The sequence below is a fragment of the Bartonella sp. MM97QHHN genome (assembly GCF_042194285.1).
In the GTDB taxonomy this organism is placed as follows: Bacteria; Pseudomonadota; Alphaproteobacteria; order Rhizobiales; family Rhizobiaceae; genus Bartonella.
In genome coordinates, this window is record NZ_JBHIMS010000074.1 from 1 (window position 1) to 46,142 (window position 46,142).

The 46,142-nt window shown below is 39.3% G+C and carries 44 protein-coding genes, 1 tRNA gene and 3 pseudogenes; 33 read left to right on the forward strand and 15 right to left on the reverse strand.

Annotation, left to right across the window (positions count from 1 at the left end; genetic code table 11):
- The first annotated feature begins 289 nt into the window (after window positions 1–289).
- The 6 genes from ACFIJW_RS04020 to ACFIJW_RS04045 all read left to right on the forward strand — a co-directional run bounded on the left by ACFIJW_RS04020 (window position 290) and on the right by ACFIJW_RS04045 (window position 3,771).
- Window positions 290–1,216, forward strand: coding sequence for a YopJ/AvrA family T3SS effector serine/threonine acetyltransferase (locus tag ACFIJW_RS04020; protein ID WP_375633384.1), 927 nt, complete (start codon window positions 290–292; stop codon window positions 1,214–1,216).
- Window positions 1,217–1,889: 673 nt separating this feature from the next.
- Window positions 1,890–2,552 carry a lysozyme gene (locus ACFIJW_RS04025; RefSeq protein WP_375617920.1) on the forward strand — a complete coding sequence of 221 codons (663 nt, stop codon included), beginning with the start codon at window positions 1,890–1,892 and terminating at the stop codon, window positions 2,550–2,552.
- Window positions 2,549–2,785 (forward strand): hypothetical protein, encoded by a 237-nt coding sequence (locus ACFIJW_RS04030; RefSeq protein ID WP_375606489.1) that lies wholly within the window; start codon window positions 2,549–2,551, stop codon window positions 2,783–2,785. Before ACFIJW_RS04025 ends, ACFIJW_RS04030 begins: the two co-directional genes overlap by 4 nt.
- Window positions 2,709–2,921 carry a hypothetical protein gene (locus ACFIJW_RS04035; RefSeq protein WP_375633385.1) on the forward strand — a complete coding sequence of 71 codons (213 nt, stop codon included), beginning with the start codon at window positions 2,709–2,711 and terminating at the stop codon, window positions 2,919–2,921. The genes ACFIJW_RS04030 and ACFIJW_RS04035 overlap by 77 nt, the downstream gene beginning before the upstream one ends.
- Window positions 2,914–3,126 (forward strand): hypothetical protein, encoded by a 213-nt coding sequence (locus tag ACFIJW_RS04040; protein ID WP_375617918.1) that lies wholly within the window; start codon window positions 2,914–2,916, stop codon window positions 3,124–3,126. Before ACFIJW_RS04035 ends, ACFIJW_RS04040 begins: the two co-directional genes overlap by 8 nt.
- 492 nt (window positions 3,127–3,618) lie before the next feature.
- Window positions 3,619–3,771, forward strand: a complete 153-nt coding sequence (locus ACFIJW_RS04045; protein WP_375633386.1) for a hypothetical protein — start codon at window positions 3,619–3,621, stop codon at window positions 3,769–3,771.
- Between the two features lie 750 nt (window positions 3,772–4,521).
- On the opposite strand, the gene groL is transcribed toward ACFIJW_RS04045, so the two are convergent.
- Window positions 4,522–6,165: a chaperonin GroEL gene (gene groL, locus ACFIJW_RS04050; protein ID WP_375606493.1), complete on the reverse strand. Its 1,644-nt coding sequence runs from the start codon at window positions 6,163–6,165 to the stop codon at window positions 4,522–4,524.
- A gap of 58 nt (window positions 6,166–6,223) precedes the next feature.
- Window positions 6,224–6,520 (reverse strand): co-chaperone GroES, encoded by a 297-nt coding sequence (gene groES / locus ACFIJW_RS04055; protein WP_005774667.1) that lies wholly within the window; start codon window positions 6,518–6,520, stop codon window positions 6,224–6,226.
- A 227-nt stretch (window positions 6,521–6,747) separates the two neighbouring features.
- On the opposite strand from groES, the gene fumC (ACFIJW_RS04060) reads away from it, so the two are divergent.
- The 4 genes and pseudogenes from fumC (ACFIJW_RS04060) to ACFIJW_RS04075 all read left to right on the forward strand — a co-directional run bounded on the left by fumC (ACFIJW_RS04060) (window position 6,748) and on the right by ACFIJW_RS04075 (window position 10,862).
- Window positions 6,748–8,136, forward strand: coding sequence for a class II fumarate hydratase (gene fumC, locus ACFIJW_RS04060; RefSeq protein ID WP_375633387.1), 1,389 nt, complete (start codon window positions 6,748–6,750; stop codon window positions 8,134–8,136).
- A 197-nt stretch (window positions 8,137–8,333) separates the two neighbouring features.
- Window positions 8,334–8,489 (forward strand): hypothetical protein, encoded by a 156-nt coding sequence (locus ACFIJW_RS04065; RefSeq protein WP_375633388.1) that lies wholly within the window; start codon window positions 8,334–8,336, stop codon window positions 8,487–8,489.
- Between the two features lie 680 nt (window positions 8,490–9,169).
- Window positions 9,170–9,349: pseudogene (gene fumC, locus ACFIJW_RS04070) on the forward strand (class II fumarate hydratase); the annotation flags it as partial.
- A gap of 625 nt (window positions 9,350–9,974) precedes the next feature.
- Entirely contained in the window at window positions 9,975–10,862 is an 888-nt protein-coding gene (locus ACFIJW_RS04075; protein ID WP_375633389.1) for an outer membrane protein, read from the forward strand.
- Window positions 10,863–12,199: 1,337 nt separating this feature from the next.
- Here ACFIJW_RS04075 and ACFIJW_RS04080 read toward each other — a convergent pair.
- A tRNA-Leu gene (locus ACFIJW_RS04080) sits at window positions 12,200–12,284 on the reverse strand.
- A gap of 222 nt (window positions 12,285–12,506) precedes the next feature.
- Here ACFIJW_RS04080 and ACFIJW_RS04085 point away from each other — a divergent pair.
- The 3 genes from ACFIJW_RS04085 (at window position 12,507) to ACFIJW_RS04095 (ending at window position 14,519) form a co-directional block, all read left to right on the forward strand.
- Complete coding sequence (locus ACFIJW_RS04085) at window positions 12,507–13,112, forward strand: YqaA family protein (RefSeq protein WP_375633390.1); 606 nt, start codon at window positions 12,507–12,509, stop codon at window positions 13,110–13,112.
- Window positions 13,113–13,124: 12 nt separating this feature from the next.
- Window positions 13,125–13,697 carry a disulfide bond formation protein B gene (locus ACFIJW_RS04090; RefSeq protein WP_375633391.1) on the forward strand — a complete coding sequence of 191 codons (573 nt, stop codon included), beginning with the start codon at window positions 13,125–13,127 and terminating at the stop codon, window positions 13,695–13,697.
- Window positions 13,698–13,994: 297 nt separating this feature from the next.
- Entirely contained in the window at window positions 13,995–14,519 is a 525-nt protein-coding gene (locus ACFIJW_RS04095) for a type II toxin-antitoxin system PemK/MazF family toxin (RefSeq protein WP_375613249.1), read from the forward strand.
- 1,544 nt (window positions 14,520–16,063) lie between these two features.
- Here ACFIJW_RS04095 and ACFIJW_RS04100 read toward each other — a convergent pair.
- Window positions 16,064–16,732, reverse strand: a complete 669-nt coding sequence (locus tag ACFIJW_RS04100) for a hypothetical protein (protein WP_375617908.1) — start codon at window positions 16,730–16,732, stop codon at window positions 16,064–16,066.
- Window positions 16,733–17,795: 1,063 nt separating this feature from the next.
- Here ACFIJW_RS04100 and ACFIJW_RS04105 point away from each other — a divergent pair.
- Together ACFIJW_RS04105 and dut are read left to right on the forward strand one after the other, a co-directional pair.
- Window positions 17,796–18,605 (forward strand): VIT1/CCC1 transporter family protein, encoded by an 810-nt coding sequence (locus tag ACFIJW_RS04105; RefSeq protein ID WP_375633392.1) that lies wholly within the window; start codon window positions 17,796–17,798, stop codon window positions 18,603–18,605.
- 258 nt (window positions 18,606–18,863) lie between these two features.
- The gene (dut, locus tag ACFIJW_RS04110; protein ID WP_375633393.1) at window positions 18,864–19,394 is read left to right on the forward strand and encodes a dUTP diphosphatase; all 531 of its coding nucleotides are present in this window, start codon (window positions 18,864–18,866) and stop codon (window positions 19,392–19,394) included.
- An 837-nt stretch (window positions 19,395–20,231) separates the two neighbouring features.
- On the opposite strand, the gene ACFIJW_RS04115 is transcribed toward dut, so the two are convergent.
- Window positions 20,232–20,810, reverse strand: a complete 579-nt coding sequence (locus ACFIJW_RS04115; protein ID WP_375633394.1) for a biopolymer transporter ExbD — start codon at window positions 20,808–20,810, stop codon at window positions 20,232–20,234.
- Window positions 20,807–21,691 carry a MotA/TolQ/ExbB proton channel family protein gene (locus ACFIJW_RS04120; protein WP_375633395.1) on the reverse strand — a complete coding sequence of 295 codons (885 nt, stop codon included), beginning with the start codon at window positions 21,689–21,691 and terminating at the stop codon, window positions 20,807–20,809. The genes ACFIJW_RS04115 and ACFIJW_RS04120 overlap by 4 nt, the downstream gene beginning before the upstream one ends.
- A gap of 997 nt (window positions 21,692–22,688) precedes the next feature.
- Here ACFIJW_RS04120 and ACFIJW_RS04125 point away from each other — a divergent pair.
- Entirely contained in the window at window positions 22,689–23,027 is a 339-nt protein-coding gene (locus ACFIJW_RS04125; RefSeq protein WP_375633396.1) for a YqjD family protein, read from the forward strand.
- A gap of 3 nt (window positions 23,028–23,030) precedes the next feature.
- Window positions 23,031–23,474: a hypothetical protein gene (locus ACFIJW_RS04130; protein WP_375617902.1), complete on the forward strand. Its 444-nt coding sequence runs from the start codon at window positions 23,031–23,033 to the stop codon at window positions 23,472–23,474.
- Window positions 23,475–24,047: 573 nt separating this feature from the next.
- Here the strand turns inward: ACFIJW_RS04130 and ACFIJW_RS04135 are convergent.
- Entirely contained in the window at window positions 24,048–24,791 is a 744-nt protein-coding gene (locus tag ACFIJW_RS04135) for a nuclease (protein WP_375633397.1), read from the reverse strand.
- Between the two features lie 159 nt (window positions 24,792–24,950).
- On the opposite strand from ACFIJW_RS04135, the gene ACFIJW_RS04140 reads away from it, so the two are divergent.
- From ACFIJW_RS04140 to virB11, 16 genes are all read left to right on the forward strand, one after another.
- Window positions 24,951–25,298, forward strand: coding sequence for a TrbC/VirB2 family protein (locus ACFIJW_RS04140; protein WP_375633398.1), 348 nt, complete (start codon window positions 24,951–24,953; stop codon window positions 25,296–25,298).
- A gap of 22 nt (window positions 25,299–25,320) precedes the next feature.
- Window positions 25,321–25,644, forward strand: coding sequence for a type IV secretion system protein VirB3 (locus ACFIJW_RS04145; protein ID WP_375617900.1), 324 nt, complete (start codon window positions 25,321–25,323; stop codon window positions 25,642–25,644).
- Entirely contained in the window at window positions 25,644–28,004 is a 2,361-nt protein-coding gene (locus ACFIJW_RS04150) for a VirB4 family type IV secretion/conjugal transfer ATPase (RefSeq protein WP_375633399.1), read from the forward strand. Before ACFIJW_RS04145 ends, ACFIJW_RS04150 begins: the two co-directional genes overlap by 1 nt.
- On the forward strand, window positions 28,001–28,774 hold the full coding sequence (locus tag ACFIJW_RS04155; protein ID WP_375633400.1) for a type IV secretion system protein: 774 nt from the start codon (window positions 28,001–28,003) through the stop codon (window positions 28,772–28,774). The genes ACFIJW_RS04150 and ACFIJW_RS04155 overlap by 4 nt, the downstream gene beginning before the upstream one ends.
- 23 nt (window positions 28,775–28,797) lie before the next feature.
- Entirely contained in the window at window positions 28,798–29,103 is a 306-nt protein-coding gene (locus ACFIJW_RS04160) for an EexN family lipoprotein (protein ID WP_375633401.1), read from the forward strand.
- Between the two features lie 2 nt (window positions 29,104–29,105).
- Window positions 29,106–29,510, forward strand: coding sequence for an EexN family lipoprotein (locus ACFIJW_RS04165; protein ID WP_375633402.1), 405 nt, complete (start codon window positions 29,106–29,108; stop codon window positions 29,508–29,510).
- Between the two features lie 26 nt (window positions 29,511–29,536).
- The gene (locus tag ACFIJW_RS04170) at window positions 29,537–29,740 is read left to right on the forward strand and encodes a hypothetical protein (protein WP_375633403.1); all 204 of its coding nucleotides are present in this window, start codon (window positions 29,537–29,539) and stop codon (window positions 29,738–29,740) included.
- Between the two features lie 64 nt (window positions 29,741–29,804).
- Window positions 29,805–30,236 (forward strand): EexN family lipoprotein, encoded by a 432-nt coding sequence (locus ACFIJW_RS04175; RefSeq protein WP_375633404.1) that lies wholly within the window; start codon window positions 29,805–29,807, stop codon window positions 30,234–30,236.
- Window positions 30,237–30,272: 36 nt separating this feature from the next.
- On the forward strand, window positions 30,273–30,488 hold the full coding sequence (locus ACFIJW_RS04180; protein WP_375633405.1) for a hypothetical protein: 216 nt from the start codon (window positions 30,273–30,275) through the stop codon (window positions 30,486–30,488).
- A 54-nt stretch (window positions 30,489–30,542) separates the two neighbouring features.
- A complete protein-coding gene (locus ACFIJW_RS04185) occupies window positions 30,543–30,965 on the forward strand; it encodes an EexN family lipoprotein (protein WP_375633406.1) in 423 nt (140 codons plus the stop codon).
- Between the two features lie 46 nt (window positions 30,966–31,011).
- Window positions 31,012–31,899 (forward strand): type IV secretion system protein, encoded by an 888-nt coding sequence (locus ACFIJW_RS04190; RefSeq protein WP_375633407.1) that lies wholly within the window; start codon window positions 31,012–31,014, stop codon window positions 31,897–31,899.
- Window positions 31,900–31,905: 6 nt separating this feature from the next.
- Window positions 31,906–32,193, forward strand: a complete 288-nt coding sequence (locus tag ACFIJW_RS04195; RefSeq protein ID WP_375633408.1) for a type IV secretion protein VblB7 — start codon at window positions 31,906–31,908, stop codon at window positions 32,191–32,193.
- A complete protein-coding gene (locus ACFIJW_RS04200; RefSeq protein ID WP_375620969.1) occupies window positions 32,190–32,861 on the forward strand; it encodes a virB8 family protein in 672 nt (223 codons plus the stop codon). The genes ACFIJW_RS04195 and ACFIJW_RS04200 overlap by 4 nt, the downstream gene beginning before the upstream one ends.
- Window positions 32,862–32,863: 2 nt before the next feature.
- Window positions 32,864–33,715, forward strand: coding sequence for a P-type conjugative transfer protein VirB9 (gene virB9 / locus ACFIJW_RS04205; protein ID WP_375633409.1), 852 nt, complete (start codon window positions 32,864–32,866; stop codon window positions 33,713–33,715).
- Between the two features lie 27 nt (window positions 33,716–33,742).
- Window positions 33,743–34,915 (forward strand): type IV secretion system protein VirB10, encoded by a 1,173-nt coding sequence (gene virB10 / locus ACFIJW_RS04210; RefSeq protein ID WP_375633410.1) that lies wholly within the window; start codon window positions 33,743–33,745, stop codon window positions 34,913–34,915.
- A 17-nt stretch (window positions 34,916–34,932) separates the two neighbouring features.
- A complete protein-coding gene (gene virB11, locus ACFIJW_RS04215) occupies window positions 34,933–35,985 on the forward strand; it encodes a P-type DNA transfer ATPase VirB11 (RefSeq protein WP_375633411.1) in 1,053 nt (350 codons plus the stop codon).
- Window positions 35,986–36,329: 344 nt separating this feature from the next.
- Here virB11 and vbhT read toward each other — a convergent pair whose 3' ends face one another.
- From vbhT to ACFIJW_RS04255, 8 genes and pseudogenes are all read right to left on the reverse strand, one after another.
- A complete protein-coding gene (vbhT, locus tag ACFIJW_RS04220) occupies window positions 36,330–37,847 on the reverse strand; it encodes a type II toxin-antitoxin system protein adenylyltransferase VbhT (RefSeq protein WP_375633412.1) in 1,518 nt (505 codons plus the stop codon).
- Window positions 37,834–38,022: an antitoxin VbhA family protein gene (locus ACFIJW_RS04225; protein ID WP_375633413.1), complete on the reverse strand. Its 189-nt coding sequence runs from the start codon at window positions 38,020–38,022 to the stop codon at window positions 37,834–37,836. Before ACFIJW_RS04225 ends, vbhT begins: the two co-directional genes overlap by 14 nt.
- A gap of 169 nt (window positions 38,023–38,191) precedes the next feature.
- Window positions 38,192–38,466: pseudogene (locus ACFIJW_RS04230) on the reverse strand (HigA family addiction module antitoxin).
- Window positions 38,438–38,599: a type II toxin-antitoxin system RelE/ParE family toxin gene (locus ACFIJW_RS04235; protein WP_375633487.1), complete on the reverse strand. Its 162-nt coding sequence runs from the start codon at window positions 38,597–38,599 to the stop codon at window positions 38,438–38,440. Before ACFIJW_RS04235 ends, ACFIJW_RS04230 begins: the two are co-directional and overlap by 29 nt.
- Before the next feature lie 782 nt (window positions 38,600–39,381).
- On the reverse strand, window positions 39,382–40,755 hold the full coding sequence (gene glmM / locus ACFIJW_RS04240; RefSeq protein WP_375633414.1) for a phosphoglucosamine mutase: 1,374 nt from the start codon (window positions 40,753–40,755) through the stop codon (window positions 39,382–39,384).
- Between the two features lie 552 nt (window positions 40,756–41,307).
- The gene (gene ftsH / locus ACFIJW_RS04245; protein WP_375633415.1) at window positions 41,308–43,470 is read right to left on the reverse strand and encodes an ATP-dependent zinc metalloprotease FtsH; all 2,163 of its coding nucleotides are present in this window, start codon (window positions 43,468–43,470) and stop codon (window positions 41,308–41,310) included.
- Between the two features lie 114 nt (window positions 43,471–43,584).
- The gene (gene tilS, locus ACFIJW_RS04250; protein WP_375633416.1) at window positions 43,585–45,069 is read right to left on the reverse strand and encodes a tRNA lysidine(34) synthetase TilS; all 1,485 of its coding nucleotides are present in this window, start codon (window positions 45,067–45,069) and stop codon (window positions 43,585–43,587) included.
- A gap of 18 nt (window positions 45,070–45,087) precedes the next feature.
- Window positions 45,088–46,142 (reverse strand): annotated as a pseudogene (locus ACFIJW_RS04255) (tol-pal system protein); the annotation flags it as partial.

Below are 46,142 nucleotides of genomic sequence, written 5' to 3' on the forward strand. Positions count from 1 at the left end.
TAGCCATATTCCACATCCACAAAGAATGAAGCTCTGTAGCTTTACGGTAAGGCATAAATTGCTGTTAGCAAATCTTCTTTTCCTTTTGAAAGAGGTAAAGAGGTATAGATGCAAACAGTAAGCAATGTGACCTCTTAAAAGACAAAAAGATACCTTACCTTTGACTCTGAAAAGCGTGGGATTTCATCTCTTTGTTTTTTTTTAGTTAAAAATCTTTCCTGCAAACATTGTTTAGCCAGAATTGAAGAAATAATATCATTTATCAATCATCAATATAGAGGCTAAGATTATGAAGCCACAAGATTCTTCCCTCCCTCATTCCTCACAAACACCAGAAGGAGCAGGTGCAAATGAATCTTTAGAAGACCTTATTGCACGTTTGATGCAAAGTTCCATCCAAACAGAAGAAGAACATGTTGCACCGAGTTCTGACGAATTAAAAGATATTATTACAGGCTTAGAAGATGATCTTGTCACCGGCCGTTGGATTAACGCTTATTATGAAAACACAGATATTAGATTGATGCCGGCTCTCGTAGAAAAAGCAAACAGCAAATATCCAGACATGAATCTCAAATTGGCTCTTACAGCAGAAGAGTTTTCGCACGCCCTAAAAGAAGTCGTTGAGAGCGACGCAAAATCTGCCCGATTTATAGTAAATTCGGGAAGCAAAATCCACTTTGCCGTCCTTGATTATCAAAAAGTTGATGAGAAAATCTCTTTGATTATGCTTGAACCTACAACATTTCAGAATATCACAGCTTGCAAACTAGGGATAAAAATAAATCAAACCCTTCAATGTCTTCAACTGCCTCCTTATTCTTTTACTACGGCAGAAATGGATATTCAGCGAAGCTCTTCTGAATGTGGGATGTTCAGCTTAAGCCTTGCCAAAAAGCTTCATCTTGAATCTGATAAATTAGCAAGATTGCACAAAGATAATGTTAAGGGTGTATTATGTGAACCCAACTCATCTTTATCTGCTGAAAAGTTAGATTCCTATCTTCCAACCACTTTTTATAAACACACACAAGGAAGAAGACGTCTAGAACACTATTTAAAAGCCAATCCCGATGCTGAACATGAAACAGTCAACAAAAAAGGTGAAACTCTGAGAGAGAGATTTGAAAAAAACTTAAGAGAAACAGAGGGAAAAACTGTTTCCGTTTCTTCCCACCAAAAAAGGCTCACTGAATACAAATCTTTAACGATGTAATTGAGGCTTTTTCCATATTCCTATTCATCAAAGAACGAAGAGAGGCTGCTTTACGGCTAAGATTTCTCTAAGCAAACCAGCTTTTGCGTTCATAAAACAAAAATAGCAAACAACTTTCCTCTTAAAGAAAAAACACCTTTGTCCTATAAAAACCAGCCCCTCTTAAAATTGTATCAAAATTCCACAGCTCTTGTTAGCCTAAAGCTCTGTGTAACAATGAGACTCTTTGGATAAGCAAAACGTTTGATACATAAAATATTTAATGCTTTCGTCTTCAGTAAAAGCATATGTCTTGTTTTTCTGAGAGTATCCACTTCGTATCTCAAACACCCCCACATCAATGCCATACGACCAAACAACCGCAATAGACCACACTTATCGTGCATCAACCAAACAACCGCCCGTACCCCAAGAAGGCTCCATCAAAAACACCAGGACAAGCTCTTAAAATCTACAACCTCTCTTAACGGAAAACACCAGCCCAACCATTACCCCACTTGGCCGACTATGATCCCTCTTGGCCAACCATTCCCCATTCCCTAAGATGTCACAACCAACCTTTTGATTTCATAAAAGTTTCACATCTCTTCTGTTTTTGAAGCGTGAAAAAATTCATTTTTAATCTGTCAACCAGCCTCACGTTACCGTGAGGCTTTATTTTATGGAGAAGCAAATGAGAAAAATATCAGCAGCAGGGCTTGCACTCATTAAACAATGGGAAGGATTGCGTTTACATGCCCATAAAGATGCCATCGGGGTGTGGACAATTGGCTATGGTCATACCAGCACGGCTGGCAAACCGTTCGTTCACAAGGGCATGATCATTACTGAAAAACAAGCAGAAGAAGTTCTTTCTCAAGATTTAAGACAATTTGAAAATACCGTTGAAAAACATGTGACGGTTTCTTTAACGGATGAACAATTCGCCGCGCTCGTATCGTTTTGCTATAATATAGGAACATCGGCTTTTTGTAATTCGACCCTGCTCAAAAAACTCAATAATGGCGAATATGAAGCCGTCCCTGCTGAGTTACAAAAGTGGACTAAAGCAGGAGGAAAACGTCTTCACGGTTTAGTGCACCGTCGTGCAGCAGAATCGGGATTATGGGCAAAAGGAGCTTATGTTTCTCCCAACTACCAAACTGTAGAAACGCAAGCTCCAATGGGATTTTTCAAAGCAGAAGCGCTTACACCGATTATTGGTTCTTTTTCTGGACTTGGGGGCTTATTGGCAGGCAATGGTCCCATCCAATGGGCATTAGCAACCATTATGGTTTTAGCCGCCTGCGTTGGCATTTTCTTTGTGGCAAAACGGTTTCGGGAGCAGAGCTTATGATGTGGTGGTTGAAAAAAAATCTGATGATAACAGGAGCGGCTCTGACCGCTTTTTTTATCGCTTTAGCAAAAGCTTTCACTCTTGGAAAGAAAGTTGAACAACAAAAGCAAATAGAAAAAACGCTAAAGTCATCAACAACACGGCTAGAGGTGGAAAATGAAATTAATCAAAAAAGTGATGCTGATGTACGCGCTTCTCTTACTCACTGGTTGCGCGATAAAAACAATCAATGAGCCTTTTTCTTGCGTTGGTTGGATGCCCATTTATTTAGAGAAAAAAGATCTCAATATCATCAGTTCAAATCTCGCAAGAGATATTTTAAAGCATAACAAACAAGGGGAAGGCTTGTGTGGGTGGAAACATGGCTAGAAAAAAAACAGAAAAACAAACAGAGCTTACAGAAAAGGAAAAAGAAATCCTACAAGAAATCATCACAACGTATAAAAGTGTAAAAATGATGTCACGCTATACGAAGTGGATTATATTCATCATTTTCTTATTAGCACTTGATTTTTCACGGATCATAGATGTGCTGGGAAGTATTTTTACACAAAAATCGAATATTCAGCTCTAAAATAAATAAAAAACGTGAGACGTGTTAAATCTTTTAAAAAGATAAAAAGCCATTCGTTATTTTTTGAAAACATGGAGATTTTATTAATGATTTTTTCATGTCTCACGAGAATTTTTTACACGCCTCATAAACGTCGTGCTCTTCACAAACGCTTTCATGAAATGAATTTAGGGGTATGAAGAGAGATTTTTAACCAACGCGTAAATCAGCAACTTTGGTAACATAAGAAAAGGATCATACCAACATACATTTTTTTAATAATCTATTGATATCAAAATGATTTTATACTCTTCATAAATAGCATTGCCAAGAATTTGTATTAAAAGATATTTCTTTTAAAGAAGTGCATAAACAAGCAATGTAATGGTAGCCTTACATAAAGCCTCTCATCTTTACGTTGAATAAAAAAGCAAGCCGGCTCCTCCCACCCTCTCAATTCCCACCCCCAATTCCCTTATGTCCTATGCATAAAGGTCAAGTTGAAGAGAATATATGGAAAATCCTTGGCTCGAAAATATGAAAAGAAAGCATGAGGCTACAACAGAATTTCGCGTGCCTTTATCATCAGAAGCATTAAAAATTCTAACACAAGCGCGCCTATTGTCTCGTCATGATTTTTTCAGCTACCTGTCATGGTCCCCTTAGCTCAAAAATTGCTCCCCACTTAAGAATTTTCTGTCACAATATAGGCAACAAACAGAACTTGAATATAACAACATGGGTTTGGCTCCAGTTTAGGTGATGAGCTTACCGAAAAAAAGATGAGAGCAAGGCGAAAAATTAGCTTTTATCTTTAAGCTTCTCAAATGGAGCAGTCTCCCCATTTCAGAGATCAACTAAACAGAGAGATGCTTATTCCCCTATGCAAAAGCTTGAAATACCAGCATCTTATTCATAAAAAACAAACCAGCCCCATCATGCTCTTTTCAACTCTGTCTTTCCAACGCTCAATAGGTACTAACTCTTAACTACTGACTCTTCTTAACTACTGACTTTTAATGATTACGTTGGTTCATAAAAACCGTAGTGACCTCTCACCCTATGAAGCACAAACACAGGATTTTTTAACGGGGCATGCATAAACCTGAAATGAAAAAACAGAACTGTATTAGGAATAAATTATTATAAATCAAAGAGTTATATTTTTATTAGCACAATATTTTCAAAGGAAACCACGATCCCCGCACAATAGAAACATTTCATAAAAACAAGAGAAAAAGCCAAGAACCGAGAATGAGATTCATTCACAATAACGGTAGATCAACCAGAGGAGAATAGAACAATCCTATAAGATAAAGAAACTGTCATAAAAGGAAAAACTGTATGAAACGTGAAAAAGCATAAAAAAAACGGGCACAGAAGACCCGTTTCTTTATTATTTCTATGGAAAAGAGCTTAGAAATCCATTCCACCCATTCCGCCCATTCCACCAGCAGGCATCGGAGGCATTGGTGTATCTTTCTTTGGAACTTCAGCAACCATTGCTTCTGTTGTGATCAGAAGGCTCGCAATTGAAGCCGCATTCTGAAGAGCAGAACGCACAACTTTCACAGGATCAACAATTCCCAAAGCAATCAAATCACCGAATTCACCAGTTGCGGTATTGTAACCATAAGTGTCAGCATTATTTTCCAGCACTTTGCCCACAATAATAGCAGCTTCTTCACCAGCATTGCTTGCAATCTGGCGCGCTGGTGCTTGTAGAGCACGACGAACGATACTAATACCAGCTTCTTGGTCAGGATTACTTCCCTTAACGGTCAACGCATTTGCTGCACGCAACAATGCGGTACCACCACCAGCAACAATACCTTCTTCAACAGCAGCACGTGTTGCATTCAAAGCATCATCAACACGGTCTTTCTTTTCTTTCACTTCAACTTCTGTTGCACCACCCACACGGATAACAGCAACACCACCAGCGAGTTTAGCAAGTCTTTCTTGCAATTTTTCACGGTCATAGTCAGAAGTTGTTTCTTCAATCTGAGCCTTGATTTGATTGACGCGAGCAGTAATTTCAGCCTTTTGTCCAGCACCATCAATAATGGTGGTGTTTTCTTTAGAAATATTCACTTTCTTTGCACGTCCAAGCATATCCAAAGTGACATTTTCAAGTTTAATGCCCACATCTTCAGAAATAACCTGTCCGGATGTCAAGATAGCGATATCCTCTAACATTGCTTTACGACGGTCACCAAATCCAGGAGCTTTTACAGCAGCAATTTTCAAACCACCACGCAATTTGTTGACAACGAGCGTTGCCAAAGCTTCACCTTCCACATCTTCAGCGATAATGAGAAGTGGTTTTCCAGACTGAACAACAGCTTCAAGCACAGGAAGAAGAGATTGCAAATTAGACAATTTCTTTTCGTGAATGAGAATGTAAGGATCATCAAGATCAGCGACCATTTTCTCAGCATTTGTGACAAAATAAGGGGAAAGATACCCACGGTCAAATTGCATTCCTTCAACGACTTCTAATTCCGTTTCAGCAGTTTTAGCTTCTTCAACGGTAATGACGCCTTCATTGCCCACTTTTTCCATAGCATCAGCGATCATTTTACCGATTTCAGCAGCGCCATTAGCGGAAATTGTTCCCACCTGTGCAATCTCTGCTGAAGTTTGAATTTTTTTTGCTTTTTTGAAGAGGTTTGCCACCACTTCTTCAACAGCAGCATCAATCCCACGTTTAAGATCCATTGGGTTCATGCCCGCAGCAACAGCTTTAACACCTTCTTGCACAATAGCTTGTCCTAAAACAGTTGCTGTTGTTGTTCCATCACCAGCAATATCATTGGTTTTAGAAGCAACTTCGCGCAACATTTGTGCACCCATATTTTCGAACTTATCTTCCAGTTCGATTTCCTTTGCAACGGATACACCATCTTTTGTGATGCGGGGCGCACCGAATGATTTATCAATCACCACATTGCGACCTTTAGGGCCGAGTGTCACCTTAACAGCATTAGCAAGGATGTCGACACCGCGCAACAAACGCTCACGCGCTTCACGGCCAAATTTGACTTCTTTAGCAGCCATTTAATTTCTCCTTGGAGTTTTCTCAAAATAGTACACAATGAAAAATTAAGCGCTTCAATTAGCCCATAATTCCCATAATGTCAGATTCTTTCATAATGAGGAGGTCTTCCCCATTAATCTTGACTTCAGTTCCAGACCATTTTCCAAACAAAATACGATCTCCTGTTTTGACTTCTAAAGGCACGCGCTTTCCGTTATCATCGAGAGCGCCATTGCCAACAGCAATCACTTCGCCTTCTTGGGGTTTTTCTTTTGCTGTATCAGGGATGATAATCCCACCAGCCGTTTTATTTTCAGATTCAACCCGACGGACAACGACACGGTCGTGAAGTGGGCGGAATTGTATATTAGCCATGTTTTAAATCCTTAAAACTGAACATAATTGCATTAATCTTAAAAGTTCTTGCTAGCACTCTCAAACTACGAGTGCTAGCATGTGTTAGATATAAAATCGGCATCTCTCAATGTCAAGAATAGCCATAAAAATAATTTCTCTAAATGAAGCTTCAAAGTCTTGCCTCTTATTGCACTTTCGCGTTATCTATCTTTTTTGAGAACCCGTGAACAAAAAAGGATCTTATCATGGTTGAAACACGTCAGGAAACGGATAGCTTTGGAACGATTTCGGTACGTCAAGATCGTTATTGGGGCGCACAAACTGAACGTTCTCTGCATAATTTTAATATTGGCAGTGAAAAGCAGCCTCTTGCCATCATCTATGCTTTAGTCCTTGTCAAAAAAGCAGCAGCGATTGTAAATATGGACAAAGGAAAACTACCAGAAAATATTGGAAAAGCAATTATTGCCGCCGCTGATGAAGTGCTTGCTGGCGATTTTGATACACATTTCCCACTATCCGTCTGGCAAACAGGTTCTGGCACACAAAGCAATATGAATGTCAATGAAGTCATTGCTAATCGTGCTAGTAAGATTTTGGGAGGAAAACTTGGAAGCAAAAAACCAGTTCATCCCAATGACCATGTCAATATGAGCCAATCATCGAACGATTCCTTTCCCACGGCGCTTCACATTGCCACCACGTTGCAAACACGCCAACACTTATTGCCAATCCTTGAAGCTCTTATTGCGACATTAAAACAAAAAGAGCAAGAATTTGCAGATATCATTAAAATCGGCCGCACCCATACCCAAGATGCAACCCCTTTAACCTTAGGGCAAGAATTTTCAGGCTATCGTGCCGCATTAGAAGCCAATCTTCAGCGTATTGAAAATGCTCTAACCGATGTCCAAATGCTTGCTCAGGGTGGTACGGCTGTTGGCACAGGGCTGAATGCGCCAAAAGGTTTTGACGTTGCTTTTGCGCAAACAATGAGCACTCTCACAGGAATAACATTCCAAACTGCCAGCAATAAATTTGAAGCACTTGCCCATCATGGCGCCCTTGCGCATTTCCACGGAAGCTTGAATGCTCTCGCTGCTGATCTGTTTAAAATTGCCAATGACATTCGGTTTTTAGGCTCTGGTCCACGTTCTGGTTTAGGGGAACTCAGTCTTCCTGAAAATGAACCCGGATCTTCTATTATGCCCGGCAAAGTTAACCCCACGCAATGTGAAGCCTTAACCATGGTTGCATGCCAAGTTTTTGGTAATCACACCAGCGTAACCTTTGCCGCAAGCCAAGGACACTTTGAACTCAACGTTTATAAACCTGTTATTGGCTATAACGTTTTACAATCAATTACCCTTCTTGGTGATTGCATGCGTTCTTTTGATATGCATTGCATTCAAGGATTACGGGCCAATCGTGTTCATATTCACTCGCTCATGGAGCGCTCACTCATGTTAGTCACAGCTCTTGCACCAGAAATTGGCTATGAAAAAGCTGCTGAAATTGCCAAAGCAGCGCATAAAAATGATACAACTTTGCGCACCGAAGCATTAAAAGCAGGTGTTTTTGTAGAGGATTATGACCGATTAGTTGATCCCAAAAAGATGATTTCTCCCCAATAAACAACCCACTAAAAAAGATGCAAACATCTTAAAACAAATCTTTTTGTCAAAAGATCGGGGTGTTTACACCCCGATGATGACCGATAACAATTACCCACAGCGTTCATTTTAGGCTCTGATCCGCATTTATGCTATGGTGGTTTTGTTGCTATATTGTACTTAAAAAGCACAACGGTTTTGGAAAGGCATGGATAATCATGGCTCAACACCCAATGGCTATACTGGCAGAAAGTGATTTAAATGGATATGACCTTAAGGTGTTTTTCATTCTAGCTTCGCGTCTTGATTTTGAAAATCTATTAGCTATCAGCCAAACAGAATTAGCTCAAAAAAATCGGTGTTATCGGTATTAATAGACATAGTTTCAATCGAAGTATAAAAAGATTAATGAATTCATCGACGCTTTACAATGTTATCATTATTGATAACATTGGGTAGATAACTCTTATCTCAATGAGATAATGTGTTTATTTATAATGATAATCTAGCGTTATCCATATTGAATGAGAATCCTAAATACCGTAAGATTTTCTCATTTTAAATTGGTCCCATGTTGCATCAATCAAAATCACTGACTTGCACATCACAAACGCAATGAATGTGTGAATAGAAATTGTATCCGATAAGGACAAAAACACCTCTAATGAACCACCTCAAGTGCCAAGGACTGTCACAACGGACAAAGGGGCCTGTCACAACATTGTGGAGAGGACTGTCACAACACCCCACGAACTGGCAAATATAGTAATGGTACCGGCGTACTCCTTTATGAAGCGTAAAAGAGGTGCTCAATAGATTTATCATTATACCATTTACAATCGCTGTCGTGAAATGGGTTTAGGAACATTGAGAAATGTCTCTTTTATGAAGCGTGAAGATGGGAGTGCTCAATAGATTTATTATTATATCATTCACAATCGCTGTCATGAAATGGGTTTAGGAACATTGAAAAATGTCTCTTTTATGAAGCGTGAAGATGGGGGTGCTCAATAGAGGAACAGCTGTTGGAAAAAACTCAATGCACTGAAAGGTTTTGACCTTTGCTGAAACAATCAGCTCTCTGACGGGGATATACTTGACAGCTCGCAAGAAATTGGAGGCATTTGCCCATTATGGCACCCTCACCCATTTCCACAAAAACCTGAATGCACGCGCTAATCTGTTTAAAATCGCCAACGACATTCAGTTTTTAGGCTCTCATCCACGTTCCGGCTTTAAGCAAACGGAACGGAGAGTTTATCCGTTTTACATGGCGCATAAGAAACCTCATGAGACTTGAGATTCTCGCACTTTACTCCTTCTTATTCTTCGTATTCCATTCAATCAATCAAAACTATTCGCTTGGATTATCATAAGCAAAAGTGGCATATAGATAAAAAAGAAATAAAGTCGCTCATCCTCTCAAGTGCTCAAAAGGCTATCGCAATACAAAGCTACACAATATCAGAAACGAGCAACGAATATGATGGTGCCAATATGCATTTTTTACGATCAATTGAATATGTAAGCACATTGATGTCAATCATAATGGATAATACGTTTAATAACAAAAAGTGTTTTAATATGTATAAAATAATGTTTTTTAAATAAGTAAAAAGCTTATTTACTATACTATAATTTTTTCTAAAACACAGAGAACATTGAAAGAGTATAAAAAATCCTGAAAAATCAATATAAACGCGGGATAATAGCATGAAAACAAGTTTTAAGAACGCTTAAATATGGATAATTATAGAGTTTATACGTATTTTAGTTTTCATAATGATATTAAGTATAGATTTTTTTAACCAATTTGTATATAATACGATTTGTATCTGAAATAAATTGGGGACGTTTTTATGAAAACAAAATGTTTAGTTGCACTATCTATTTTCACCTTCATTACCGCTTCAACAGCGCAAGCAGCAGATACGGTAATCTTTAAGCAATCAGAACCGAAGGTTTCATTGCAAGATATTTCATCGTCACGTATTTCACCGGTTACTGTTTCTGCGCCTTTTTCTTGGTCTGGTTTTTATTTTGGAGGACAAATTGGATATTTTTCCAATAAAAATACTCTAAATTACGCACAAGAAGCTAGGGAAGGAAAATGGGCTTGGGTTGATAGAGATTTATCACCGAAACTATCAGGATTGAGAGCAGGTTTGTATGCAGGTTCTAATATTGATCTGGGAGATCTTGTTTTCGGTTTTGATACCGATATGGTCTGGTCTGGAAGGAAAAGCACCCAAACAGACAATGGAAAGAAAATTCTAGATGAATCAAACTCCATTAACATTGCCTTTAAAAAAGCTGGGATTCCTATCATAAAACCTGCAGCTCAGGGTGAAACGATATCCAACTATGGTGACATTGTTGTTAGCAGTGTAACATTGAAAGAAACGTGGTCTGGTGCCACGCGTGCGCGTATTGGTTTTGCTTCCCATCGTCTTATGCCTTATATTGCAGGGGGTATAGCCTATACACAGATGCAATATATCATGTCACTTTTATCAAAATCGCAAGAAGATTCGACAATTTTTGCTTCTGGCAATGTGTTAGATGAGACAAAAACAATGTTTGGTTACACTGTTGGTGGTGGTTTTGATCTTGCAATGACAGATAATATCATCATGCGTACAGAATATCGTTATTCAGATTTTTTTAAAAAGAAATTTGCAAACGATAACCTTAAAATCTCTTCTCAAACGCATGATGTTCGCTTTGGTATCGCTTATAAATTCTAAGTTTTGTAGAAAAATTGAACGATTAAAAAACCCTGTTAAAAACGGGGTTTTTTAATGCCCCTTTCCCCCTAAAAAGACGTAGATTCTAAAAACCAGTACTAAACTGTAAACAAATAGTCACGAAACAATAAAGCCTCTCCCTCTCTTAAAGCAAGCTCCTATCCTCTCTCCCCCTTTCATGTAATACATTTGGAATATAAAAGCTTTACCATCATACCATTGGGCGCCATCGTAAAATAAATGAGAGCCGTTATTTAAGAGATATTTCTTTAAAATAAATATGGATATTGTGCATCAATTGCAGTTTTATAAGATAATGTTGACTTGGCCTCCCCGCTCTTAAAGGATAAAGATTCTGAAAACCCATTTTAAACACCCATTTTTAAACACCATGTCCGTTTATAAAAACACAAAAACCCTTGGGGACTCTTGGGGGATTTTAGCGGGTTTCTTTGGGCTCCTCCGCATGGAATGCCTTTAAACCTAAAGCAAGACAAACACATTTAAGAATATCCAACACACACCGAAAAAATACTGTAACGTTTCAAGGAAGTATGCCCTATATTACCACACTTCAAACAACAGTATTTTACCGCTATTGTATGCCAGAGTGGAAAGAGGATATTGCGGTTCTCTGTTTATGTAATTTCTGTAACGGGGAGACAGCTTCATTTAGGAAGCACATGAAGTTTTCAAGGTAAAAACCAATTTCCAATCTTACCATTTCCCTCTGCTTTACAACTTTCAAAAGCCTCTAAAGCACTGTCTTTTAAAGAGAGGAGATTACGCGTTACCTCATGCTGGTGTTTCTCACGGATCTTTTTTGGATCACACCCTTCATATCATACGGCAGCGCTTCAAACCAAACACACTCAAATTCAAGATACTTGGGTTGCCAATTCACATGCGTGTTTTAAAGAAACAGCTCTCAAAACCCTCAAGCCCATTTTGCGACAGCACCCACAGGAATATAAAATCTATAGAGCAGCATCTCTACACTTCAATAAAAGTGCAAGCTGGCACCATCCATCATACACTTTACCTCCAATGATGCCCTTGAAACGGCATAAGAGGCATTTTTATTCATTTTTTGTAAAATTTCACTCCACGCGAGCTCATCTAGCTTGTAACATACAAGCGACATGATTTTAGTTGATTTACTATAAACAGACTTGAAATGAAAGAATCCTACGGTATTCGAGTTTTTTCATTCAACATGCAAAACATTGAAACGGTCTATAAATCCCACGTTTTATAACCCCCCATGTTTTATAAATCCCACGTTCTATAAAACAACGTGATGCGCCATAACAGGATAAAGGAAAATATTTATGAAGTGGTGCGGGTGGTCGGACTCGAACCGACACTCCTCTCGGAACCAGATTTTGAGTCTGGCGCGTCTACCAGTTCCACCACACCCGCACACTGCTATAAAAGACAGGACTATAAAAGACAGACTTGTCGATTATTCCTTTGCACTATATGAAGAAGAACAGATTCGTCAACAGAAGACTTCTCATTTTTTAAGAATTCATATCATTTTCTTATCTATTTTATGAAATACTTTCTTTATTGGATTTCTCTATCGGATTTATAGCAATCTCATTTGTAAAGTGTTTACCTCTTAAATTTATAAAAAGCCTCATGATATTAAACAAATTAAAGCTTTGGACGATTTCTTTAGCAAATCGGCGTACAGCACCACACTGGCTTGGTTTCATTGCCTTTATTGAAAGTTCTGTTTTTCCAATTCCCATAGATGTTTTATATATTCCGATGCTTCTTATCCATCAAAAGCGGGTTTATCGTTATGCTTTGATTGCGACGATCTGTTCTGTATTAGGAGGCATTGCCGGTTGGTTTATCGGACATTTTGCCTATGATACCCTTGCCAAACCCATTTTAGAAATTTATGGTAAGGTTGAAAGTTTTGAATCTCTGAAAAATAGTGCAACCCTGCAATTTCTCATCATTTTACTGATAACATCAGGTTTTTTTCATCTTCCCCCCATCAAGATTGTCACAATTTTGGCCGGTGTTATGAGTGTGCGTCTTGAACTTTTCATTCTTATTTGTATTTTTTCCAGAGGCGCTCGTTTTTATCTTCTCGCGTGGCTGATTAAACATTTTGGGCAAAAAGCAATGAATTTTCTAGTACAGCATTTTAAATGGATTGTTCTCATTGGTTGTGTTAGCCTCCTTTTAATTTATGGGATTTTCATAGCTTTTTTAAACAAGAAGCTTTTATAAGGAACAGACTTAATGGCATGCGTTTTGTCTTCTCACCCACTTTTACACAAACACCTTCATCTTGAACCCAGCAGAAAAGAACAAAGTTTATGGGCTTTTTTTCTCGCTTTTTGCTTGTCTGCCACAATAGGTATTGCCCTTGGTTTTGAATATTTCGGAGGATATCTTCCTTGCGATTTATGTCTCATAGAGCGTTTTCCTTATTATGGAGCCATACCATTTTTGCTCTTAGCAGGTTTTGGGGCATATTTTTTTCGCATAACTGCTTGGATACAACTTTTGTTTTTGTGTGTTTTTGTCTTAATGTGCATCAGCCTTGTTTTAGCCGTTTATCATGCGGGTGTTGAATATGGCTTTTGGGCAGCTCCCCTCAGCTGTGGTTTAAGCGCAGTCAGAAAAACCTCAGACATTAACCAGCTGCTTAACCAATTAAACAACATTCATCCCCCTTCTTGTTCTGAAGCATCCGCACGCTTTCTTTTTCTCTCATTTGCCGGTTGGAATGTCGTCTCAAGCCTATTTTTCTCCCTTATAAGCCTCTATATTACTTCAAAAGGGCTTCTTTCAGTCCATAAAAAACTCTAACCATAAAATAGAAACGAAACCGCGTGCACTCGTTCTCTCCAATAGCTTCCCCCTAACCAACAACCCTCCAGTCACCAATCCCCACCCAAAACCACCCCACCGCCAAACCAACCCACCAACACCAACGAGTCACCAACATCCCTCCTCTAGCGTTGTACTCAAAAGACAAAAATAAGCAGATACATCCATTTTATGGTTTCACCTCTCTGTACTTATAAGCAACATTTTGATAAAAACTCGTGATAGAAAAGCCGTAAAATAATAAGTGAGGGGACCAATAAATATAAATGGTCTGCTATGGCTGAAGATAAGAACACAGAGCCTTCTACCCTATCACCTATTTCCTTAGATATAACCAAACTTGAAGAACCATGTGTTATGATGGAACATGATCATAATGCATGGCGCGAGCATATAAAAGAAAGAGATTTAAATGCTCCTTACGAAAAACCACCTCATATAAAACCACGAATCAAATCGGCACCACGCATCAGACAAGTTTTTTGGTGTGATTTTCCTCATGATTCGATACTCCCTGAATTTTGGAAAAAGCGGCCTGTTTTAGTGCTTTCTAAGAATGCAAAATTATATGGAAATGTGACAGTTTTACCTTTTTCAACGAAATCACAACCCAATAATCCCGCTGCGTATCCAATACAATCTCCCATAGAGAATAAAAAAGCATGGATTATCTGCAATTATGTCACAACAGTTTCTGTAAGTCGTTTAAGTTGCTCACGTACCGTTCCAAGATTATCCTGCGAAGATTTTCATAAAGTTGTAGCTCTGATGCTCAAATATTTACCGCATTTACACTATTGACTTTTGAGAAAAATAAGTGTACCTATATCAGCATACACGGCATCAGTAATGGTGGCCGCTTCCCCGCAAGGGGAGATAGGAACGAAGGAGTGGGAAACCGCTCCTTTCGTCATTTTTGGTATTTTTTTGAAAACTGCCATTTTTTGCAACCTTCCCTAGAACATATCCAACATTCATTCTCCACCGTTGTTGTTTTGAAATATCTGCGATTTGGGATAAGCAGAAGACAATATCCACACCTTGGATCCGGTAAAGTTTCCCACGGAGATTACCGAGATGTTGTACATACTTATCATTTCATTGCACAAAAAATCGTTCTGCCGTTGCTTAAACTTTATATGATTTTCCGCAATGGGAATATCTTTCCAAGATTGAAAAAAGCTTCGCTTTATATGACCACACCTCAAACGATCGTATTTTACGAGATAACAAAGAAAATTCTGTAGTAAAACAGAAATCAACACCCAACCGATTTCTATCTCTTCACCAATAACAATTGTTTATTGCCCTAACCGCATTATTTCACCTGTCACACGACCTAACATAGCTTTGCAGATAGACTTTCTTCCTCTTCTCCTAGAAACGATCTATGTTAAGCTATTTTGGGATTTACTGCTAAATTGCTTATGCTTGCACTTTGAATACCTTTTTCTCATTATACAAAAGGTAGATAAAAAAATAATTTCGTTTATCAGCTTTATTTTAAAGACACACCTATTTTTACAGGATACGTTTTCCTTTCTATCAACCCTATCGCATTTAATACACTTGTCGTTTCTAAACATGAACAACCAAGCATCACAATGGAGCAATAGACTCTCATCACTTTCATGGGCACTTGCATTGACAAGAGATAAACAAGAGTATTGATCATCACACACGGAGCAAAAATCTATAGCGACTATGCCATAGACTTTCGCCACGCACGGGTTATTCTTAAAGCATATTTATGATGAGATAATCATTTATGACATCCTTTTTGTTGTGCCAAAGAACAGGTTTTGCTAACTAGTTTTACTATTGTGCAAATTTCTTAAGAAAAACTCTCACTGGGTCTATAGATAGCAAGATTTCTTTATGGAGAGCGCACATGACGCTCAGCTTTGACCTTTTCCATAACAAGGATAAGTTCAAATTTTAACCAACACGACAATACACCTACTCTAAACGATTTATGTACCACCTCATCCGCAACACATTGCCAAATATCCGTACATTTCCTCGAAAAATTTTCACACTTTTACGCATAGTAAAAAAAAGATTAACTTTAATCATGTTGCACTCCATTTTAATTGATTTGGATTTTAAAATGCCCAAAAAAATCAAACAAAAATAGAGAGGTAAGTTACGAAAACTACAGGGTAAATTTTACTGCCCCAAAATGTCTATTTTTCCCCGCCTGAACAGTCAGAGAAACACTATAAAAATTATTTTCATTGAAAAACAATTACTTATAATCTAGGGAAGAAAAGTAAAAATCTCCCCCAGAAAAAGAGATTATCTTCAGAATTATCAAAAAAAACAGCACAATTTTAGTGATCTTTTTATTTTTTTTCTTTTGATAAAAGAGAGCTGGCAGGTGTCTTAGGCGCCCCTCCGGTAGGTTCCCAATTCGCAACAGCCGCTAATTCCTCAATAACATCCTTTTTTAACTTACCATTTTTCTTATTGTGTAAATCATATTGATCAGCATTCTGTTGCAACCATTTTGCAAGCGTTCCTTTAACAGTTTTACCACCCTCAACCTCACTCACCGCTTCCCATGCCGCAACAATAGCAGCAAGCTTTGGAGCATAACGTGGATGCGTTGGATCTTGAAACGCATATTTTTGGTCCTTAGTCTCAGCAGAATCATCCTCAGGGAAAAAAAATGGAGGGTACAGACCACGCGATGAAAGCCATTCTTTTAAATCATCAACGCGAACATATGAGGAATCTGCATCTATAAAATCCGAAAAATTATAGTACGACCATTCTATCTCTAATCGATTGCTTTTTCCCGCTTGAACGATAGCATGATAGGCTGCACGAAAATTAGCAGTTTTCTCTGATGATACGGAAAGGTTATCTTCGTAAATATCACTTTTTTCTGGTTCTAATTTGTTGACAAACAAATACTTTCCTGGATTTAATCCAACTATTAAAAGCGCTGCCTGCAGTATTGTTAGTTTTTCAGAAAGCCGCCAAAATTTCAAACCATCACTATTTTCCATATATGCTCCCTTTTTTTCTGCACAATTTCGCTCTTTTTTAAAAACATCAAAAACGTTTGTTAACGCGTAGAGATTATGCACTTTTCATATTTCAACTCATCCCATACTTTAAATAAAAACACAGCACCCACACCCCTCCTTGTGATACACAAGAAAATGATTTGAATTGCTTCAATATAAGAAGTTTTGAAGTGAGAGGAAACCTACTGAATTTTGGGCTTTCATACAAGATATCAGGCAAGTTACAAGGCGATAAATGCCCCTTCATAAAGCATAAATTTTTATGCGTGATCAAACAATTTGATATGATAATATCTCTTTCATTTATGCACTCCCACCCTTAAACCTGCCCCTGCAATTACAGCACAAAAGATAATTCATTACATCAAATCCACCTAAATGCAAAAGCTGTAACAACGCTCAATGCGCGTAAATATCATAAGAATACTGTCTTACACCTCCACAAGCAGAATGAGTGGCGTAAAACTGTACAATAAAATGCCATGCCTATAATGAACCGTTCTAAAGACTGTCGCAACATTGAGAGCTAAAGTGTATGATGATGCCAGCTTGCTCTTTTATGAAGCGTAAAGATTAAGAAGACTCAATGGAGTTTATATTATTTCATGGAAATTTTGCGGCTCTACCCTTCTATACTCTTCACGGGGACCACCCTCGCGAAATGGGCTTTTGTCCCTTGAAAAAGGTCTCTTTTAAAGAATCATCTCAAATTCCAAGAACTGTTACAGTCTTTTGAACGCATCAAATGAATGATAGAGTCGTCCTATTTTTTTCCATATATTCACAATACATTGAAATGCTCCATTCAAACATCCCTTTAGCAAAATAAAGCACATTGTCTCTTAAATTTTTTCACGCAATTATTTCTTTCATGCGCCCCTCTCGTCTCCATTTGATAAATTTCCTTGTACTTTCTCAGCATCCCATCACCTTTTTTCTCAGTGCAACCTTTTTGTAATTTGTCAGTTTTTAACTTTTAGATTGACTTTCGGTTTATTTTTCTTATGTTTTAGAATTATTCTAAAGTGCAGAGGAACAGAAAATGTTGAGATCGTTTTTTTCATTTGTACAACGTAAAGCTCTGTCCTTTCGTTCAGCACAAAACGTGATACTTAAAGCGCTCAAAATAAAAGAGCAACATGCGGCGCTCTATTTAAAATATGCAAAAGCTCTAGAACCTTATTCCTCTAAGGAAGCCGCGGTTTTTACCGCCATGGGGCTTCAAGAGCTTAAAAATTATAAGCAACTTTTGTGCCTTTCTTGCCATAATCGTGCAAACACTATCGGTTCATTATGTGACAAAACTTCTCTTGTGAAAGGCAAGAACCGCCATCCCTCCCAAAAAACAACAGCGGCAAATCACACCATAAAAGAAACTTCGAAAACGCAAAGACAAACACTTTTGACTTGGATTCAACCAGGTCTTGCAGGATTAATGGATGGCTCTGTCTCCACCCTTGCCCCCATTTTTGCCGCAGCTTTTGCCACGGGAGACACGCATCAAACTTTTTTGATAGGGCTCTCAGCTTCAATTGGTGCGGGACTTTCAATGGGTTTCACAGAAGCAGCCCATGATGACGGAAAATTATCAGGGCGTGGTTCGCCATTAAAAAGAGGTCTTGCCAGCGGCATTATGACAACATTAGGAGGACTAGGCCATACTCTTCCCTATTTGATCAGCTCTTTTTATGTAGCGACAATTATTGCTTTTATCATTGTTTTTTTCGAACTCGGCGCCATCGTCTGGATTCAGAACAAATACATGTCCACTCCCTTTTGGCGCGCCTCTTTACAGGTCATCATTGGTGGTGCTCTGGTTTTTGCCACGGGTATTCTTATCGGTAGTATCTAAAAATCTTATCTGTAACCATAATTTAGATCTCAAATAAGCGCATGCCCCTAGGCATAAGCCATCCTTGATGATGCCATTATTGAAAAATGCCATTGATAATGTTAGGTGGTGTTGTGGAATATTTTAAGTCAGTAAGAGATGATAAGCAAGCTCTGGGGACAACCTATATCCACACACCTTTATCGACTTGGTTTTATAGATATCTTTTGTTAAAGTATCATTTTCTTCTAGACCTCATATTTTGGAAATGCCTCAATCATGTCGCACACTGAAACCAACGCCCCTCTAAACAATCATCCTGTCTCTTCTCAATCTTCACATGCCCAGACTTTATTTGTTCAGCGTCTTGCACACGGACAAGGTTTAGAACTTCCTTGCTACGCGACAGCGGGTTCTGCGGGTCTTGATCTACGGGCAGCAATTGGAGAAGAAGAAACGCTTGTTCTTGCCCCTGGGCAGCGGGCACTTATTCCAACAGGTCTCATTTTTCATTTATCACTTGGGTTTGAAGCACAAATACGTCCACGCTCTGGCTTAGCCTTAAAACACGGCATCACATGCCTCAACACTCCAGGAACAATTGATAGTGACTACCGTGGTGAAGTCAAAGTCCTTCTTATCAATTTAGGACAAGAAGACTTTTCCATCCAACGGGGCATGCGCATTGCCCAAACAGTCATCGCCCCCGTATCCCAAGTTAATGTTTGCACCATTGAACCAGAGCAAAATACCCAAAGCCATATAGAGAGCCGTGGAACAGGAGGTTTTGGTTCAACGGGACACACTTAAGAAGCTCTGAAAAATCGCTTCTCTCAAAATAACACACATACTTATTCCAACCACTCTTTCACTGGAAATTCTTTGAGCTTTTAAAATGCAGAGGGAATGCGCATTTGCTTTCAAAGTTTTTTCACTAAACGCACCTCTAAACAAGCATCTCTCAATTACGTCTCGTGCGCTATACAAAACTTCATTATCACCAGATACCCCTCCCCCATAACAAAAACATTGGCATTAAACATTGAGAGCTCACACACCGCTGGTAATGTCGACAATCTATACATCATATTGATTTATAATAATAATGAATTGTCTTGCAACTTAAATGAGAAATCTCAATACTGTAAGATTGTTTCATGGCAAGCCTATTTATATTAAATCAATCAAAATCATGTTTCTCACATTCCAAACGTGGCTAGCATGCAGATAAAAACTGAAAAAATTCCTACAATAAATAGCACTATCACAACATTGGGAAAAAATATAAATACGATAATGGTGCTCGCTTGCTCTTTTGTTAAGCATAAAGATGGTGATGTTTGATAGTTTTTTTATTATGTTACGGGGGCTTTAACGTTGTAGCATTTATGAACACCGCCGCAAAAAAGGCTTTAAGATGTATTAAGACACACAACAATCGCCCTTGGCTATTTTTCTTGATCGCACCTCTTGCGGCAAGATGAGTAGAGCTTAATCCTAAAAAAAACGATTCAATATATGAACCCCCTGCATAATATCAAACCCATGCGTATTTGGTTTAATAAATCCACGGAACCCTCATCAATTTCACTCTACGACTTTGAGTAATATGCTTTGCTTCCTGCAACAAAGGCTGTTTTTTTATCACTAATCAGAGACATCGGCTGGAATATTAGCGTTTCCCGCAGGGCTCGTTGTTACGGCATCCACACGCCCCACAACGTTACCACCCGCTCCATCGACAGCAGCATCCGCTACCCCTGTTGTTTTATTATTGATCTCACCTCTTGAGACAAGATTGGTAGAGTTTTGCAATCCTACAAGACCGATTTTATTATATCCAGCCATGCGTATTTGATTTAATAAATCGATGACAGTACCATAATCAATTTCGCTATCCGCTTTGATTAAAATTTTTGCCTCTAAATTTTGCGTAGTTTCCCTCAACAAAGCTTCTCTCAAAGCTGCTTGTTCTACAAGATGATCACCAATGTAAAGAGAACGATCTTTTTGCAACGTAACATAAAGAGGTTCATCAGACTGAACCACTGAAGGTGCTTGAGTTATAGAAGGAAGCTGAACGGAAATGACAGACGTTGCCAAAGGCGCTGCAACCATAAAAACAATAAGCAACACCAATACAACATCAATAAAAGGGGTCACATTGATTTCACTTTGCAACCCACTCTCGTCTATATCCCAATCATTATTAAGGCTTGCTTTCATTTTTTATGACTTTTCTGTTGTCTTTGCCTATCAAGTTCACGGCTCAAGAGCCTTTCAAGAGCAGCAGCGATATCGCCTAAATCACTGCGATAACCACTCAAAGCACGCATAAGGCTATTATACATAACAACGGCGGGAATAGCCACAAAAAGCCCAACAGCCGTTGCGAATAAAGCTTCAGCAATTCCAGGCGCCACCACATCAAGTCGCGTTGTTTGAGACTGAGCAATCCCAATAAAAGAGTTCATAATTCCCCAAACAGTTGCAAAAAGACCAACAAAAGGAGCAATTGCGCCAATAGTTGCAAGAACAGCACTTCCACATGCAACACGGCGTGTAGCAGCCAGCAAGCAGCGTGACAAAAGTGAATGAACCCTTTCTTTTAAACCTTCATGAACATCGCGAACCCTAGCATCACGAACATCGCGGGAAACATCTTCATATTGATTGCTCTCCTCATAAAAGAGAATATCTTCAATCGTTTGTGCCCTTTCCCCTGTACTGGTTTTTTCACCAGAGCTTTCGTTTATCCCTTCAGGAGCAGAAAAATGAACCTGTTGTGCAGAAAGATACACCTCTTTAAGGACTTCTTTGAGAAAAAATACACCAGCCCCTTTGCTTTCTTTCAAGCTAGCTGCCAAACGCGTAAGAGTCTGAGCATTTAGAACCAATTGAAGTTCATGACGTACTCTTCGTTTTACCAAAGTGATCTCAACAATTTTCACAAAAGCAATTGTCCAAGACACAAGTGAAGCAAGTAACAAAATAATGATAACCGCTTTCACCACCCAATCAGCAGCCATAAACATAGAAAGAGGAGAAAAATCATGCACTGTCAATACAGCAGACATATTATCTAAAGGTACTGTTTCAGATTCCATTTTTATCTCACATTCTTGTGCTCTTATCTTTATTTATGAGCTGGGTCGTCACCCCGCATAGCATCACTGTTCCAAAATGCCACGACCCTTTTAACGTCACTTGTGTATTCCTCTTAAGAAAGAAAACTTGATAAATCAAGTATAGTTTTATTCCACAAGCTCTCTCTTAATTCTAAAGAAATCACTCAAGAAATTTTTCTCTAACAATTCAACAAGTTTATCTTACTCAATCAATTTATTGCATAAATTAGGCAAAATAATAAAGTTACAAGAAATATCGCATATAATATTTTCATTTATAAGAATAATTTATCATCATTCCTGTTAAATGAATTCCTCATATCGCAAAGCTTCTTTCATTTCAGCGGCTCTTTTAAATCCAACAAAATATTTGCTTACATGAAACAAGCAGCAAAAATATCATAAAATCCTCGGAGAAAAGGATATGCACTTCTCTAACAACCAGTGCACTAAAGTACCTTCTATCCAAATAAAAATATACCTTTTTTAAAAAAAGAACTATCGCAATATCTTAAACTGACCAAAAGTATAATGGGAGAGCGCGTGTTGCCCCCAAATACATAGAGAACAAAGAGCCGCAATATCATTTCTTTTTCTTTGCTTCAAAAACATAAAAATGACATTATTTCTGCCGCAAACTCACAATAACCGTGTTTTTTACCTGTCACAAGCCTAAAAAATAAACCTCAACACGCTTTTAAAAAACTTTTATAAAAAATGTGCCATGAGAAACTGAAGAATGGTGCTAAATTCTTGCAAAAGCATAAGACAATTTTTAACAAATGCGACCCTTTACAGACAGAGCATATCGTATAGGAAAGATTTATTTTATCAAAAACAGTTTTAAATTCGACAAAATGAAAGGAACCAAAAAAAGCTTTTGGCGTTACTCAAGCAGTGAAAATTTTCACTCCAATGCAAATGATCACTATGAACACACCAATACAAATATAATGAATCAAGAGGGAAAAATACCATGGCCCATAATAAAACAACACAGCACGATAAATCAGCCGTAGAAAAAGACCAACAAAAAGACCTACAAGGACAATTAGAAAAGTTACGCACTGAAATTTCAGGGATTACCTCAACCCTAACAGATCTTGGTGCAAACAAATTCAACGCCGCCAAAGACAAAGCAGAAAAACTATATCACTCAGCGAAAGAAAGTGGTGAAGACATGATGTCTCAAGCAAAAGATAAAATCAGTGATCTTGAACAAACCATGAATCAATGCGTTCGCAAAAATCCTGGCAAAAGCGTTTTGTTTGCCGCAGGGATTGGTTTTATTCTTTCTCAATTACTACGTCGTTAAGCAATGCATAAGTTTATCGCTCCTCTTTTAAACCATCTTGTCGGTGGAGGGCTTAAAAGCACAGTCAAGCAAGTACGCCTTCAAGCAATTTTCTATGGGTTTATTGGCATTTCATTCTTCATGTCTTTGCTTTTTTTATGTACCATCGGTTTTATTGCGTTATGTTCTGTTATGAAGCCTCTTGCCGCCGCTAGTATCATGTTTTTAATTTGTCTTTCTCTTGCGGGATTAGGTCTTATTATCAGTCGCATTCTCAAAACTTATCAACGCTATGACCAACAAAAAAAGACAGAAGAACAACGCCATAAACTCATGACAGATGCGACCGTTTCCAGCCTTGCAGCTCTCAGTCAACATCTCCCTTTTGCCAAATTGAGTGTTCCCATACTCGGACTTGCAACTTATTTTCTGTGGAAAAAAGATAAAAAAGACCGCTTTTCAGAGTAAAATATGTAAAACTGTCATTCTAAATCCCCCCTCAATGTGCTTTCTTTTGTTATAAAAGAAAGCACATTTTTTCCTCATAGCCTCTTTAGCTTCTTCAAAAGCCTGAAAAAATCCCCTTCATTTTGGTTAAAAATTCCATAGAACCGCTTCCCTTTCAGATTGCAACCCATGTTTCATGAACATGGCAACATGAGGCAAAGCTTGCGTTAGAAGTCCTAGTTTAATTTGAAGCAATGTAGTATTTTTTTAAGAAGAGATAGTTTATTTCTGCCTCTCTCTATTTTTTCATAAGCCTTTTTTCATGACCAAAGGTCACATCAGTAGTTTGCATGTGTTCATATTTTCTGAACACTCATGTTTGTTACAATGACTATTTTGTTTAGGGGAAAAAACGCGCTCTCCCATAGCGCTGTAGTGAGCAACCTATATGCGTAAGCGAGCTTTAAACACAACAAATTTCCATAACGAACATTGTCCACCAAGGAGTGCGTGGATTATAATTAACTTTTTTCTGATAAGATTTGCAGTAGAATATTGTCTTGATTTTTAAATAGCGCTTAAGAGGACGCTTTATCAATAATGGTCAATGGGATTATAGCTCCCATGATCTCTTCGCCAATCTTCTGGTTGTTGAAATTGGCTCGACCATAAACCGTTTTGTGCTTTTTGAGCAGCAGATTGTAGAGTTTTATAGTCTGCTGGGGATGGAAAATGATGCTGATCTTTTGTCAACACCATCAACCCTTCTGCCAGCCCCAAACGTGCCAGATCAACCCCATCTACAAAACATTGTGCATAATGAACCTGTTGAATGACACGTGCTTGCCGACAAGTAACATTTTTATCGATTGTTTTTGAGACAAGCCAAGCAGTAACAAAAGCACCACATGGCCACTTAACTCCGTTGCGTAAGGCAAATTGCCTCATTTCACAGCTTTCCACACCATATAAGCGGATATCACGGATAATCTTTTTTCTCCATCCATCATCCACGAGCGTGATCATTTTAAAGGTCACACCACTTGTGACCTGTATAGCACCGGAATAGACCGGCACATTTTCTTCATAAAATTGTGATGCGATTGGTTCTGGATGCAATACCACATTTTGTTGGATTGCGTCTTGTTGGTTTGCATAATCTATCAATTGTGACTTCGGATTTTGAACGGGGTTTTCTATTGTCTTTTCTGTTCCTTTTAAAAAAGAATTTTGAGTAAGTTGTTCATTATTTTTAATTAAATAAAAGTATCCTAAAATAATAATAAAAATTAAGACAATATATTTAGGCGCTTCTCGAAGATATTTTAAAAGTATCATTTTGAATATTACTATATTTTTTGTTCATTAAATTAATAAAAGATTAAATATTATTAATTTATCGATAGAAAAATTTATTTTTTTCATTTATATGATTCCTAAATAATATTTTGAATATTAATTTTTCTATCAACTTAAACATAAAGCGGGGAATTTTTCATGAAAAACATGAATAATTTGTTCAGTTGTGAACATACCTTACAAAAAACTATTCTATCCAACACCCAAAAGAAATGGTTAACAACAGCATTGATGCTGTTTATTGCCTTCATCGCACTGAGTGAGCCAGCATTTGCCGCAGGTGACTTTGGTAAAGTTGACGATGCGCTTAAAAAAATAATTGAAGCTTTAACAGGAAACATTGCAAAATCGATTGCGACGATTGCGGTTGCTGGTATTGGGCTTGCATGGATTGCTGGTTATGTTGAAATGCGTAAAGCTTTTTTTGTTTGTGTTGGCATCGGCATTGTTATGGGTGCATCGCAAATCGTATCAATGCTTTCCTAATTAAACTTTGCCTTTCAAAGCCATGAAAGAGCACGATAAGCTAACAGAAGATACGTTATTTCTTGCTTGCACGCGCCCTGCAATGATTGCGGGCGTGACGGTGGAAGCTATGGGATTAAATGGGATAGGAACGATGATATTGTTCATTATGGCGGGCAATATTTTTCTTCTAACCTTTGGTGTGATGCTGCATTTCATATTCAAGGAAATCCTAAAGCATGACCATAACAAATTTCGTATTCTTCTGACATGGCAAAAGACATCTATTTTTGCCAGAAATTCGAGTCTATGGGGTGGGGGAAGTATTTCTCCATTACGATTAATTCGTAATTATGAGGAATTATAATGAATAGAACAGAGCGCAAACGTGAAAAGCAGCCAGAGGCGATTATCCCTTACGTGCGCCATGTCAACAAACACATCATTGCGCTGGATTCACGCGCTCTCATGAGCGTTATTAAACTTGAAGGCATTAACTTTGAGACAGCGGATATTATTGATCTGAATGTGCTTCACGAACAACTCAATAATCTTTTTAAAAACATAGCGGATGAACGGATAGCGCTTTATAGCCATATTATCAGAAAGCGTGAAACGATTTATCCGGATGGGACTTTCAGATCGGCATTTGCCAAGCAATTAGATGATAAATATCGCGAGCGGATGGTTTCACAGGAGCTTTATCGCAATGATCTTTATCTTTCGATTTTGTGGAATCCACACGTTGATCAAACGGATAAATTAGTGGAATTTTTCAAACGTTTAGGCAAAGCCAAGCAAGAAAAGACAGAAGTTGATGCAGAGTCCATTCGCAAGCTTGAAGATATTACCACAGATCTTATTCAAAATTTAGAGCGTTATGGTGCAAAAAGACTGAGCCTTTATGAACATGAAGGTAATATTTATTCGCAGCAAAGTGAGTTTATCCACCAATTGGTGGGAGGTCGTCGTGAACGGATCCCTCTCACATGGGGGACGATAGCTTCGACTGTTTACTCAGACCGTCTCATTTTTGGGAAAGAGATCATAGAAATACGCACCGAGGCGGCACAGCGGTTTGCGGGCATGTTTGGTTGGAAAGAATATCCAGCAAAAACCAGGGTAGGCATGGCGGATGGTTTGCTCACCCTTCCCTTTGAGTTTATTTTCACCCAATCTTTTGTTTTCAAGAGCAAAAACATTGCCAAGCAAATTATGGGGCGCAAACAAAACCAAATGGTCAATGCAGGAGATCGAGCAGGTTCACAAATTATGGAACTGGATGATGCGCTTGATGATCTTGAATCCAATCGTTTTGTTTTAGGGGAACATCATTTATCATTGGCAGTTTTTGCTGATACGCCGCAAGAATTAGCGGATAATCTTGCAAAAGCGCGTTCTCGTCTTACAGATGGTGGGGCTGTGATTGCGCGGGAAGATTTAGGGTTAGCGGCGGCTTGGTGGGCACAATTGCCTGGCAATTATGCTTATCGCACCCGCTCTGGTGCAATAACAAGCCGCAATTATGCAGCGCTTTCTCCATTTCATTCTTTTCCGGTTGGAAAAATAGATGGCAATGTGTGGGGACCAGCGATAGCTTTGATGAAAACCTCTGCTGGTTCACCGTTTTATTTTAACTTTCACTTTGGTGATTTAGGCAATACGTTTGTTTGTGGTCCCTCTGGTTCTGGGAAAACGGTTATTGTCAATTTTCTTTTAGCGCAACTTCAAAAGCATGATCCCAATATGGTCTTTTTTGACAAAGATCGGGGTGCAGAACTTTTTGTCAGAGCGGGTGGCGGCACTTATATGCCCTTGAAGAATGGTAGACCGACAGGCATAGCACCGCTAAAAGGCTTAGACTATAACAATCCAGCAGATAGAGTTTTTTTACGCCAATGGATTATCAAGCTTGTTTCGTCTGAAGATCAAAAGATCAGTGAATCAGAAAGACAAGATATTTCTGCTGCTGTTGACCAACTTGCCTTATTACCCAAAGAACAACGGACGATCTCTGCCTTACAAATGTTTTTTGACACCACGCATAGGGAGGGGATATCGGGTCGTTTAGAAAGATGGTGTAAAGGCAATGCCTTAGGGTGGGTTTTTGACAATCCTGATGACGACATTGGCATTGATGCAAAATTTATTGGTTATGACATGACGGATTTTTTAGACAATAATGAAATTCGTCCACCATTGATGATGTATCTTTTTCATAGAATTTTATCTCTGATTGATGGGCGTCGTATTATCATTGTCATTGATGAATTTTGGAAAGCCTTAGAGGATGATTCCTTTAAAGCCTTTGCGCAAGACAGGCTGAAAACTATTCGTAAACAAAATGGTTTGATGTTGTTTGCAACGCAATCTCCCAAAGATGCGATCAATTCGACCATTGCTCACACCATTATAGAGCAATGCCCCACACAAATTTATTTTCCTAATCAAAAGGGCAATCATGGGGATTATGTAGAAGGTTTTAAATTATCGGACAGAGAATTTAACCTGATACAATCAGAATTAAGCCGTGAGTCACGGCGTTTTCTCATCAAACAAGGACAAAGTTCAGTTGTAGCAGAACTAAATTTACGCGGCTTTGATGATGAAATAGCCATTTTAAGTGGCACCACCAAGAATATTGAACTCCTAGAGACCATTATGGATGAAGTTGGACAATCTCCAGAAAAATGGCTTCCTATTTTTCAAGAAAGGTCAAAGCAATGAAAAAACTTTTATTGGCAACAGCCGTCTATGCAGCTTCATTTGGCTTTCAAACAAATGCCTTTGCCATCGTGGTATTTGATCCCACAGCTGCTGCTAACATGGGAGAACAAATTCGGAACAGCATGCAACAACTTAACAAATTGCAAGAACAAGTTCAACAAGGCAAACAACAGCTTGACCAATTAAAGAGCCAACTCGATCAAGCGAAACAATTATATAACTCCTTAAATGTCAAGCCTGACATTTCGGGATTGAAAGAGATGTTTAACAAGCAAGGGAGCAGTGGCGCCCTTCCTTCAGACTTTAACCACTTTCAACAATCGATGGGCAGCGGCGGTGGCGGCGGTGGCGGCGGTGGTGGCAGCAAAAACACGCAAAAATGGCAAGAAGAACTCTTATACAAAGAGCCCGCGGGGGGCGCTGGATCAAAAGAGGCAGCAGATGCTTTTTACGCACAAGAAGTGAAAAAAGCGCAACAGAACACGATAGGACAAGCGGCAAAAGGCCAAGATGTCTACGAAGAAGCCAGTGAAACACAAAAAACCATTAACAAGCTCCTTGATGAACTTGGAAGTACTAAAGATGCGGGTAAAATTCAAGGCATTCAAGCACAATTATCAGCGATACAAGCAAAACTCCAAACACAAGTTCTCCAAATGCAAGCCGCCGCAATGATTCAACAAGCGGAGTACAAAGCTGCCGAACAACGAGCTTACGAAGAATTTGCAGCGCGATATGCAGATTATGCCAAAAAACTGCGTGGTCAATAAACGAAAAAAAGAGGGGCTTGAACATGAACAAGATCATCATAACAACATTGCTACTTTGCACAGGGCTCATCACCGCTGGATGTGAAAAAACCTACAGCGTCGCAGAATTTAAAAAAGATAAAAAATTATTTGAAGAATGGGCTGTGAGATGTGGATGGTCAGGAACTTCAAAAAATTGTGAAAATGTAAGAGTAGCCGATCACGAACTTGCGGCAGAACGCAGGAAAAAGGCTGAAGAAGAATGGGAAGCTGAAAAAAAAGCAAGAGAACAAGCCGAACGAGAAGCAGAAGAGCGCGCTAAAGCAAAACAACAACAGGACAGTCATTAATCATGAATAAAATTCTCATAACAACATTACTGCTTTGCACAGGGCTCATCACCGCTGGATGTGAAAAAACCTATAGCGTCGCTGAATTTAAAAAAGATAAAAAATTGATGGAAGAGTGGGATGCTAGATGTGGATTCGCAGGAACTTCAAAGAATTGTGAAAACATGCGGTTAGCATTTTTAGAACTTCAGAAAGAATATGAAGCAAAAGAAGCAGAAAGAAGTCGTAAAATTGCAGAAGAAAATCGCAAAAGATATGAAGAATTTGAAGCTGAACAAAAAGCCAGACTTGAAAAAATGAGAGCTAATACTAAGAAAATACTAGCTGAACAAGAAGCAAAACGACGTGCTGAGGAAGAACAAGAAGCAAAAGAGCGCGCGGCAGAAGAACAACAGAATAATAATTAAGACATAATGAAGAGCGGAGCATCTCAATGGCAGTAGAAAGCAAAGGCATATTTTCTTATATCGACAATATGTTGATGGAGCCCCTCACAGAGACAATGGATAGCACCATTACACATCGCTATTGCGCTTTAGCTGCTCAACTTAAAGAACCTTACAGACTATACAATAGATTTATGGCAAGATTATGTCGCTGCCCTAGATTTATCATCACTGGTTATAAAAACCGATAACCTAGCATAATTTAAAAATTGTGCTCAAACCTTGTAAAACTGAAAGGAAAAAGGGGAAATATTGATGAATAAAGTTCTCATAACAACATTGCTACTTTGCACAGGGCTCATCACAGCTGGATGTGAAAAAACCTACAGCGTCGCAGAATTTAAAAAAGATAAAAAATTGATGGGAGAGTGGAATGCGAAATGTGGATTTGCAGGAACTTCAAAAAATTGTGAAAACCTAAGATTAGCACAACTTGAACTTCAAAAGGAATATGAAGCAAAAGCTGAAGAGAGAATTAGGGAACACAACGAAAACATGCGTAAAGCGCAGGAAGAATTTGAAGCCGAAATGCGAGCTGAACATGAAAGAAGGCAAGCCGAAATAGCAAAAAAAGAAGCTGAACTAGAAAAAAGAAAGGCTGAAGAAAAAGCAAAAGAACAAGCCGAGCGAGAATCAGAAGAGCGCGCTGAAGAAAAACAAAAAGCAAAACAACAAAATAACGATTAAATTATAAAAACACACAATGAATAGCGGAGCATCTAAATGGCAGTAGAAAGCAAAGGCATATTTTCTTATATCGACAATATGTCGATGGATCCCCTTACAAAGACAATGGATAGCACCACTACACATCACTATTGCGCTTTAGCTGCTCAACTTAAAGAGCTTCGTACACTCTATAATATATTTATGGCAACATTATGTCTGTGCCCTAGATTTATCATCACTGGTTATAAAAAACCGATAACACAAGCATAATTTAAAAATTGTGCTCAAACCTTGTAAAACTGAAAGGAAAAAGGGGAAATATTGATGAATAAAGTTCTCATAACAACATTGCTACTTTGCACAGGGCTCATCACTGCTGGATGTGAAAAAACCTATAGCGTCGCAGAATTTAAAAAAGATAAAAAATTGATGGAAGAGTGGAATGCTAAATGTGGATTCGCAGGAACTGCAAAAAATTGTGAAAACTTAAGATTAGCACAACTTGAACTTCAAAAGGAATATGAAGCAAATGCTGAAGAGAGAATTAGGGAACACAACGAAAACATGCGTAAAGCGATGGAAGAATATCGAGCCGAACTACGAGCTAGACATGAAAAATGGAAAATTGATTTTGAAAAAAGGCAAGCTGAAATAGAAAAAAGAAAGGCTGAAGAAAAAGCAAAAGAACAAGCCGAGCGCGAAGCAGAAGAGCGCACTAAAGCTAAACAACAACAGAATAATAATTAAATCAGAAATAATCGTATTTGCAAAAATTAGATAGAATGGACGTGCAATGGCATTCGAAAAAATAGATTTCTTTACCACGGCAGAAAATATGTTAATAGAACCTATTATGCAAATAATGAACGAAACCACCGCAAATCTCTCATCGGGTTTAAGTGCTCCGCTTAAAGCATCATGTACAATCTACATTATATTTATGGGGTACAATATCATCTCAGGGCGTTCTTCCATGCCACTGTGGGAATTTATAGTGACAGCTTTCAAACTTGGCATCATTGTTTCACTCGCCACAAACGCTGCTCTTTATAATGAGTGGGTCGGGGATTTATTTTTCAATAGTCTTCCTAATGCCATTGCACATGCCACACAAGGTACAATACACTCAGATAAAAATATATGGGATGATCTGTTAAACAAAGCTGTTGCACATGTTTTTGATGAAGCAAAATCTGCATCATGGCTTGCATTGGGTGCGTATCTTGTTGCTTGGATAGTTGGTTTTGCCTGTTACGTGATTGCTGCTGTTTTTTGCATAATTGGTTTTATCGTCACAATGTTTGCTAAGCTGGGTTTATTTCTCGTCATATCAGTAGGACCGCTCTTCATAAGCCTCTATATGTTTTCATCAACAAGAAGGTTTACAGAGGCATGGTTAGGACAAGTTGCAAACTTCATCATACTTCAGATATTAGTCATCTTGCTTGGTGGTATGTATGTCAAACTTGCACTGAAAATCTTTACAACAAACATTGTAGATATCATGTTTTCCTTTGGCGCATTTATGGTGGTTGGCCTTGGTGGTATTTTTCTTTTCTTCAATTTACCTAGCATGGCTTCCGCTTTAGCCTCTGGGGGTGCCTCCCTTACAGGCTCAGGAGGAGCTAAAACAATAACGAATGGTGTAAAAAAATTAGCATCACTATTAGCAAAGGCTTAAGTTCAAATGCGGGAATTTAAAAAAATTGGGGTCATCTTACCATTTCTCTTTCTCAGTGGCTGTGTGTCTTCACCAAACACACTGAAGTCACTCCCAAAGTGTGATGGATATTCTAAACGTCCACTCAACAGATCAATGTGGAATTGGGAAGGGAAAAAACCCACGCCCACGCCCATTATCATCAGTAACAACGCCCCTTCACCCCTAAAAGAAGGGAAGCTGGAAATGCTTCTGGCACAAAAACTAACGGATGAAGAAATCAAATCTTACAAAAATTGCGGGCAAAAAGCATGAAAGAAAAAGATATAGAACAATACATTGCTGAAGCACGCTCGTTCGATCAAGATCGCATGCTCGCCTCACGCCGCACCACCCGCGTCTCGCTTGCCATTGCCGGCATCGCAGTTGCTGTTGCAATAATGTCTTCTCTCGCGGTCATCACCCTCACACCCCTTAAAACCGTGGAACCTTTTGTCATCCGTGTGGACAATTCAACCGGCATCACTGAAGTTGTGGAAGCCTTAAAAGAAGGTCCCACCAATGTCGACGAAGCAATCACACGCTACTTTGCTGCAAAATATGTCCGCTCCCGTGAAGGCTTCACCACAGAAGAAACACAACACAACTTCCAAACCGTCTCCCTCCTCTCTTCTTCTGAAGAACAGGAAAGATTTGCCAGCTGGTATGGAGCAAGAAATCCCCAAAGTCCTCAAATTCTCTATAAACACGCCGCTGTTACAATAACAATAAAATCAATCTCCTTTATCAATGACGATGTTGCCCAAGTGCGTTACTACAGAACCATTCATGACAACGACAACAACAAAGAATTCATCACCCACTGGGTTGCAACACTTACCTTTGAATACATCAATGCCCCTATCTCTGTCCAAAACCGTTTGATAAATCCTCTAGGGTTTATTGTTAGTGAATATAGAACCGATCCGGAAGTGGTCAACTGATCATGACAAAAAAAATTCTTTTTCTCATTCTTAACATCGCTATTACCCTTTCTTTAACGCCTAGCCATGCCAGTATTTTTCCCACTCGTGCGCCAAGCGATAGCCGCATTCGCTTTATCAACTATGATGCCTATAATGTCACAAAAATTATTGGCTCCATACGCTCATCGGTACAAATAGAATTTTCTCCCAATGAAGAAATTGCCCATGTAGCGATTGGCAACAGCGTTGCATGGGAAGTCGCCCCTGCTGGCAATATTCTTTTCCTAAAAGCGCGGGAAGTCCAACCCATTACCAATCTCCAAGTCGTCACCACAAAGCTTGATGGCTCAAAGCGCTCCTATCAATTTGAACTCATGGTCAAAGATGGAGAAATTTCATCTGGACAAGAAACATATTTCCTTGTGAAATTTCGCTACCCACAAGAAGAAGCAGAACAAAGAAGACTCGCAGCCCTTATGCGACAAGAAAAACAACAAGCCCAGCGCATTGATAATGTCTTCAACGCTTCTGAAACCTACGGACCACGCAATTGGGCTTACACCGCTCAAGGCTCTATCACTCTTGAACCCTCCTCCGTTTATGACAATGGCAAAACCACAACATTTACATTTCCCGACAACCAAGAAATCCCTGCCATTTACATTGTCAGCAATGACGGTACAGAAGCGCTGGTTCCCAAAACCACAAGAGGCAACATGGTGATTGTCCATGCCATTAGCGCACGCTTCACCCTAAGACAGGGAAAAAACGTCCTATGCGTCTTTAACGAAGCCTATCAACCAAAAGGCACAAATCCAAATACCGGAACAACCTCACCATCTGTTGAACGTAAAATTGCATCAGATCTTTAAATAAGCGGGAATTGAAGGGGACAACACATGAGTGATAAACCAATCATCGAAGATCGCGGATCTATTGGGGATGGCAAAAACAATAGCGCCAAAACCGCTGGCAAAAAAATAGTTGTCGCAATCGCCTGTATAGGAATCTGCGGCTATGTGCTCTGGAACATCTTATCCACTCCCACAGAACAAAAAGACACCGCAAAAGCTCATAAAAAACAAGCACAAAACTTTCACAATTCCCTCGCCCCTTTAGAGCTTGCGCCCTCTGACCCGCGTGCCAACATAGCACCAATAACCTTACCACCCCCACAACCACTCGCACAAGAACCCAAAAAAGATGACCCACTACTTGATGCCGCAAGACGCGCCCCTGTTTTAGCTTTTGCCAAAGGTTCTAAATCTCAATTAAAAGACATTGTCAACACGACTCTCAACCCCTTTGAAAAATTCCATGCCCTCGAAAATCTCGCGAATGCGCAAAATTCTCCTGCCCTTCAAGACACACAAAATTTTGCAACCCTATTAAAGCCTACCAAAACAGAAGAAACAAAAGCAAAACTCATCGGCAATAGGAACTTTATCATCGCCATGGGAACCTCTATCCCCTGTATCTTAGAAACCGCATTAAACAGTGAGCAACCAGGCTTTGCAAGCTGCATCATCAACCGTGATATCCTCTCTGACAATGGGCGCGTTGTTTTGCTTGATAAAGGAACCCAAGTGATTGGCGAATACCGCGGAGGGATAAAACAAGGTCAATCTCGCCTCTTTGTGCTCTGGACAAGAGCAAAAACCCCAACCGGTGTCATCATCGACCTTGCCTCACCCGCAACCGACAGTTTAGGCAGAGCCGGTTTTGATGGCAACATCAACACCCATTGGTGGGAACGCTTTGGCTCTTCCCTTTTACTCACCGTTATTGATGGTGCCACAACAGTTTTAACAAATAAAATAGTAGGCAATTCCAATAAAGAAGGTTCAAACAACTCTGGAGGTGGCGGTTTTGAAGGCGCAAACAACACTGGAAAAGAGTCCGCCAGTATTGCTCTTGAAAATCAAATCAACATCCCTCCTACCTTAGAAAAATTTCAAGGCGAACTCGTCAACATTTTCGTAGCAAAAGATCTCGATTTTTCCTCTGTCTATAAACTAGTCGTAAAGAGCAAAAGAAATCGCTCTACTCCCAGCTATTCCTTTTTTCATTAAGCCAATAAAGTCACATTATGCCATCAGCAAAAAATGCAGAACGCGCCTCCATCGTTTTAACAAAATTAAAGATCTTAGATGACTTCCTCAATAATGACAATTTATTTGAAATTGTTATCAATCGCCCTGGCGAAGTAATCGTTGAGGGTCCCAATGGTTGGCAAACCCACATCTTAAAAGAGCTAACCTACAGCGAACTAGAAGGGATTGCAAAAGTTGTTGCTGCCTACACAACACAAAAAATCAGTGTAGAAAACCCCGTTCTCTCCGCAACACTGCCAAACAACGAACGCATACAAATTGTTATGCCTCCAGCTGTTGCAGCCAATACCATTAGCATGACCATTCGTAAACCTTCATCACGCACTTTTTCTCTTGAAAGTTTACATGAAAACAATCTGTTTTCTGTCGCCCAAAACACCAGTTTCACACCTACGCAACAAATGACAGAACGGTTATCCGAACTCTCTGATACAGACAAAGAGCTAACAGATCTCTTTATAGCCAAAGATTTTTGCACCTTTTTAGAAAGAGCCGTTATTACACAACAAAATATCTTAATATCGGGCAAAACCGGTTCCGGGAAAACAACCCTCTCCAAAGCTTTGATTGCAAAAATCCCTGACTATGAACGAATTCTCACCATTGAAGACACGCCAGAACTTGTCGTTCCGCACGCCAACAAAGTCCAACTTTTTTATTCAAAAGATAACCAAGGCTTAGCAAAAGCAGGCGCAAAAGAACTGCTTGAATCTGGCTTACGCATGCGCCCCGACAGAATCCTTCTACAAGAGCTGCGTGATGGTACAGCCTTTTACTATATCCGTAATGTTAATTCTGGTCACCCCGGCTCCATTACCACCGTCCACGCCTCAACAGCACTTGCAGCCTTTGAACAAATGACCCTTTTAGTCAAAGAAAGTGACGGTGGTGGTAATTTAGCACGCGATGATATCCGCGGCTTATTAATCTCGATGATAGATGTCATCATCCAATGCAAACGCCTTGAAGGAAAATTTCGTGTAACAGAAATTTATTACGACCCTTTCAAGCGCCGTGATGCTTTTTAAAAACTGTCGAAATCACTTAAATAAATCATTCATATCTTTCGCGAAATATACATCTTATCCTTTTTTACTCTTTTCAAAAGTTTTAAGCGTTTTCGCATTAGAAATAGACATATCAAACGGCAATCCTCTTTCATCAACAACTTTTGTCAAAGCAATCCGGATAAATCAGACACCGTAAGTCCTAAACTTGCTAATATTTCACCGGCTTCTTTTTTAATGTCCTATCTATGCGGGCTCGTACAACGTCTTTTGTCACACCCATATTACACACCCTTCTTTTGATTACCTCTCTTTTACCATATGGCTTAATAGGGCTTATACAGCATAAGGCTTTATTCTTGCCCTTACCGTATCATATCTATTGATCTTGCACGCGCTATTGCGTTGATTTTCTCCTGTTGTCTCTGTTGCAAAAACTTAACTGCCATTTGAAACTCTTTTATGTGTTCTTTATTATAAGACTGTTCTTTGGGGATTGCTTTTGATAAATCAAAACCATATTTATGAATGGCATCCTGTCCAAAACGTTTATCTAAAGCACTTTGTAGCTTTAAAAACTCTTGATTAACCTGCTCTGGTATCTTTGAATAACTATCACGACCAGCTTCAACATTTTTCATAAAAGTCACTGCTTCTTGTGAAAGCGAAGGTACTTCAACTTTCAATCGCTCACGCTCCCGTACAACCCTATTTACATGTGTCTCATAAGAATTCTTATAAAAGGCTTGAAGCTTTTTAATAGAAGAAAGTGCACGAGGAACATGAGAAAGCGCTTCTTTTCGTTCTTTTCCTGTAGATTTGAGTTTATCGATTAAACGATCTGACCCACGCAGTTCACCCGCTCTATCAGGTTCCCTTTCCAAAATATCAGGCAATTTATCGCCTTTACCTGCTAAAATCGTCTGCTCAATCTTGAGTGCGGCAGCTTGCGGATCTTTATAAATAGATGCTAAACGACTGTTTAACTCCTTAAACATATTAACATAAGATTTTTCATTCCTAAGAGCGCTAAGCGCTTTCTGTTCTAAATTAGAATTATCTATATAAGCCGCAAGGTATGGCTCTCGTTCTGTTGCTTTTGCAACAACATTCAAATCATTTTGTAATTGTTCAAGTTCTTCTTTTTGACGTTTAGCAAAACTTGTCTTTTCTCTATCCCAAGGAGTTTCAATCTTCTCTTTTTGTTGTTCCAAGCACTCTTTATTAAGATCAACGCCAAAAGCAATATTTTTGCCAATACCTTGAGAAACATCATCCCTTTTATTTTCTGTAAACTTGGTAAGGTTCTTATAGATGAGTGCAGACAGATATTCTGAATTACCAAAATGTGCTTTAATTGACGCACGTGTCATTTCTTGTCGCTCAATACCCTTCCAGTTGATATGATAACCAGCTTCACGAGCCAGTTGCACCATAAATTCACGCTTAGTACGCCCATTCCCCTCTCGAAACGGATGCAACGCATTCAACTCGCCCATGTAATATCCAGCCCTTTGGCTAAAGTCATAAGCGCCAAGACCACGCAGATACTGTTCTTTTGCAAGCTTTTGTGTAATCTTCGGTGCATAACTTTCAATCTGATTATAACTAGCAAATATACTATTACCTTTGGCAATATCCACTAAACGAATTTGTCCCGCCCATTCATATATGTCGCCAAACAGTCTTCTATGGATCTCTTTCATGTAATCCAGATCAAACTTACCACCAATAGGAGTATGTACAAATTCGAAAGATTTTACATAAGTAATAGTAGATTCTACACGCTGCAGTGTGGCTTTGTCTTTAATACCAAGCCGATTATACATCACACCAGTTTCAGGATCAGTATAAGAATCGCCGCTTCCCTTATACTTCTCCACGTCTTACACGCTCCATATAATCTTTGATGATATCACTTGTTTCGAGCTCTCCAATAATAACACGTTCCATTTGCTCAACGACTTTTGGATCTGGCTCTAATCCCTCTAAACGTTGGCTTGCCAATGCATTTTCAGCAGCAATGCGACGCAGCTTAATTTCCTCTTCACTCAACATATAAAACCCTCATTTGCTTACATTTATTATAGCCAAACAGACTATAGAAACAAGATTTTATTCCTTGTCTTACCCGCAATTACATCTTTTGACCTTGTACGCTCATACGCATGATTTAGCTCTTGTATACGTCTCTGTTGCAAAAACTTAACCGCCGTTTGAAGCTCTTTTATGCAATCTTTATCATGAGACTGTTGTTAAGGAATTTTTTTGATAGATCATAATTTGTTTGCATAACAAGCCAAGCACGTGCTGTGCTTACACCAAACATTTCAAGCCTAATAGCAAGATTAGCACTCATAGCGCGGCTTTTTCATTTAAAACTCTAGAAAGTGCTACACGAGATATACCAAGCCACTCTGCTGCTTCATTAAAGGATAAACCAAGCTCTTTGATCACATCTTCACGCAATAATTCACCGGGATGTGAAGGATTCTTCATCATTGTTTAGATCTCCTTTTTGATGATAATCTAGATAATCAACCATTTCGACATCTATGCTATCAAAGCGAAATATTACGCGACAATTTCCATTTACAGTAATTGACCAATAATCCTTGAAATCACCCTTTAGCAGATGTAATCAAAAGGATGGATAACTCAAAATCTTTTGGCGATACATCTACTTCAAGAGCACTTAGAATACGCTTTAATTTTTGAGCATGGGCGGTTCTAATCCCTTCAGTCGTACCAGTATTATAGAAGGCTTCAATCCTTTTATGTTTAAATCTTAAAATGATAAATGAATATAGAGTGTACCTCTCCAAGATACAAAAAATGTTCATTATTTTTACATCACATAGCTTTTTTTACTTTATAAACATTAGAACTATCGTGAAAAAAATTGATCATTCCCATCTCTTTCTCATTATTCTACTAATTATTGGAAAAGTATAAGTTCATAATTAGGAGGAGCTAAACGTAATAGGAGCGTATCATATCTCCAATTGGCAGCGGCACTTAGAAACATCAAGATGATATAACCACAATGACCATTGCTGTTTGATGTTCATGGGGCGCTGCACCCGCTGGATATCCAGTAAAAAGAATGAATAATACTAATAAACTCTCCCCCCTACAAACTCTGTTAAACTAATAACCGGTTTACGAATAAGTAAAAGAAAAAGGAAAATCAAAAAAAGGCATATTTTTCATATCTTACGAAATATAGAGAAATCTATACGCATTGTATTTATTAGAATTGGACTTTTCCCTTTTTTATTTAATTTGTTCGTAGATAGAGTATCCATTACCGTTATTACATCACTGAGTTAATAATCATACCTTTTGTAATTGCCAAAATCCCACATTATAATAATATCTTTATCAAAAGATGATCTGATAATTTTCTCAAAAAATTCAAGATTCCTCAAGTGCAGTACCCATGCGTACATCATGATGAATAATAACATCCATCAACTCTGTCACAACAGTGTCCAATACTTCTCGTGCATCGCCTTCAGCCATAAGGCGGATAACCGGTTCCGTTCCAGAAGCGCGGATCACCAGCCGTGCCTCTTTTCCCAACCGCTTCTCTGCTTGATTAATAGCCGTTTTGACGGGATTTTTTTTCAGGACATTTTTATTTTTAATCGTTACATTTTTTAAAATTTGCGGTACAGGTTCAAACCGTTTACACAATTGGCTCATAGGACTTTGGCTTTCCTTCATACAGGCTAAAACCTGCAATGCAGCCACCAAGCCATCACCCGTTGTACCAAAATCACTAAGCACAATATGCCCAGAAGACTCACCACCAACATTATATCCCTTTTGGCGCATGGCATCGACAACATAACGATCTCCAACTTTTGTCCTTACAAGGTGCAATCCTTTGCTATTCAAGAAACGCTCTAGTCCAAGATTTGACATAATCGTTGTGACAACACCATTGCACCGTAATCGTCCCATTTTATGCCAATTTTCAGCAATTACAGCAATCAACTGATCTCCATCAACCGTTTGTGCTTTTTCATCAACAATGAGAACACGATCTCCATCTCCATCAAGAGCAATCCCCACATCAGCACGCACTTCATGCACTTTTCGTTTTAAAGAGCTTAAATCGGTTGATCCACATTTTTGATTAATATTGGTCCCATTGGGCTCATCATGAATAGCAAAAACCTCAGCCCCCAATTCCCATAAAGCACGGGGAGCCGCTTTATAAGCAGCCCCATTGGCACAATCCACAACAATACGCACAGTATCTAAGCGAACATCACGCGGCAAAGTTCGTTTGGCATATTCAATATAACGATAAATATCTCCCTCAACCCGTTTTGCATAACCAATTTCGGCAGAACTTGCTAAAGACTTTGAAAGATCTGTATCGATCAATTGTTCAATTTTCGCTTCCATATCATCTGAAAGTTTAAAACCATCAGGACCAAAAAGTTTAATTCCATTATCATAGAACGGATTATGAGAAGCAGAAATCATCACCCCAAGATCTGCGCGCAAAGAGCGGCAAAGCATTGCAACAGCAGGTGTTGGCACTGGACCCAATAAAAAAGCTTCCATCCCCGCAGCAGTCAATCCTGAAACCAAAGCGTTTTCCAACATATAGCCAGATAATCGTGTATCCTTGCCAATCACCACACGATGAGATTGATGTTGTGAGCGAAATAAAACCCCTACCGCCATCCCCACCTTCATGGCAAAATCGGGTGTCATAGGAAATGAATTGGCTTTCCCCCGAATTCCATCTGTACCAAAATATTTTTGCACCATGCCTCTTTCCTTTAATATATAATTCTTCCCTTGGCTTTTCCTTAAAACCCTAACAAGCCCCCTTGGTACAATAGTCCTCCTCTCCCCGTATAAAATCAGATCATTGATCTTAAACCTTCATGCATTTAGACAATCAAGCCCCCTATTCACCATCTACACATCTAAACCACTCTCAAGCAATTATGTTTACACCCTTACACATAAAAGCAATATTATCTCCTCAAAATGCTCTATACATCCCTTTAACACAACCAACGGATAATCTCACACACTTGCTAAATCCGTAAAGAAACCCAGCACCAAACCTCATACCCTACCAAATCAGCAAGGAAATCTATCGCCTAACCTTACAACCCCTACCACATTAGAAAAGCAACAGTCCACCTCGCCTTGTAGCATGCTAAAGCCGTCATCATACAACGGCTTTGCTTAATTTTTTGCTTCCATATTTTTGCAAATATTACAAGAAAAGCGCAAACAAAACTTGCGCCTTTCTCAAAGAATTTAGAAGTTTTCCTAAAACATCGTCACTCAAGCGATATTAAACAGTTCTTATTTTTCTTTATCATGTCCCGCAGTATTGGACTTCTTTTCAGCATTACTTTTAGAGCGGTTGACTGATTTTGTGGTACCTTTTGTGCTTTGCGCTTTTTTCTCAGTCTCATCCGATTGCACTTCTTTAGACTGAGCCTCCTTAGGCTCAACATTACCGGATTTTGCTGTTTTTTTCCCAACAGCTACCTCTGCTTTACCTGCCTTGCCTTTATCGGTCTCTTCTTTATGAGGCACTGTTTTAGGGGCTGCTTCAGCATCTTTTTCATCTACCACTGTTATCTCTGCTCTGACCGTTCCAGTTTTTGGAACAGAAGCCCCCCGTGGCGCAGCACCCTCATCTTTCTGTGTGCGTGAAGGAGGCTTTCCTGCAATAACTTCGTTAATTTCAGCTCCCGTTAAAGTCTCATATTCCAACAAACCTTGTGCCAAAGCAAACCATTCTTTTCTTTTTGTTTTCAAAATGTTTGTCGCATTTTTATAGGCATCATCAATAAGCTTACGCACTTCCATATCAATCATGCGCGCTGTTTCTTCAGAAACATTTTGTGTTCGCGCAACAGAATGACCCAAAAAGACTTCATCTTGGTTATCGCCATAAGCTACATTTCCAAGCAGATCAGAAAATCCCCACCGTGTGATCATCGCGCGTGCTAATTTCGTCGCTTGCTCAATATCAGAAGAAGCACCGGAGGTGATATTTTCCTTTCCAAACTTTAATTCTTCAGCCACACGTCCACCCATCATAATGGCCAGACGAGAAATCATCCAGCGATAACTCATAGAATAGCGATCGCCTTCAGGCAATTGCATCACCATTCCCAATGCTCTTCCCCTTGGAACGATTGTTGCTTTGTGGACAGGATCAGCAACCGGCACATTAAGAGCCACAATAGCATGTCCTGCTTCATGATAAGCAGTGAGTTCTTTTTCCTCTTGTGTCATAGCGGTTGAACGACGTTCAGCCCCCATCATCACCTTATCTTTGGCATCTTCAAATTCTTGCATCGTGACAACTCTTTTATTACGGCTTGCAGCCATAAGAGCAGCTTCATTGACCAGATTCATCAGGTCCGCACCAGAAAATCCTGGTGTTCCTCTTGCCAAAATTTTCAAATCAACGTTGGGGGCTAAAGGCACATTGCGCACATGCACTTTCAAGATTTGTTCACGCCCAGAAACATCAGGGTTTGGCACAACAACTTGTCGGTCAAAACGCCCTGGTCTTAACAAAGCGGGATCAAGCACATCGGGACGGTTTGTTGCGGCAATAAGAATAATACTTTCATTGGGCTCAAACCCATCCATTTCGACAAGCAACTGGTTTAAGGTCTGTTCACGTTCATCGTTTCCACCGCCAAGACCAGCCCCCCTATGGCGTCCAACAGCATCAATTTCATCGATAAAGATAATACAAGGTGCATTTTTTTTAGCCTGTTCGAACATATCGCGCACACGGCTTGCCCCAACACCAACGAACATTTCAACAAAATCAGACCCTGAAATGGTAAAGAATGGCACATTGGCTTCACCGGCCACAGAACGTGCTAGCAAAGTTTTACCGGTTCCTGGAGGACCAACAAGCAAAACACCGCGTGGGATACGCCCCCCTAAGCGTTGAAATTTTTGTGGTTCGCGTAAAAATTCAACAATTTCTTGAAGATCTTGCTTTGCTTCTTCAACGCCAGCAACATCTTTAAAGGTAATACGTCCTTGCGCTTCATTAAGCAATCTTGCTTTCGATTTCCCAAATCCCATTGCACCGCGTGACCCATTTTGCATTTGCCGCATAAAAAAGACCCACGCCCCCACGATAATAATAACAGGCAATAAGGAAAAGAGGAGATTGAGGAAAATGCTATTTCCAGAGCTTTCAGGAATAGCTTTAACATTAACGTTTTTGCTTTCCAATTTTTGTATCAAACCTGGATCGCGAGGAGCATAGGTTGAAATAGCTCTATGTTCAATGGTTTTTCCTGTTAATTTTTGACCTTGAATGGTCACAGATTTCAACTCATTATTCTCAACTTTTTGCAAAAATTCAGAATAGGAGACTTCTCCACCACCAGAACGTTGGCTATCTCCATTAAAGAGAGAAAACGACACAATCAAAATCAAGGCAATAACTCCCCAAATAAGGAGAGAGCGGTAATTGGAATTCATATTCAGCCCACTTAATCAAATATAGATTTCAAACAGTTCCCCTTAACATATAACCTTGTCAGCCCCTTGCCAAGGGATGAGAAGCTGTTTATTTTCTTTTAAAGTAATTTTCCTTTATCTTTTCACCTCAATATTAAAAAAAGGTTCCACAACATTCACCAAGGCAGCATCTTCTCGTGAGGAAAGCCAATCGAAAGGTGCCATAATCCGCTTGACGATAACATGTTTATGAACAACTGCTTGAGAAAGCAACTCTGGAATATCATACCCTTTATGATTTGAGATCATCAGCAGCGATTGTAAAGAGGGAAAATGAGGCTTTTCAAGCTCAAAATCGCTATTTTTTAATAAAAATTTCAGCTGTTCTAAATTTGCGGCTCCAACCTTTATAGCCTCATATCCATGATTTGTGATATGATAGCGCCCATCCCATATAAAAGTTTTATCTGGCTCAATGATAGCCTCTTTCATATTTCGCCCTTCACGCCACAAAGAAATTCCCTGCTTGTTATATTCAATAACAGAGCCCGCATAAGTAAAACGCTTCTTTTCTGGAGAATCGAGACAGAGTTTTTGAACAAGCATGCTTAATTTCTGATTGGGGAGTAAATAAAATCCCCCTCCCATCAGCACAGCAAAGAGCCCCACCACGAAAGGAAAACTGGAATGTTTCTGTAAAAATAGCGCAGGCTTTGCTATGAAACAACGCCCATGTTGGACAGTAATATCCAGCGCTAAGATCAAATCAGCAATATTTTTTGCTTGTTGACGACGCTGCAATGCGGCTTCATTTATTTTTTGAACAATATAAGCCAATTTTTGTGGAGAAAGAGATTGACGCACGCGCACACGTTCAAAATTGCGATCTTCATTGGTTGGATCATCAATCCATGTTTGTCCTTGTAAACGTAAATAATTCCGTAATGTTTGGCGTTTTACACCAAGGAGTGGACGAATCAAACGCACTTTTCTATGCAACAACGCCTCACGCGGAATACAAGATAAACCACGTTCATAGAGGGGACCATAGTTTTTTTCGGCAATATTTTTTCTTGTTTGTCTGGTATGATCCTCATCACGTATACCCTCGGCTTCACCGCGCAAAAAACCGGCAAAACCGCCCGCAGAAACTCCATCACGCATAACAGCTTCACTATATAAAGCACCTCTATTCTTTTGGAGACGTTGATACCGCATTTGATAGGTTTCAACCTGATCATTGAGTGTATGGCCCGTCATAATAACTGATGCGCCTTGTTTTTGTGCTTCTTTAACCAAGAGATCATAGCGTGCAACACGCGCGCTAGAAGCAATATGCGTCTTTGGCTTTTCGCCTTCCCATCGCACAGTGATATGTTGAATATCATGGACACGACAAATTTTCGCAACAGTTTCTGCCTCACGCATCGATTCTTTACGCAATTGATGATCAACCGTGACAACAATCATTTCTGGAGGAAATACGAGAGTTTCCAAATGCTCTTTGACCAAAAACATCAAAGCCAAAGAATCACTTCCCCCTGAGACGGCAAGAATCAACTTCTGACATTGAATAAAATCCGATGTTTTAAAGAGATTTCTTGCCAGTCTAACGCACACCGAAAACGACCTCGCTGTTTATTTTGCAGGTTTACAAAAAACAGATGCTAATGTTTGTTGACGTTTTGATTTTTTCACAAAATGAGCACAATCGTCTTTATTTGGCTCAAGAGCGACCATACTTCTTGCTAATTTCAGCAAAATCTCGGAGGTATAGAGCTTCTTTTTATCTGCATACCATGCGGTAAGATAAACTTGTGCTGCTTCATGATAGCGTTTTTGCCCCAACAAAGATTCAGCCAACCAAAATAAAGCGTCATCACTCAAAGAATCTTTTTTGTAACGATTTTGAAAAGCGCAAAAGCTTTTTTCAGCATCAACATAGTTAGCAGAACGAATAAAATCATACCCTTCCTTATACAAAGCTTTAGAAGAAGAAAGATTGTCACTCTGATGTGCTTCAATTGGAGCACCTACTTCATGCGCTTTGTTAAAAGGTTGACTGTTTTCATGGTCATGGCTCTCCACCTTAGCTTCCACAGCAGCAACCTTTGTCTGATCACCTGTACTATGGTCCTGCTCCATCTCTTCTTTTACAGTCTGAGATTTTTCATCTACAGCAGACTTTTCAAAAGAACAAGAATAAACAGAAGAGGCTTCTGTATCAAAAAGCTCGTGAAACTGCTTGTTAACATTTTTTAGACTGTTATGCTCAAGCACCATTCGTATCTTATGCAAAAGCTTATCTAAATCATAATCTTTAAATAAAGCCTGTTGATTCTCTAAAATAATCCCTTGGTGCTCCGCAACACTAGTAGCTTTTTCCACCGCGCTAGATGCTGCTTTATCGGCTGCTTCAGGTGCTTCCTTCACAGCATCAACAGCCTTATTAACAGCGTCAGTGGCTTTTTCCGCCGCGCTAGATGCTGCTTTATCAGCTGCTTCAGGTGCTTCTTTCACAGCATCAACAGCCTTATTAACAGCGTCAGTGGCTTTTTCCACCGCGCTAGATGCTGCTTTATCAGCTGCTTCAGGTGCTTTCTTCACAGCATCAACAGCCTTATTAACAGCGTCAGTGGCTTTTTCCGCTGCATCAGATGCTGCTTTATCGGCTGCTTCAGGTGCTTTCTTCA

Bases quoted from the DNA above. Each gene is read 5' to 3' on its own strand.
- virB11 (WP_375633411.1), top strand. From the start codon at position 34,933: ATGCCATCAGCAAAAAATGCAGAACGCGCCTCCATCGTTTTAACAAAA.
- ACFIJW_RS04130 (WP_375617902.1), top strand. From the start codon at position 23,031: ATGCATAAGTTTATCGCTCCTCTTTTAAACCATCTTGTCGGTGGAGGG.
- ACFIJW_RS04170 (WP_375633403.1), top strand. From the start codon at position 29,537: ATGGCAGTAGAAAGCAAAGGCATATTTTCTTATATCGACAATATGTTG.
- ACFIJW_RS04125 (WP_375633396.1), top strand. From the start codon at position 22,689: ATGGCCCATAATAAAACAACACAGCACGATAAATCAGCCGTAGAAAAA.
- ACFIJW_RS04190 (WP_375633407.1), top strand. From the start codon at position 31,012: ATGGCATTCGAAAAAATAGATTTCTTTACCACGGCAGAAAATATGTTA.
- ACFIJW_RS04225 (WP_375633413.1), bottom strand. From the start codon at position 38,022: ATGTTGAGTGAAGAGGAAATTAAGCTGCGTCGCATTGCTGCTGAAAAT.
- ACFIJW_RS04195 (WP_375633408.1), top strand. From the start codon at position 31,906: ATGCGGGAATTTAAAAAAATTGGGGTCATCTTACCATTTCTCTTTCTC.
- ACFIJW_RS04185 (WP_375633406.1), top strand. From the start codon at position 30,543: ATGAATAAAGTTCTCATAACAACATTGCTACTTTGCACAGGGCTCATC.
- virB9 (WP_375633409.1), top strand. From the start codon at position 32,864: ATGACAAAAAAAATTCTTTTTCTCATTCTTAACATCGCTATTACCCTT.
- ACFIJW_RS04040 (WP_375617918.1), top strand. From the start codon at position 2,914: ATGGCTAGAAAAAAAACAGAAAAACAAACAGAGCTTACAGAAAAGGAA.
- ACFIJW_RS04030 (WP_375606489.1), top strand. From the start codon at position 2,549: ATGATGTGGTGGTTGAAAAAAAATCTGATGATAACAGGAGCGGCTCTG.
- groES (WP_005774667.1), bottom strand. From the start codon at position 6,520: ATGGCTAATATACAATTCCGCCCACTTCACGACCGTGTCGTTGTCCGT.
- fumC (WP_375633387.1), top strand. From the start codon at position 6,748: ATGGTTGAAACACGTCAGGAAACGGATAGCTTTGGAACGATTTCGGTA.
- ACFIJW_RS04155 (WP_375633400.1), top strand. From the start codon at position 28,001: ATGAAAAAACTTTTATTGGCAACAGCCGTCTATGCAGCTTCATTTGGC.
- ACFIJW_RS04135 (WP_375633397.1), bottom strand. From the start codon at position 24,791: ATGATACTTTTAAAATATCTTCGAGAAGCGCCTAAATATATTGTCTTA.
- ACFIJW_RS04165 (WP_375633402.1), top strand. From the start codon at position 29,106: ATGAATAAAATTCTCATAACAACATTACTGCTTTGCACAGGGCTCATC.
- ACFIJW_RS04140 (WP_375633398.1), top strand. From the start codon at position 24,951: ATGAAAAACATGAATAATTTGTTCAGTTGTGAACATACCTTACAAAAA.
- ACFIJW_RS04090 (WP_375633391.1), top strand. From the start codon at position 13,125: ATGGCATGCGTTTTGTCTTCTCACCCACTTTTACACAAACACCTTCAT.
- ACFIJW_RS04145 (WP_375617900.1), top strand. From the start codon at position 25,321: ATGAAAGAGCACGATAAGCTAACAGAAGATACGTTATTTCTTGCTTGC.
- ftsH (WP_375633415.1), bottom strand. From the start codon at position 43,470: ATGAATTCCAATTACCGCTCTCTCCTTATTTGGGGAGTTATTGCCTTG.
- ACFIJW_RS04105 (WP_375633392.1), top strand. From the start codon at position 17,796: ATGTTGAGATCGTTTTTTTCATTTGTACAACGTAAAGCTCTGTCCTTT.
- ACFIJW_RS04175 (WP_375633404.1), top strand. From the start codon at position 29,805: ATGAATAAAGTTCTCATAACAACATTGCTACTTTGCACAGGGCTCATC.
- ACFIJW_RS04045 (WP_375633386.1), top strand. From the start codon at position 3,619: ATGGAAAATCCTTGGCTCGAAAATATGAAAAGAAAGCATGAGGCTACA.
- ACFIJW_RS04020 (WP_375633384.1), top strand. From the start codon at position 290: ATGAAGCCACAAGATTCTTCCCTCCCTCATTCCTCACAAACACCAGAA.
- virB10 (WP_375633410.1), top strand. From the start codon at position 33,743: ATGAGTGATAAACCAATCATCGAAGATCGCGGATCTATTGGGGATGGC.
- ACFIJW_RS04115 (WP_375633394.1), bottom strand. From the start codon at position 20,810: ATGAAAGCAAGCCTTAATAATGATTGGGATATAGACGAGAGTGGGTTG.
- ACFIJW_RS04160 (WP_375633401.1), top strand. From the start codon at position 28,798: ATGAACAAGATCATCATAACAACATTGCTACTTTGCACAGGGCTCATC.
- dut (WP_375633393.1), top strand. From the start codon at position 18,864: ATGTCGCACACTGAAACCAACGCCCCTCTAAACAATCATCCTGTCTCT.
- ACFIJW_RS04075 (WP_375633389.1), top strand. From the start codon at position 9,975: ATGAAAACAAAATGTTTAGTTGCACTATCTATTTTCACCTTCATTACC.
- glmM (WP_375633414.1), bottom strand. From the start codon at position 40,755: ATGGTGCAAAAATATTTTGGTACAGATGGAATTCGGGGGAAAGCCAAT.
- groL (WP_375606493.1), bottom strand. From the start codon at position 6,165: ATGGCTGCTAAAGAAGTCAAATTTGGCCGTGAAGCGCGTGAGCGTTTG.
- ACFIJW_RS04085 (WP_375633390.1), top strand. From the start codon at position 12,507: ATGATATTAAACAAATTAAAGCTTTGGACGATTTCTTTAGCAAATCGG.
- ACFIJW_RS04025 (WP_375617920.1), top strand. From the start codon at position 1,890: ATGAGAAAAATATCAGCAGCAGGGCTTGCACTCATTAAACAATGGGAA.
- ACFIJW_RS04150 (WP_375633399.1), top strand. From the start codon at position 25,644: ATGAATAGAACAGAGCGCAAACGTGAAAAGCAGCCAGAGGCGATTATC.
- ACFIJW_RS04100 (WP_375617908.1), bottom strand. From the start codon at position 16,732: ATGGAAAATAGTGATGGTTTGAAATTTTGGCGGCTTTCTGAAAAACTA.
- ACFIJW_RS04065 (WP_375633388.1), top strand. From the start codon at position 8,334: ATGGCTCAACACCCAATGGCTATACTGGCAGAAAGTGATTTAAATGGA.
- ACFIJW_RS04095 (WP_375613249.1), top strand. From the start codon at position 13,995: ATGGCTGAAGATAAGAACACAGAGCCTTCTACCCTATCACCTATTTCC.
- ACFIJW_RS04200 (WP_375620969.1), top strand. From the start codon at position 32,190: ATGAAAGAAAAAGATATAGAACAATACATTGCTGAAGCACGCTCGTTC.
- ACFIJW_RS04035 (WP_375633385.1), top strand. From the start codon at position 2,709: ATGAAATTAATCAAAAAAGTGATGCTGATGTACGCGCTTCTCTTACTC.
- ACFIJW_RS04120 (WP_375633395.1), bottom strand. From the start codon at position 21,691: ATGGAATCTGAAACAGTACCTTTAGATAATATGTCTGCTGTATTGACA.
- ACFIJW_RS04180 (WP_375633405.1), top strand. From the start codon at position 30,273: ATGGCAGTAGAAAGCAAAGGCATATTTTCTTATATCGACAATATGTCG.